The organism is Thermomicrobiales bacterium (genome assembly GCA_041390825.1).
Lineage (GTDB): Bacteria > Chloroflexota > Chloroflexia > Thermomicrobiales > UBA6265 > JAMLHN01.
Genome location: JAWKPF010000022.1, coordinates 1 through 57,671, shown reverse-complemented (window position 1 = coordinate 57,671; position 57,671 = coordinate 1). Strand labels below are relative to the sequence as shown.

The window sequence follows — 57,671 nt, the reverse complement described above, 5'->3', positions numbered from 1 at the left end:
CATTCGGCGCGGCCGCGAAGGAGATGAGGAGAAGCGCTGGAAGCAGACCCAGGAGCAACCACCGGGCAGCGCTGGCGCTAGGCGACCGGCGCATGGCGCCTAGCCCTCCAGTCCAGCACGATTGCGACCAGCGCGAGCAGAGCGGCCGCAACTGCGAGCCAGAATCCAGTCTCGAACGTCGCTTTCGTCGTGAACTGACCGATCACGCCTTCGCCGAAGATGCGCGGGGTGAACTCGCTGATAGAGCTGCTCAGGGCGGCGGTGGGATCGAGATTGTTCCCCGCGTAGTAGAGCCATCCAAAGAGATCGGCTACGAACACGACCGGATAGAGCACGATCGGAAGCCTGGCCAGCAGTCGCCACCAACCGGGAAGGAAGACGGAAACGACCGCCAGAATCGCCATGATGCCCAGAGCGTAGACCGAGATCATGCGCTCGATCGAGGCGGCATCGGTGAGCTTGATCATTCCGATGTAGTGGTTGAGCCCGTCGACCTCTCGCACCGAGCGCATGTCTTCGAGCTTGTTCACGTAGACATCGACCGAGAGACCCTTGGGGTACTGCGGTGCGCGAAGCACAATGTTCCAGTAGGCGAAGAAGATCGATGCAATCAGGAGGGCGGCGGAGGCGATCAGGATCGGGATCTGAATCCATGTCGCGCGTGCGCGCGCGACTGCGTTTGCCCACCATGCGTGTTTCGGTTTGTCAACTGTCGTTCCGTTGACAGGAGGAGCTCCGGCAATAGCCATGTTCAGCATCCTTGGTGCACTACGGCAAGAGGGACAAAGACGATTCTTGAACCGGGCGCCGGCCGGGTGGCCGGCGCCCGATGCTGCAACTACGGGCTAACCAGCATGTAGCCCATCATTTCGAGGTGCAGGGCCGAGCAGAACTCGGTGCAGTAGTACGGGTAGGTTCCCGGTGTGTCGGCGACAAAGGTGACCGATGTCGTCTCTCCCGGCTCGATGCTCAGGTTGATGTTCTGACCAGGCATCACGAACCCGTGCGTGGCATCCAGCGCCATCTCGACATTGGTGATGTTCATTGTGACGGTGTCACCCACCTTGATGTCGATGAAGTCGGGCCGGATCGTGCTGCGAATCGACGTCATGTAGACGGTGACATTGCTGCCATCTCGCTCGATCCGCTCTTCGCCAATCTGGGCGGCAACGTCCGACGGCGATTGCGTCATCGTGTTCCAGCCGACCTCCGGATAGACCTCCCAGATGTTCTCGAGGCGCTCCGACTTGATCATCTGGACGTAGTGCGGCTCGCCGATGCCAATCGGCATGTCGTAGATCAGTTCCAGCTGCTCGCCACTGATGTCGATCAACTGGAAGTTCTGGGGCAGCAGCGGTCCCACCGGGTGGAAGCGATCGAGCGCCCACTTGTTCATGCCGATCATGTAATGCCCGGCCGGGGAAACGGTGTCACCCTCTGCGACGCAGATGTGGCCGGTGTTGTATTGCATCGGAATCATGTCGACCAGCGTCCAGCCGTCTTCGACTCCTTCTCCGCCAACCTTCCACCGCGCGATACCGCTGTCGAGGAAGAGGCTGGTGTAGGCAAAGCCCTTGTCGTCGAACTGCGTGTGGAGGGGCCCAAGACCGAGCTCCACCTGGGCTTCGACACAAGACTCGAAGTCGAGCACCGGAACACCGAACGCATCCGGCTCGTAGTTCCCGTCGGCGATCGCTTTCTGGATCTTCTCGAAGCTATAGACGGTCACATGCGGATCGAGCTTGCCCGAGACGACGATGTACTTCCCGTCCGGGGTGACATCGGCGCCGTGCGGGCTCTTCGGCTCGGGGACTTGCCACAGCAAGCCTTCCTCGACGGCCACGGACATCGGGATCATCTGCATCCCATTCATGTCCTCGGACTTGCCCGCCGCCACGACTTCCGCCGCCTTCTCCCAGTTGATGACGGTCAGGTAGTCCATATCGCGCTGCGATGCGCCGACCTCAACCGGGGGCAGATCGCCACCGCCGGTGCCGAAGGACATCTCGGTGTTGAAGGTGTTCGAGAACATCCAGCCCATGCTCGGACCCTTGCCGGCATCGGCGAGGTCGTTCCAATACGGCGGAAGCTCGACGGAGAACGACTGATCCGGAACGATTCGGCCCGCATCGCGGTCGAACTTCCAGAAGGTCATTGCGCCGCGGTACTCATCCGCATAATTCTCGAGCGGCGCATACGCCCACGAGTGCGGAGTCGCGTATTGCGAACCGTCGATGATGTACTCGGTGTTCGGCGTCACGAACGTTCCGCCGTGGTTGCTGATGATGTGCGGGTTCTTGACGATCTGCTTGGTCTCGAAGTCGCGCAGGTCGATCACGCCGATACGGGCATTCGACTTGTCATTGATGAAAAGCCACTGTCCGTCGTACTCGCCTTCGGTCTCGCTGAGGCCGGGGTGGTGCGTGTCGCCATAGGTCAGCACCTGGCCGTTGACCGCGCCCTGGGCGAGGACTTCCTGGGTCTCGGTCGAGAACCCAAAGCCCTGCCATGGCTCGGGAGCGAAGACGGCGATGACTTTGAGCAGGCGCATCGACGGAACGCCGATTACCAGCACCTGACCAGACTGACCGCCAGAGCTAAAGATCAGGAAATCGTCGTGCACACCGCTCGGGACAAACGTCTTGAGCGCCGCCTGAACATCTTGCGGTGTAAGCCCTCGCGCTTCGGCGATGGCTTCGACACTCTCCTGAAGCGAACTTGCCTTGACGCCGTTGTCGCCCATACGTGCGCCGATGCCCAACGCGGCGCCTGTTGCGGTGACACCCGCGGCGCCCTTGATCATCGTCCGCCGGTTCACTCGTTCCTTCGCGAGATCTGTCGATATACCCATTCCGGCACCTCCGGGACTCTACTGAAACCGTACGAGGCTCAGCGACTCCCCGGAAAGCGCGATATTCACTGTTGGTGCGCCCATGCCAAGAAGCTCACTTTGCCTGCGCCGACTGTAGTGGCCAGAGCATGGCAACCCTGTGAGGGGGCTGAGGCTACCGTTACAAAATCGTAACAATCCTCACGAACCAGGAAATCCACGGCGCGAAGGGCACAAATTGGATCAGCTATTCCCTCCCGATGAGAGGGCACTTTCCAGATCTCGCCACAAGTCTTCGACATCCTCGATACCGATCGAAAGACGAAGAAGGGCAGGATGAGCCGACTCCGCGGTCCAACGTGCGCGGCGCTCGATCAATGATTCGACCCCACCGAGACTGGTGGCGGGCACGAAGATCTCGCAGCGGTCGACCACCCGTTGCGCGGCTTCCTGCCCTCCTCTTGCAACGAACGAGAGCATGGCGCCGAAGAAACCCCGCATCTGCTTCTTTGCAGTCGCATGCCCGGGATGGGCCGGGAGCCCAGGATAGTAGACATGTTCCACCGCAGGATGAGCATCGAGCCGGCGGGCCAGTTCGAGGGCGTTCTCGCACTGCCGTTCGAAACGCACCGCCAGCGTTTGCGAACCACGCCGCGCCAGCCAGCAGGTAAACCCGTCCGGTTGCGTCCCAACATCGCCACGACGACCGCGCAACCGACCGGCGAGGGCCGAGTCGTTCACGGCCACCGCGCCAAGGATCAGATCGCTGTGTCCGCCAATGTACTTGGTGACACTGTGCATGGCGCCAGCCGCGCCGTATTCGAGCGGATTCTGCGATATCGGGGTGGCAAAGGTGTTGTCGCAGAACCAGGGGATGCCCATCTCCGCGCATAGGTTGCCGACCGCTTCCAGGTCAGCGATAGCAAGCAACGGGTTGGTGGGAGTCTCTGTCCACAAGAGCGAGGCGCCGTCGAGCGTTTCGCGCAGATCGTCGAGGTTCGATTGATCGACGAAACGGACCTCGATGCCTCGCTGCGGCAGCAGTTCAGATGCACGAGCGCGAATGCCATAGTAGGCATCGTAGGGCAACACGACAGCCGTTCCATTGGCGCCTTCGGCAAGCGCCGCAATGGCGGCGGAGATTCCGGCGTTGAAGACGACCGCGTCCGTTCCATGCTCCAGTTCGGCAATCGCACGCTCGAGCTCAGTGAACCCTGGCGATCCCCCGCGCCCGTAGGAGTAAATGCCGTCGTCCGGGTTGCCTGGATCTCCGGCATGAACGAACGTCGATGAAAGCTGAATCGACGGCGAAACACCGGACCCGCTGGTGTGCTCGTTGCCGCCCTTGACTGCGATGGTTGCCGGAGCCAGTCCGTCGCCCTGCTCACCCATATCGTTCCTTCCCTCGTTCCTTTGGACAAAGCGCCCTCGACCCAATAGTGGAGATACGTCGAACTAGAAATGCCCCCGGCACGCTCGGAAAACGACGAAGGGCCGGCGGCAACCGGCCCTTCGAGCTGCATTGTCGGGCGTTGGCCTAGACGTAGATGCCGTACTCCGTTTCCGGATCGAAGAAGTGCAGTTTGTCTGGTGATGCCGTGACTTCCAGCTTCTGACCGCGCTCCAGCTTGATATCCGGATCCATGCGGGCGGTGATGGTATCGCCATTCTCGAGCGTCAGGTAAACGAAGATCTCGTTACCAAGCAACTCGATCACATCGACGGTGACCGGAATTCTGGAGTCAGACGGGGCGATGCCATTTGCATGGTCCCAGGGAACGAGATGCTCGGGGCGAACGCCAAGAATGACCTTCTTGCCGATGTACTTCTCCAGCGCGTTTTCTTTCCAATCCGGCACGCGCATATTGAGCACGCCCGGGTTGGATGCGTAGAGATGTCCTTCGCGCTTCTCGATGGTCGTATCGATGAAGTTCATCGACGGAGAGCCAATGAACCCGGCCACGAACTTGTTGGCCGGCATGTCATACAGCCGCTGCGGCGTATCGAGCTGCTGCAAGACGCCCAGGCTCATGACGGCGATCCGGTCGCCCATCGTCATGGCCTCGACCTGGTCGTGGGTCACGTAGATGGTCGTCGTGCTCACGCGCTCATGCAGCTTGATGAGCTCTGCGCGGGTTTGCACGCGGAGCTTTGCGTCCAGGTTCGAAAGCGGCTCGTCCATGAGGAAGACATCGGCATTGCGCACGATTGCTCGTCCCAACGCCACGCGCTGCCGCTGACCGCCGGAAAGCGCCTTCGGCTTGCGATCGAGCAATGGCTCGATATCGAGCGTCCGCGCGGCCTCTCGCACACGGCGATCGCGCTCCTGCTTGGGAACCTTGCGGAGTTTCAGCGGGTAGGCGAGGTTGTCATAGACCGTCATGTGTGGATAGAGCGCGTAGCTCTGGAACACCATGGCCACGTCGCGATCCTTCGGTGGAAGGTCATTGACCACCCGGTCGCCGATGATGATGCGGCCGTCGGAAATTTCCTCCAGGCCGGCGACCATGCGCATGGCGGTCGACTTGCCGCAGCCGGACGGACCAACCAACACCAGGAATTCCTGATCCTGGACCTCCATGTTGAGTTGGTAGACCGCCGTCACGCCACCGGAATAGCGCTTTGTGACATTGTCGAAAATGACGCGAGCCATCGTTGCCCCACTCTCTCCTGACTACGGGACGGAAGCCGTGTCGCTTCAGCCCAGAAACGCCCTCCAATTTCGATGAGCCGCCCATTCGCTTTACTCATCGCGCCCGTTACGGCGTCTTACAACGTGCACGCGCAGTTTGGCCGGGTCTTCGATTCGTGTCAAGTGCGGCGCACGTCCGGAGCGGGGCTGCAGCCACTAGAATTCGAGGAACACGTGCAGCGCATCGAAATGAGGGAAGCAGATCCGATGTCCGAGCAAGCGACGAAGCGTCCGCGAGTGGTCACGTTCGGTGAGGGGATGGTCCGGCTGACTCCGCCGCGGAACGAGCGGATCGAACGGACGATCTCGCTCGATCTGAGCCCAGGCGGCGCCGAACTCAACACCGCGGTAACGCTCGCGTGCCTGGGCGTCGAGGCGGAATGGGTCTCCCGCTTGCCCAACAATGGACTGGGACACTACCTCGCCCGCCAGAGCCGCGCGCATCAGGTCGATCTGTCGCACGTCAACTGGGTCGGTGACGAGGATGGGCGCATGGGCCTCTACCTGCTGGAGGAAGGCACCGATCCTCGTCCCTCCGCAGTGCTCTATGACCGGCAGCACTCGGCCTTCGCACGCCTGAAACCGGGAGAGTTCGACTGGGGCGAGATCTTCTCGGGCGCAAGCGCATTTCACATTTCCGGGATCACGCCAGCGGTAAGCGAAGCGGCGCGAGCCGAGTCGATGACTGCGATCCAGGCAGCCAACAAGGCGAATGTGCCGGTGTTTTTCGACTTGAACTACCGTTCGAAGCTGTGGTCCGAGGCAGAAGCGCGCCACTGCTTCATGGAGATTGCTCCGCTGGTCGACGTGATGTTCGCCTCACGCAGCGGTCTGAATACCTTCTTCGGCATCGAAGGAGACCATGAAGCCGCGATGGCGACCGCGCTTCACAAACTTGGTATCGCCGTCTGCGTGATGACCCGCAAGAAGGGCAAGCGCTCGCGCTCGCTCAAGCTTGCAGGAATGGCGCTTGGTCCAAGCGGACACCTGCACCAGACGGATTGGACCGAGGTGGAGGTCGTCGACCGGCTTGGCGGGGGAGATGCCTTTGCTGGCGGATTCATTGCCGGCTACATCGAGGACCCTGCGAATCTCAATCGGTCGCTGGAGCTCGGATTGGCCGCCTCGGCGCTCAAACACACAATGCCGGGCGATTTCCTTGCCGCCAACCGTGCCGAGATCGAAGCTGCCATCCTGGCAACCGACGGCGGCGTGCTGCAACGGTGAGACCGCGGTGATCGTTCTGATTCCGATCACCATTCAGAACTGGGAAACGGCGGCCTCGCTGGACGTCGACGAGCACCAGCGAGCGTTCGTACGTTCCAACGCCTGGTCGATCGCCGAATCGCTCTATCACCCGGAACTCGTCCCACTGGGCATCTATCGAGGCGGGACGATGGTCGGATTCGTCATGTATGGGACGGCCGAGCAAGACGGACAGGTGTGGCTGTTCCGCCTCATGATCGACAAACGGTACCAGGGACAGGGATTGGGAAAAGAAGCGTTGCAACGGGTGATCAGACGGATGCGCGACGAGGGCTACACCGAGGTCGACGTCGGCTGGCACCCCGAAAACAGTGTGGCGGAGCGTCTCTACCTGAATCAGGGGTTCGAGCCAACTGGCATCGCCGACTGGGGAGAGAAAACAGCCCGGCTCGACCTGACGCAGTAGTTCCTGCCTGCCGCCTGCCGCCTGCCGCCTGCCGCCTATAGATGCTCGATCGAAACTCCACACGATGTGGGCTTGAGCGGCTTGACCTCTCCCTGGACCTCGTGCTCGCGGGCAACCTCGGAAAGCGCGGCGCAAACCGCGTCAGCGTTCTCGGGCTCGACCAGCGTGAGGATCGTCGGACCGGCTCCGCTCAACGAGGCGCCGATCGCACCCGCCTGCCGGGCGGCATCGGTCATCGGTGTGAGATGGGGAAAGAGTCGAGCGCGGTACGGCTCATGCAGACGATCACGCATGCCGGCCGCGATGGCTTCCCGGTTGCCAGTTGCCAGCCCCCAGGTGAGCCCGGATGCGACGCCGACGTTGAACGCGGCGTCTGGCAGAGGAATCGTGGAAGGCAACGCAGCTCTGGCGGCCCAGGTGGCGCTCGTTGCCTCGGGAATAAAGGTCACAGCCATCAAGCCAAGATCGTCGCCATTGGAAAGGAGGATGGCATGAGACATCCCGACCACAGCAAGGATCGCGCCGCCGAAAAAGGCCGCGCCGACGTTGTCGCCATGCCCTTCCATCTGCCAGGAATGCAGAAAAAGATCGTTCATGCTCAATCCGAGTTGAGCAACCTCGTTGCCAGCCACCAACCCGCATGCCAGCGCGGCCGCAGAACTGCCGAGCCCACGCGCCACCGGGACATTGGCCCGAATAGCCATCGAGAACCCTGGCAGCTCCTTGCCATGCAGGTGCGCAAGTTCCTGCATGGCGTTGAGACTGTAGTTCTGCTTGTCGGCGAGCAGCGAGCCATCAGCCCCTTCGACCGTCACCGCCCCCGGCTCGCCGTCGGTGTCGATCTCGAGCTCATTCCAGAGGTCGAGCGCAAGTCCAAGCGCATCGAAACCGGGTCCGAGATTGGCGCTGGAGGCGGGAGCCTTAACGCGAAAGCGCATCGTCGAGTGTCCGTTCCAGCGCGTCCATGGTTGGCTCGATCGTGACCGGCCGGTTGACGTTCGGTCGATCCGGACCGCCGAGCGTCCCAAGGTGGTAACCAATGACCGCGTCAGCGTCTTTGAGCAATTGACCGGTGAGGACGCCGACAACCGTCGCTTCTGGATCGATGTGTCCCTCGGCGACCAGCTTTTTCACCCCTGCCAGCGATGCGGCAGAGGCGGGTTCGCAACCGATCCCCACCCGGTCGATCCATGACTTGGCAGCCAGGATCTCATCGTCCGAAACGCGCGCGACATGCCCGTCCGTCAGCTGAATCGCGCGCCGGGCGCGTTCGATGCTGGCCGGATCGCCGATCTTGATGGCGGTTGCCACGGTTTCCGCCTTGACGGCCTCATATCGGTCGAAACCCGAGTCGAAATAGTCGGCAAAGGGAGCCGCTCCCTCGGCCTGAATTGTCATCAGACGAGGGAGCCGATCGATTAGTCCGGTCTTGGCGAGATCGGATAGCGCCTTGCCGAATGCAGCTGTGTTTCCCAGATTGCCGCCCGGCAACACGATCACATCCGGGACTTCCCAGTTGAGCTGTTCGAGCATCTCGATGACAATGGTCTTCTGCCCTTCGATACGAAAAGGGTTGACCGAGTTGACGAGATAGACCGGGTACTTGTCAGTCAGCTGGCGCAACAGCGCAAGGGCGATATCGAAATCCCCGTCGACCTGCACAATTCGGGCGCCCATCGCAATCGTCTGAGCGAGCTTTCCGCCGGCGATCTTCCCTTCCGGGATGATCACAAGTCCCTGCATGCCGCCGGCCGCTGCGTACGAGGCGAGCGAGGCCGACGTGTTGCCGGTCGAAGCGCACGCGACGATCCGGGCGCCGATGGCCTTTGCATGGCTGACCCCAACGGTCATGCCTCGGTCCTTGAAGGAGGCGGTTGGATTCTGCCCCTCATGCTTCAGACCAAGCAGGCGCACACCGGCGTAGGCCGAGATACGCTCGTCCCAGTAGATGGGGGTGCGCCCCTCCGCCCGTGAAACGATGGAATCCTGGGGCAGCTGTGGCAGCATCGGTTGGTAGCGCCAAACGCCGGAAAAGAACCTGGCCCCAGTAGAATCCCGGTCGAACGCCCCCCGGTCGAGCGGGCCAAGCGCGAGATCGGCCTCGAACAAGCCACCGCATGCAGGGCAAACCGACACTGCAGACTCGGCAGTCGCAGTTGCGCCGCAGTCCATACAAATCAGCCGAATGCGGCCCAATGCGGTCGTTCGGTCGTCGAGATCTGCCGTCGAGCTCACACGAAGTCTTCAGGAACGCGCGAAATGCGCACAGAAACGTTCAGCGGCTGAGCATACCACGCTGGCCACTCTCCCCCTTATCCGTTGAGTATCCCGGAGACGTGGGCGCATTCATCGGGATACCGCTTCGCGATGCGCGCTTTCTTCAGGTTATCCCGGACGATCCACTGGGCATCTTTGTTGGGTATCCGCGCAATCTTCTCGAAGTCCGCGAAACCATCGGGATCGACCACCAGGAACACACTGATCGCATACCCCAGGGCAGCGCGCAGCCCGCGCGCATCGCCGGAAGCACGTTGGTTCGCAGGCAGAGAAAGCAACGCCTCCAGCGCGAGGCAACTCCGATCGATACCAAGTTCGGCACGGGACCGATCGATCAGGAGGGGCGGTTCGGCCAGGGCAGCCACGATTGCCCTCCATTCCAGCAGGGTCGCTTGGGCAGACCAACGATTGGTCAGGTCCCGCAAATCGTCGAAACAGGCGAATCCGATTCGCTGCATGCCCATGGCGACCCCTTCGCGAACTCGCCAGCGCGAATCGTTGGCGCCCCGATGCAGCAATTCTTCCAACAACATGCGTCGATCATGATCCGCCCGCGACCAGAGCGCGCCAGCTGTCTGGGCTGCAGTAAAGGGCAGCATCACCTCGGGAGCGTTGCCTCCTGCGCGCAGTTCACCCAGGCGACTCCAGCCGTCGATGAGATCCATCGCCCAATCGAGATCGCTCGCGGCGAGAAGATCTGCTGTGTCCGCGGCGAGCTCGAGATTGCCGCGAGGACCAGGAAGGTTCGAATGCGCCTGCAGGTACAACTGCAGCGCATCCCCGTCTTCGTGATCGATCAGTTTCTGCAGTTGCTCACGGTCGAACGACAATGCACCCTCGTTTCCGGATAGACATAGAAATGATGAACGGCGACCGAAATCGGCCGCCGCTCTCCGGATGCGTTATGTCGAAACGAGTTTAGGCGGTTACCGGGGTCTCGACTCGATGCGCGCGGACGATGGTGCGCTCCAGGTAGACGCCGTTGGTGTAATCGAACGGTCCACCGCAGGTGATGATGGTCAAGCTCTCGTTGTCGGTCGGACCGACGATCTTGTCGAGCGGCGCGTTTGCAGTGGCAAAGTTCTCACGCCAGTCGACCTCATAGGTGTAGATGACGCCGTCTTCGCCTGTGACCGAGATGGTGTCACCCTGATTCAGGTTGTTGACGTTGTAGAGCACCGCCGGCCCCACGTCCCAGTAGTCGAGGTGTCCAGCCATCAGAATATTGCCGACCGCGCCCAACCCCGGAGACTGCTTGTACCAGGAAATCACCCACGGTCCCGTCGGATCCTGCATGACGCCATCGACGATATCGATGCTCTCGACCTGTGCGTCGACGAAGGCATTCGGGATCTGAATGGCGACAGGAATAACGCCCTTCGCTTCCGGGGTCGCGGTTTGCACGAATGCGCCAGCCGGACCGGGTCGCAGACCGCCACTGGTTGGCATCTCACCCAGCGTGCTCGGCTCGATGCGGGAATCCTGCGCGAATGCGACCGTCAACCCGCCCAATGACAAGGTCGCTACCATGAGAAAAGCCCACAACGCCTTGATAAAGCGTGCCCGGGACGTTGCCATCTGTTCACTCCGTTGGTGCGTACGTACGAATGGTGAGCCTGGAATGTAACCAATTGCTCGACCGCGGATACTACTTTAACGCGCGGCAAGCGGAAAGCGTATCACCCCCAACCCGGACGTATGGTAGATCAATCTGCCGTCAGTGTCAGTATCGAATCGATCCATTGCTCGAGCTGGGCGACTCCGACAGAATCCAGCGGTGTGGTCGGCTGGCGCAGTCGATCGTTGGCAATCACCCCACGTCGCTTGAGCTCACGCTTGGCAGCGGTGACGGAGTGATCGAGCGACTGCATGGCCCACACCGAATACGGAAGCGCGCCATTCAGTAGATCAACGGCTGCTGTCCGATTCCCGGAATCCCAGGCCGCGTGGATCCGGGCGAACACGCTGGTGAAGTTGGCGGCTGGCATGCTGCCGACTGCCCCGCGCTCGAGCGCGTCGAGAATGCCCAACCCGCCCCAACCGCAAAAGACGCGCAGCTGTCCGTCGCTCTCCGCGAGCGCCGCGGAAATCGTTGCCCCCTGCGGCGTGCCTTCGGCTTTCACGTAGCAGACGTTTTTCGCCTGCCGATGAATCTGAACCCAAAGTGCCGGGGACATCGATACCCCTGTCAGTTGGGGCGCATCCTGGATCATGACCGGAATATCGACCGAGTTGCCGATTCGAGTGTAGTACTCCATCAATGCAGCAGGTCCCGGCTTGACCAGGTACGGCGGTAGCACCATCAACGCGTCCGCACCGATGGCGGCCGCGCGAACGGCACGGTCGACGGCCACCGCCGTGCCCGCGCCATCCGCCGAAACGACCACCGGAACCCTGCCGGCAACATGCTCGACGACGAGCGCTGTGACTTCGTCTCGCTCCCGGTCGGTGAGCTTATATCCCTCGCTCGCGAGGGCCAGGGTGGCCACACCGGACGCGCCTTCGGACAGCACCCAATCGATCTGCGCGCGCATCCCGGCTCGGTCGATAGCGTCCTCCGCATCGAACGGCGTGCAGAGAATCGGTATGCACCCCCGCAGCTCGGTCATGCGTCGGCGACCATTCCTTCACCCGGAACGAACGAGACACTCTCTCTCCGTTCCCAGCCTGGCTTGAAGAGTGGCAAGAAGTTGGTCTTGCGATACGGATGTTTTTCGAGCTCAGAGAAGTTGAGATCGTTCCCGAGCCCGGGTTCGGTCGGAATCTGGATACGGCCATCGACGACCTTGACCGGGTTGGTGACGATATCGTGCTCCCAATCGGCGTTGAACTCGTCGAACAGTTCCTGGATCATCAGGTTCGGCGTGCATGCGCCGATTTGGATGCATGCGGATGTCGAAAGCGGGCCCTGCGCCTGGTGCGGGGCGACCACCCCGTAGAACGCGTCCACCATGCCGCACACCAGCCGTGTGCGCAGGATCCCTCCCAGCGTGGACGGGTCGGGTTGCAAAATGTGGACCGCATTGTGGGAAAGCAGCTCGGCAAACTGGTACGGATACGAAAGGCTCTCGCCAGTGGCGATCGGCACGTTCGTGTGCTTGGCAACTTCGACCACCGCATCGATCTTCGCGAAGTCGGTCGGCTCCTCGAACCAGGCCGGTTTGTACTGCTCGATCTCGTCGGCGACCAGGATTGCTTCGTGCACACTGAAGCGCTTGTGCCCCTCGACCATGATCTGGACCTCCGGTCCGACCACATCGCGCACCGCGCCAACGATGTCGCAGGAGAGTTGGCGCTCATAGGGCGTCATGATGCGCCACGCCGCGCCGAACGGATCGAACTTGAGGGCTTTGTACCCCTTGTCCATCACGATCCTGGCGCGCTCCTGGAAGTTCTCGATGGTGCGGTCGCCCTGGTACCAGCCATTCGCATAGGCGGGGAGATCTTCGAAGCAGCGCCCGCCGAGCAGATCGTAGATCGGCCGGCCAAGCTCCTTGCCGATGATGTCCCAGCAGGCGGTCTCGATCGCAGCCACCGCGTTCATATGCACCTGGCCGCCCTCGTTGTACGGGTCACGGCCCATGCGCTGACAGATCATCTCGATCTGGAACGGGTCCATCCCTTCATAAAAGTGCGACAACTCGTGAATGGCGGCTTCGATGGTCTTGGCAAAGCCATTGAGCGAGCCTTCACCAACGCCATAGAGCCCAGGCACATCCGTGTCGAGCCGCACGAAGAGCCAATTCTTCCATGGATTGCCAACGATATACGTCGTGGCCTTTGTGATCCTCACAGGTATCCCTCCGCATGGTCTTGGGTGGGGCGACTCGCCGGGTTCGTTGGCGTGCGAGCGCGAACAACTGTCTAGCGGGATTGTCCGGTAGATCGGCGATGTTTGCTTGCAGGTATCGGACGCAGGCTCAGCCGCACCAGTCGGCAATGGTCAACGCCATCGCCCGAGCGGCGTCGTAAAGCTGATCGAGCGCCACAAACTCATCGGGCGAATGCGCCTGCGCGATGCTTCCCGGGCCAAAGATCACACCCGGGATTCCCTGATCCGCATACCAGGCAAGCTCCGACGCGGCCGTAAAGCCATCGATCCGAGGGGAACGACCGATCGACTCCAGCGCCCGCGCCACCGTTCCGACAATTGGATGATCGGGCGGGGTATCGACTGGCGGAAAGAAGACGTTGCGCGTCTTCCATGTGAATCTTGGCGGATGCTCGCGCAACCAGGGATCGGTCTTGCAGACGGTCAGCACGAACGCTTCGATCTCGTCGCGGATGCCCTCGAAGGTTTCGTTGGGCAAATACCAGATGTTGTATTCGATCGAGCAGTAGTTCGGCGCGGTACCCGGATTGGAGATCAGGTTGAGATGCCCATCCACCCCTCCACCTGGTCCACCGGTGAACATCCCGGGCATGATCGAGTTGTGTCCGCGCGGTAGCAGGGGATGCGACCGATAGATTCCCCAGTCGCGCTCGAGCCGCTGCAACGCGGTTGCGATGATGATTCCCTTTTCGATGGCGTTGACGCCACCCTCAGCGCCCAACCCGCCAGCGTGAATCGACTTGAAGCGATTGCCTGCATGGCTCTCGCGACCGTCGATCTCGATGCGCAGATGGACCAGTCCACCCTCGACTGGCAGGATATCGAGCTCGGTCGGCTCAGCGACGATGACGGCATCGACGCTTGGAAGCCGCTCCACCAACCGGCGAGTGCTCCATCCAACGACTTCTTCGTCAGCAACGATGTGCATCCAGAGATCGCCAGCGCGCTCGATACCGGCGTCGACAATAGCCTGCGCGGCAAAGACCCCGGCAGCGACGCCGGCTTTCATATCGCACGCCCCCCTGCCCCAAAGCTTTCCGTCGGCGATCTCCCCTCCCCATGCAGGGTGCGTCCAGGCAGAATCGTCGCCCACGGGAACGACATCGATATGACCATTGATCGCCAGCGACCGGCCCCCACCACTACCCGGCAGCCGAGCCGCGAGCGCCGGATAGCGCGGAGGTTCGATCCATCGCTCGACTTCGAACCCAATCGTCGCAAGCTTCTCCGCAATCAGGTCGAGACAGCGAGTCGCTTCTCCCTGGAACTCGGAATTGCCTTCACTTTGACTGTCCGACCGACACGCGACCAGCGCCCGCGTGAAATCGGTGAGATCAGCGCCGAGAGTGTCGGTGGCAGATGCGATTCGTAGCGCTGGCGTCTCCTTCATGGATCGCTGCCTAACGCTTCTTCGAGGCGTTCTCTTCCGCATTCAGGATGCTCTCGGGGAGCAACCCAATGAGCTCGATCGGCAATGGGAAGACAATCGTGGTGTTCTTCTCGGCTCCGATTTCCCCCAAGGTTTGCAGATAGCGAAGCTGCAGCGCGACTGGCTGTTCCGCGATGACATTCGCTGCTTCTGCCAGCTGTTTGCTGGCCTGGAACTCACCTTCCGCATGAATGATCTTGGCTCGCTTCTCGCGTTCGGCTTCCGCCTGGCGGGCCATCGCACGCTGCATCGACTGGGGAAGTTCGACGTCCTTCACCTCGACAATCGAAACCTTGACGCCCCACGGTTCGGTTTGCTCGTCGATGATGCGCTGGAGCTCGGAGTTGATCTTTTCGCGCTCCGAGAGCAGTTCGTCGAGCGACGACTGCCCCAGCACACTGCGCAGCGTGGTTTGCGCGATCTGCGATGTGGCCCGGATGTAGTCGGTAACGTTGGTGACAGCGGCAGACGGGTCGATCACACGGAAATACGAAACCGCATTCACGCGAACGGTCACGTTGTCGCGGGTGATGACCTCCTGGGCGGGAACGTCCATCGTGACGGTGCGGAGATCGACTTTCATCATGCGCTCGATGAACGGCACGAGCAAGATGAGTCCAGGACCTCGTGGGCCAACCAACCGCCCAAGGCGAAAGACGACGCCCCGCTCGTACTCGCGCACGATCTTGACCGATGCGAGCAACACGATCAGCAGGAAGAGGAGAACGATCAGGACAATGCCAAGCCCGACTGCGGCCATATGGTGTTGCTCCTTTCGAGCGGTTCCGGGTTGGACCCGACGAGTTGACTAGACTGGCTCGGGACTTCCCCAGGGGGGAACTGCCACCGAAGCGCCGCTTCGCTGCTCGGCTTCTGTCGCCGGTCGAACGATCACGCGCAGCCCGTCGAGTCCAATGACAACGACCGACTTTCCTTCCGCGAGCTCATGGTTGCCGGTCGATTCGTCCAGCGTCGCGCTCCAGAGCTCTCCCTGCGCGAAGACCATGCCGCTCGGCGCAAGTGTCTGTCGCACGACGCCGATGGTGCCCAGAAGTCCGTCGCGGCCGACATTCGAACGACCAAATCGCGTTTTCAAGGCCAATCCTCCTAGCATGAGGAAAAAGACCGCAAAGAGCACTGCCATGACCCAGATGGCGGGCCTGGCAATTGCGTCGTCTCCAGAATCGGATGCGGTCAGGCGAAACGATCCATAGACAAACGCCACCAACCCTCCGAGCGTGAGCAGTCCCGCCGAAGGAAGAAAGATATCGGCCACAAAGAGCAAGAATGCCGCGGCCATGATTGCCGCGCCGACCCAATCGATCTCGGTCGAGTTGTTCAGGAGCAAAGCGCCGACCGCAACAAGAACAACCCCGGTCAGCCCTGGGAGAAAACCGCCTGGTGCGGCTACTTCCAGGAAGACGCCGAACATGCCAAGGCTCAGCAAGATGTAGGCAACGGTCGGATTGGAGAGCGCGTCGATGACTCGTTCCCCCACGGAGGCGAGCGAAAGCGGCGCCATGATGGTTCCCGCTGGCGGGTTCGCCGCGCCAGCCTCATCGAACAGGGCAAGCGCGCCCATGAGTCCGAAGAGGACCGCACCCGATGCGCTCGCTTTGTTGATCGCCCGTATTCTCAATCGCGTCATCCCTGTTCCGGACGAACGGGTCGCTACGATCAATGATAGCCGGGCTGCAGTTCGAAGAATCTCGCGATCCCAAGACCCGGGCGGATTGCCTGGGCATGATCGGGTCGGACGACGGGAAATCGCTCCCTACATGAACTCGTGAGCGACGATGATCCAGGCGCTGATCGCGGTGAGCACAACGGTGATGCCCAGGGACACCCAGAAGAGGGACTTCTGGCGATGCAGTCCCCACTTGGAGAAGTTGACCAACATGATTCGCAGCCCGTTGAATGTGTGGTAGAAGACCGCTCCCACCAGCGCAATCTCCATCGGAATCAGGAAGGCATTGGAATAGACCGAAACAGCCTCGTCGTACACCTCGTGGCCGAATCCGATGAGCATGATGTCCACAATGTGGACCAACAGGAAGAAGACAATCCCAGCGCCTGCCACGCGATGCAGAATCCAGGCGTATTGTCCCAGGTCGCCACGGTAAATCGGGCGAGTGCCCAGGCTGATATGCCGGGCGATGTAGATCACCAATAACACGCCGCCCACATACGTGAGCGCGGCGAAGATGTAGAGCGACCAGGCGATCGCATCGGCCACCCAAAACGCATCTGCCAGTGGCCCGGTATTCGCGCGGCCTTGTGCTTCATCGAACGCGAAGATCGTGACTGTGCCGAGCGCGAAGAAGACGATGCCGATCACCCACCAGAGCGCGTTCACGGCCACTCGCCACCCCGGCGCTCGCACCAGATCGGTAGAAATACTCCGCATGCCGAGGATGCCGTGCCAGAGCGCAAAGAAAAGAAGCAGGAAATCGAACGTGCGCCAGAAGGGGCTGGCCCACCGGTTCGCAACGAAATCGAACACTGTCTCCGAAGGGACATTGACGAAGTGCGTGATGATGAGGTGACCGCACGCCAGGAGCACCAGCGCCAGTCCCGACACCCGGAGGAAGTACCACACGAGCCGGTCGAACCCTGGGATGCCCGCGCTGAGCTCTGAATTCGGTCGCTCTGAAACCACCGCCGACATCGACTTCAGTCCTTCCTGTCCTCTCCGGCCGCGTGAATTCGCACGTATGCGGCCTGTTCCTTGTCACGTCATTGTACGATCTTGCGGGGGCCGATTCGCGGCCGCCCGAACGGATGCAGCATGACCGAGATCGAAAAAACTGACATTCCCCGCTCCATGCCCGCGTGGATGGCTGTGGGAACACCGATCGCCGTCATGGCGGTGATCTTCTTCCTGTCGAGCCGGTCACAACTACCGGATCTCGATGGCAGCCGGGATGTGCAAAGCGTGGCTGGTCACTTTTTCGCGTACGCGGCGCTTGGCGCCTCACTGGCCGTGTTCTTGCGCTGGCTCGGCTGGAGCGCGGTAAAGGCGCTTCTGGCGGCAATCGTGCTGGCCACGATCTACGGCGTTACCGACGAGTTCCACCAATCGTTCGTTCCCAACCGCCAGACAGACGTCGAAGACTTGTTGGTCGACTTCCTTGGAGCGTGCGCAGGCGCGCTCGCCGCGATGCAATTGCTCGACTGGCGAGACGGCTCGGCTAGTGGGTCGTCGGATGCTGACCCAAACCGGCCGGCGGACGGGAATTCCTGACGAATCCTGCCAGCGCGATCAGTGTCAGCAGATAGGGCAGCGCCAGCAAGAGCTCGGTGGGAATGCCGATGCCCTTGACCTGTCCCTGGATCTGTAGCGCCTGCGCGCCCGCGAACAACAGACAGGCACCAAGCGTTCCAAGCGGCATCCAGTTGCCGAAGATAACCGCCGCCAACGCAATGAATCCGCGGCCCGCGGTCATGTCGCGTGTGAAGAGCGAGAGCGAGCCGATCGAGAGATACGCGCCTCCTGCCGCGGCCAGCATGCCACTGGCCATCACCGCGAGATAGCGCGTTCGATCGACCGCAATGCCGACACTCTCCGCCGCTTGCGGACTTTCGCCGCTCGCCATCAATCGCAGGCCCGGCTTCGTCGCGCGCAGGAAGTACCAGACGATCGGTACGGTCACGAACGCAAGCGGCACGAGGATGCTCAAGCCGCCAGCCACCGTGGGCAGCGTCTCCACGTTTGGAGTACGCCCGGCTTGACCCCATATCCGTTGTGTGAGAAAGATGGTTATTCCGGCGGCAAGCAGATTGATGGCTGTTCCGGTCACGATCTGGTCAGACCGCAGGCCGATGCTCCAGAAGGCGTGAATCAATCCCACCGCGCCGCCAGCCAAGATGGCGCAAATAAGGCCCCACCATGGATTGTGGAGGTAGTAGGTGCCCAGCACACCCACAAAGGCGCCGGTCAGCATCATTCCTTCGAGCCCGATGTTCATGACACCCGAGCGCTCGCAGATGAGACCACCCATGGCCGCAAAGATGAGCGGGGTTGCCATGCGCAGCACCGCCTTGAGCAGGTTCACGTCGAAGAAATCGGCCATACGCTTGGACCTTCCCTGCTCTTCGCCTAGAGCTCGGGCTGAACGCCCGGCTCGACGCCGATCGTGTCACTGAATTCGTCGACCCGGGTGTTGCGGCGTTTGGCCCACCAGGTCTGCACCCGGCCAGATGCGGCCAGCGCGGCAAACGAGAGGATGACGAGTCCTTGCAACACAAGCACAAGCTCTTTCGAGGTGCCGGCCTGGTTCTGCATGGCAGTGGAGCCACTGCGCAGGGTGCCGAAGAGGAGGGCCGCGAGCACGACACCGAACGGATTGTTACGCCCAACCAGACCGACGGCGATCGAGGCGAAACCATATCCCTGTGGCGCGTTGTATTGCTGTCCCAGCAAGCCAAGCGTTTCGCTCGATCCGCCAAGGCCGCCCAACGCGCCACTGATGAACATGGCGATGGTGATAGTGGCGCCCCAGCTCATGCCGGCATAGGCTGCGGCGCCCTTGCTGAGCCCGACAGTGCGCAGCCGATAGCCGAAGGTGGTGCGGAACAGGAGATACCAGATCAGGACCGCCATGAGCAATCCGAGCAAGAGCCCGGCATGCAGGCGAGTGCCGCTCAAAATGTTCGGCAAGCGCGCATCGGGCGACGCGGGATCGGTCGCCTGTAGTTGCGGATTGACCGGAAGCCATGAGTCGGCGCGCAACACCACATAGTTCACGATCTGAAAGGCAAGATAGTTGAGCATGATCGTGGTGATAACTTCATGCGCCCCCGAGACCGCCTTGAGGGCGCCTGCAATCGCCCCCCAAAGCCCACCAGCAATGGCGGCGGCAAGCAACGCCACCGGCAGATAGATGACTTTGGGAAGATCGAGGTTCCAGGCAGCGACCAGGCCGGCCGCGAGACCGCCCATGATCATCTGCCCTTCGATACCGATGTTGAACAGCCCCGCTCGATAAGCAACGGCGAACGCCAGGCCGCCGAAGATGTACGGCGTGCTGGCCGCCAACGTCTCCCCAACCGCGCGGCGGCTCCCAAATGCGCCGTCGAGCAGCGCCTTGTAGGCCTCGATCGGGTTCTGCTGTGACAGGAAAATGAAGAGCGCGCCCACGAGCAGTGCGACCGCGACCGCCAGGACGGAGGTCAGGACGGTAACGAGCGTGCCGCGAGACTTCCAGTTAGCCAACACGGATAGGCTCCCCCTCCATCTCGATCGTCTTGCCGCCCATGAGCAATCCGCACTCCGCCCGGCTGATCTTGCCGTTCGGATAGTCGCCCACGATTTTCCCCTGATAGATAACCAGGATGCGGTCCGAAAGATCGAAGATCTCGTCCAGGTCGAACGAGATCAGCAACACACCCCGCCCCTTGTCTCGCTCGGCGACCAGCTGACCATGCACGAACTCGATCGCCCCGACATCGAGCCCACGCGTCGGTTGCACCGCCAGAATGACGTTTGGTTCCCGATAGAGCTCGCGCGCGATGATGAACTTCTGTTGGTTTCCGCCCGAGAGGGCGCTCGCAGGTGTCTCGGGCCCGGGAGCGCGAACATCGAATTCCTGCATCTCCTTGGCCGCGATGTCGCGGGTCTTTGCGTAGTCGATGCGGCCGCCTCTGCTAAACGGCTCGACCGTGCTGTTGCCGAGCAACATGTTCTCGGTCAGTGAGAAGGGAAGCACGAGACCGCGATAGTGCCGATCCTCAGGGATGTACGAGAGTCCGGCTTCGCGTAGCGGAATCGGGCCCCATCCGGTCGTTTCGGTGTTGTCGAGCATGATGGTGCCGCTGTCCGGTTTCTGCAGTCCAGCGATGCATTCGACCAGCTCGGTTTGCCCGTTGCCTTCGACCCCGGCGATGCCGACAATCTCGCCTCGGCGCACCCCGAGGCTCAGCCCATCGAGCGCATCACGGTTGCCTCGTCCCTTGACCCGCAAGTCGAAGACCTGCAGCGCGGCGTCTCCCGGGTTCGCGGGCGGCCGATCGACATGCAAGCGCACATCTCGGCCGACCATCAACTCGGCGAGTTCTTCGGATGTAGTGTCTCTCGTCTCGCGTGTGCCGACGGTCTTGCCACGCCGAATCACGGTCACGCGATCGCTGATGGCGGCAACTTCCCGCAGTTTGTGCGTGATGAAGATGACCGTGTGCCCGGCTTCTTTGAGTTGCAACAGGATGGCGTAAAGATCCTCGACCTCTTGCGGCGTCAGCAGGGCTGTCGGTTCATCGAGGATCAGCGTGCGGCTCTGTTGATAGAGCACCCGCAAGATTTCGACCCGTTGCTGCATGCCGACCGGCAGATTCTCGATCAGCGCTTTGGGGTCGACACGAAGACCATAGTGCTCCGCCGTCTCGCCGACGATCTGCTCCGCCCGTTTGCGATCGAGTGTGATCGACGGTCCCTCGTTGCCGAGGATGACATTCTCGGTGACAGTGAAGCGCGAAATCAGCATGAAGTGCTGGTGAACCATGCCCAGTCCGGCGTTGGCGGCATCACGCGGACTATGGAAATGGACCTGGTTGCCATCGATGAAGATCTGTCCGCCGTCAGGCGGATAGAGCCCCATCAGGATGTTCATCAGTGTCGACTTGCCTGCGCCGTTCTCACCAAGGAGGGCATGGATTTCCCCCTGCCGCACCGACAGATCGATTCCATCGTTGGCGACCACACCGGGAAAACGTTTGACGATCCCCAGCATTTCGACTGCCAACGGCGCCTGCGGTTGAGGCTCTGCGGCCACCCGAGTCTCCACTCCTGCGAATCCGGCCCGGGCCAGACTGGTTGGGCGAACGTACATCGAATTGGCGCATTGTACCCGACGTGTCGCACTACTCAAATGCTGGGCTGATCGAGGTCGAGAGTTGGGGAGGCGATGGGCGGAGTCCGGAGTCCAGGGTCCAGGGTCCTGGGTACGGGATCGGTATGCAAAGCAAGAAAAGGAAAACCCGGGACGCTTGCGCATCCCGAGTTCTCCTGCGATTCGTCGTTCTTGGTTGTTTACGCCGCCGGGGACGCTACGGGGGAAGCAGCGCCGGCACTGCCGAATGCCTCGTACTCCTCGTCAGTGGACGGAACCACCAGCGAGCCATCGAGGATCTTCGCCTGCCACTCCTCGACCTGAGCCAGGACATCGGCCGGGACGCGGCCGTTAGGGTCCTCGAAGCCAACACCACCCTCGGCGATGCCAAGGTTATGGATGCCGCCGGTGAAGGTGCCGTTGACTTCCTGCTCGATCGCCTGGTAGACGCCCGTATCGACGCCCTTGCGCACCACGAACGCCTCATAGCCGGGCGCGTTGTGATCCTGGGTGACGTCCGCGCCAATGACCCATTGGGAACCCTGGTTGCCCAGCTCAGAAACCGCGGTGTACGCTCCCACACCGGTGAGACCCGCAACCGGGAAGATGAAGTCGGCGCCGTCGGCGAACTGCGCCAGGGCGAACTCCTTGCCCTTGTCCGGGTCGCCGAACGAATCGGCGTACGCAATGATGATCTCGGCATCCGGGTTGACCGACTCGACACCCGCACGGAATCCGACTTCATAGCGGATGACGGGTGGGATGCGCTGGCCGCCGATGATGCCAATCTTGTCTGTCTGCGTCATCAGGCCGGCAGCGACACCACCGAGGAATGCGGCTTCCTGCTCCTTGTAGAGCACGGACTGGACGTTGTCGGCCTCGACCGCCGCATCGATGATGGCGAAGTGCGCGTCGGGATACTGCGCGGCCACTGCGCCCACGGCATCGGTAAGGAGGAAGCCGACCGCAACCGTCAGCGGGCCCTGCTCGGCCCCGGCCGTAAGGTTCGGAACATACGACGGAATGTCGACCGACTCGATGACCTTCCAGTCGATGCCGAAGTCAGTAGCCGCTTTGGTGCCACCGGCATTCGCCAGGTCATTGAAGTTCTGGTCTCCGAGACCGGCAGTGTCGGTCACCATGGTGACCGTGATGGGATCCTGCGCGCCAACGGACTCGAGCGAAATGGGGAGCGCGGCCAATGCCGGAACGGCAACCGCGGCCCCAACGAACCCACGACGAGTCAAGCGAACCGTCATCCTGTTCTCCTCTACGTAGAAGACATCGTTCGTACCGAACGCGTCATACACAAAAGCGCGAGGCTAGAGCACCCGCGCTGATCGCCGGTGAGTCTACCATGGAGACGAACATAACCAGAAGTCGTCAGATGCGGATATTTTCCGCCCTCATCGGAGGTGCTACTTCGGCTGACGAACCCAATGCCCGCTCTTGCCGCCAGTCTTCTCCTGGAGGCCGATTCGCTCGATAGTCATGCCGCGATCGACCGCTTTGACCATGTCGTAAATCGTGAGCGCGGCGCCTGAAACGGCGGTGAGCGCTTCCATCTCGACGCCCGTTTGCCCGCGGGTCTCGACGGTCGCTTCGATACCGATGCCGTCCACTTCGATCGCAAACGCGATCTTCACCCTGGTGAGCATCAACGGATGGCACATGGGAATGAGGTCGGGAGTCTTCTTGGCGGCCATGATAGCCGCCACTTGCGCCACTGCCAGCACATCCCCTTTGGCGGCGCGCCCCTCGCGAATCAGCGCAACCGTCTCCGGGTGCATGCGCACGAAACCGGTGGCGACTGCTCGGCGAGCAGTGATCTCCTTCTCGCCGACATCGACCATGTGCGCGCGACCCGATTCGTCGAAATGGGTCAGCTTGGCGGACACGCGTCGTCCCTACCAGGTGAGCCCGAACTTGTCGTGCAGGTTGGCAACCGATCGTTTGGCCGCGGCAAGACAACCGTCGTAGTCGGGCCAACCCTTGTCGTCGAACTCGACTTCGGCGCTGATCGGGCCTGAGTAGCCTGCCGCGTCGACCTTTGCAAGCAATGCGGCCATATCGAGCTCGCCATCGCCCGGCGGCGGGAAGTTGAACACCCCTTCCCCGCCGATCTTGTCCTTGAAATGGAAATGGACGAGCTGGGGCAATGCGTAGTCGATGTCCTCGATCGGGTCCGCGCCGGTGTAGTAGACGACATTGCCGGGGTCGTAGTTGAAGCCGAGCACCCTCGGGCGATCGATGCGCGCCAGGATGTCGACCCCAATCTTGGCAGTCGGGAGCATGTTGCTGTCGGTCTCCATGCCGATCTTGAGCCCCTTGCTAGCGGCCTTGTCGCAAAGTTCCGCGACATTCGCAAAGTACGCCTCGCGCTCTTCCTCGGTCTTCGCGTCGCCCGTAAATGTGTTGACGATCGACATGCCAAGCCCGTCGGCAATGTCGATGACGCGACTGAAACGCTCTTTTCCTTCCTGCGTCTGGAGCTGAGTGTGGCCCGAGATGCTGACCGGATTGAGCCCGAGATCGGCAAGCTTCGTCTGGATGCGGTTTAGTTCGGCATCGGAAACCGTATCGGGATCGATGTGCTCGAACCAGCCCTTGACCGCCCCGATCTCACAATTGCGATACCCCGCCTCGGCAAGCCCTTCGAGCGCCGCGTCGATCGGCAACGGGGCGAAGACAATGGTCGATCCGAGAATCAGATTGTTTGGCATCTAGTCGACTCCATTTGCGCCTTGCTCGACTTCGAGCATGAAGTTTCCAAGTGACTGATTGAACAGGTCGGTTTGCTCCCAGAAGAGTCCATGCCCCGCTTCTGGAATGGTGGTCAGCGTGGCTCCGGGAATGGCATTCGCAATCTCGAGCGAATAGCGCAACGGCGTATAGATGTCTTCCTCACCGACGATCACATGCGCAGGTGACGAGATGAGCGGCAGACGGTCGAGCACATCGTGCGCCTTGAACGCCGCCGACTGTCGCAGATAGCTCTCCAGCGACTGTGGAAATGGCATCCGCTCGCTCTCCTCGAGCAACCCGGGCAACGGGTTTGGATCGGCATTGAAGAACCGCTCGGTGAAAACCCACAGGAAGGTGGTGCGATCCCAGGCAACGCGCCCCTGTGTTTCGAAGACGTGGTCCCACTGGGTCATCAGCTCGATCATCCAGGGGTCGCTCTTCGGCCAGGAACAGACGATGCTCACACTGCGCGTCCGGTCCGGGTAGCCGATTGCGAACTCCTGCGCAATCGCTCCACCCATCGATGCGCCTACGATGTGCGCGCTGCGCCAGCCAACCGCGTCCATCAGACCAGCCACGTCGTCGGCAAACTGGCGCATGGCATACGGTTTCGGATCGGCTCCGGCGCCGGTTTCTCCCACGTCGCGATTGTCGAACGTGAGCACAGTGAAATAGCGGCTCAGCGCCGGAACCTGTAGGCTCCAGCCAGCTCTGGGTGATCCGATTCCGTTGATCATCACAACAGGCGGACCGGAACCGGTCACCTCGTACGCGACTTCCAGATCTCCAACTGTGGTCTTCGGCATGCCATCTTTCCGGTCGTGGTTGGCGCGAACTGTTCGGCATCATATCCGATCGAACGGCGCGCCCCGTGGTGACAATTGTCCGCAATCGCCGTACGATTAGCACACACACAAGCCAACATCTCGATCGTCCGCGTTCTCCACGCTGAAGCGAGCATGCCTGATGTCCCGCACGAACCTCCCCAACCAGCCGCGAACCTGGTCAGAGCTTACCGTCGACCGCCGGGTCGTCCTGAAAACCGCGGCCTTGTTCGGCGCGCTCGTATCGGGCGGATTCGCGGTCACTCGTCGCGACGAGGCCGAGGCGCAATCGACGACAAGAGCGGTCGATTGGTACGCCATCGATCAGGATTCGTTGGTCCAGGCAGCGGACGACGAAGGCTTCATCACCATCGAAGCGGAATTCCCGTTTACCGCGGTCGGAGCCAGCTGGAGTGGCGTGCTTGGGACATGGCCCCGGGTGGAGATACGGTTGAGCCCGGACGGTGTCACCTACTCAGACATCATCGTGTTGGTGGCCGATGTCGACAACGGGCTTCCGGAGCGCGATGGCCGCGTGTTCACCCGCCTGGCGTTCAGCAACGGCGACAGCTTCATTCAGTATCGGGTGATCGATGAGGATGGCGACCCTGTCGCGATCGACAGTTTTGGATTGACGTATATCGACGCGAGCGACGGGCCGACCCTGGGTGAAGCGCAGCTCGTGGAAGCGGCCGATATCAGCGTGCCGCCCGGGATCATCTCACGGACCGGTTGGGGCGCCGACGAATCGCTCCGCTTCGCGAATGGCGTCGAGATCTTTCCGCCGCAGTACGCGCCGATCCGCCACGGCATCGTCCACCACTCCGAGACGCCAAACGCGGACGACCCTGCTGCCCAAATGCGATCGATCTACTACTACCACGCCGTCACGCGGGCATGGGGTGACATTGGCTACAACTACCTGGTCGACAAGTACGGGAACATCTATCAGGGACGGGTCGGCGGCCAGGGTGTCATCGGCAATCACTCGATGGCGCACAACGTGGGCGCCGTCGGATGCTGCCTGATTGGGAATCATCTCGTTCAGAACCCGACGCCGGCCGCGGTCAGCGGGGTGGTGGCCATTCTGTCGTTTGCGCTGCGTGGGCTCGATCCGCTCGGCTTCTCCGATTCCTGGGACCTGATCGACCTGCCGACGATCTGCGGACACCGCGACGTCAATGACACGACCTGCCCTGGCGACTTCGCCTACGACGATCTGGCCGCGATCCGCACCATGGTGGCGCAGACCCAGGCGAACCCTCCAGCAGGTCCCCCAGGCGGCTTCATCATCGGCGACGTGGTCGCAATCGCCACCGACGACGGTTCGAACCTCAATCTCCGATCTGCTCCCGGCACCGGCAGCAGCGTGAGCGGCCAGCTTCCGGACGGGAGCATTGCCGGAGTCGTCGCGGGACCATCCCTGGCAACTGGCACCAATTGGTATCGGGTCAATGCCGCTGCCGGAAACGGCTGGGTGTCGGCCGAGTTCCTCCAGTTGGCGCCCGCCGGCACGATCAACTCCGCCCGCTTCGCAGTAGGCGACACGATCCAGGTCTCCGCTTCGTCGGCAGCCTTGCGGGCGCAGCCCAAAGCATCCAGCGATCTCCTCTCGACGATCACCACCGGGACGCAGATGTGGGTGGAAGTTGGTCCGCGCTTCCGGGATGGCATCGTCTGGTACCAGGTGACGGGAATCGGTGGCGATGAGCGATATGGCTGGACCGACCAATCCAAGTATCAGAAGGTTTCGTCCGGACCGCCCGACAACACTCCACCGCAACCTGGCGATAGCGTCATCACGATCTCGTCGGTCAACTTCCGCATCGGCCCGACAACCTCGGCCGCGATCATCACCTTGCTGCCCGTTGGCGTCACCGGAACCGTTCTTGGCGGCCCGACGGCAGCCAATGGCTACAACTGGTATCAGTTGCAAACCGCGTACGGCATCGGATGGTGCGCGGGCAGCTTCCTCCGCAAGACGGCAAGCGGCGAGCCCACCAGTCCCACCCCGACTCGAACGCCAGGGCCCACCCGGACACCGTCTCCAACCCCGCCGCCCGGCTCCGCCTTCGCAATTGGAGACACCGTCCGCTCGACGAGCGCGGTCAACTTCCGATCGAGCCCATCGATAACGGGAGGGTTGCTCCGCACGCTTTCCACCGGAACAACCGGCACCGTTCTGGCTGGCCCGGTGAGCGCCAGCGGCTATCTCTGGTATCAACTGCAGATTTCAGGGGTGTCCGGTTGGTCGGCGGGGGAATTCTTCGTGAAGGTTTCCGGTCCAACGCAATCACCGACCCCGTCGCCGACCGCACCCACAAGTGGCATCCAGATCGGCGACACGGTCCGAACGATCAGTGCAGCGAACATCCGCTCCGGCCCCAGCCTGACCGCTGGCATTCTGACGACACTACCCGCGGAGACAACCGGGACGGTTGTGGCAGGCCCCACTGCGGCAGACGGATACAACTGGTACCGCGTGCAGACCGCAACACGGACTGGCTGGATTGCCGGCACATTGCTCGCCAAGACCGCGCCGCCCGCAACGATTCAGATTGGTGACACGGTACGCACGTCGACTTCGTTGCGCCTGCGGCAGGCGCCAACGACGTCGGGAGCGCTGATCACCACAATGCCCACGGGCACGATCGGTACCGTCCTGGCTGGTCCAACCACCGCCACAGGACATGTCTGGTACCAATTGCAGACGTCGCTTGGTGTCGGCTGGGCGGCGGCCGAGTACCTGCGCAAGGTGTAGCGCTTTCGGGCAACCGAGTGTGTTCGTGCGAGGGTCGGTTTCTCCGGCCCTCGCCGCATGCATCCGGATCACCGACTGCGAAATCGACCTTGACTCCCCAAAATCATCGTACGTACGCGGGTATTCAGTAGACATCCGGCGATCCGCTTGCTATCCTCTCCCCATCCCGCTGTGACAATTCGACACATCTGCAGTGCGCCGGATGGGACCGGCCTTGGGGGGAGCAGATGAGCCTCGCACGTTTCACCTCGTCCGATTCACGGTTTGCTGGCCGCACTGGGGGTATCTTCGCGCCCGACTCGCCGGAGATCAGCCGCCGCGTTGTGCTCAAGGCAAGCGCGCTCTTTGCCGCAATGGCAACCGGAGTCTTCTTCGATCGCGGATTGCGTCAACCGGAAGCCAGCGCGCAATCCGATGCGGTGGTCAGCTCGTTCGACTGGGTCGAAGCCGATCAGGTCTCTGCTGACGAGATCGGCAGCGGAGTCGCGTTCGAGGCATACGCCCCCTTCCCGTTCAGCTCAGTCGGCGCGAGTTGGCCCGCGGAGATCGGTGATTGGCCGGTGGTGCTCGTCGAGGTTTCCCCGAATGGAGTCGACTTCTCCCAGATCTTCTCCATTGGCGCGTCCGGTGAATCCGGACTCCTCGATTCGGGCGAGCGCATCTTCTCTCCCCTGGTTTGCGCCACTCGAGGCATCGCGATCCGCTATCGCACCATCGACGACCAGGGAAACCCCGCCGCAGTGCCGGGGTTGACGTTCACCTTCATCGATTCGAGCGCTGGTCCCACTGCGGCGGACTTTCCAGTCTCCATTTCCGCCAAGGCCGCCTACGACGTTTCTTCGCCGCCGGCTTTGATCAGCCGCTCGGAATGGGGCGCCGACGAATCGCTGCGCTTCGAAGAGGACGGCGAATGGTGGGTCAAGGAGTACCAGCTCGTCGAACACGCCATCATCCACCATTCCGAGACGCCAAACTCGCAAGACCCGCTGGAGGCGATTCGTTCGATTTACTACTACCACGCCGTCACCCATGGCTGGCATGACATTGGCTACAACTATCTGGTCGACAAGCTCGGAAACATCTATGAAGGCCGCTCCGGGGGGCGCAACGTGGTCGGCGGCCATGCGTACGAGTATGCCCACGGTTCGAGCGGCATCTGCTTCATCGGTGAGTTCTTCGATGACGAGGTGACCGAAGAAGCGTTAGCCGCGATGGTGGCGATCCTGGCCTGGACCTGCCGCGATCTCGACCCGCGAGGGTTCGCCGACTTCCACTCGGAAACCCGCGTGCCGACCATTTGCGCGCACCGCGACGTCAACCTTTCGACCTGCCCCGGCGACCGGGCGTATGCCGAACTGCCTGTTCTGCGCGATCTGGTGGCGCAGACGCTGGCGAACTTCCCGGAAGGACCAGCCGCGGATCTGGTTGTCGGCGATCAGGCGCGGATGGTTGTCTCCACTACCGCGCGCGTCGATGCCGGATTCGGCGCCCCTGCGACCCTCCAGCTCCCAGAGTTTACCGTCGGCGTCATCATTGCCGGCCCTGTCATGGTCGACGGTCTGGCGTGGTATCTGATTTCCACAGACTTTGGCCGCGGTTGGGTCGAGTACTCCGCGCTGTTCCGCGATCCCCCGATTGGGGGCACGAGCGGCCTTTTCGGCATCGAGGATGTTGTCGAGCTCAAAGAATCGGCGAATCTTCGTCGCGTGCCGGGCGTCATGTCCGACGTCGTCCAGAATGCGTCCCAGGGGACTGTTGGATTGGTCGTCGCGGGTCCGGAAGATGCCGACGGGTATCGCTGGTACCGCATCATGACAAGTGAGCGATTCGCCTGGGTCGCCAGTACCTATCTGACCTGGTCGGACCAGCCGGCGCCTGACAGGCCGGTACCCACCACCGACCTGTCCGTTGGCGAGACCGTGGCTGTTCACGATGGACCGCTCCAGGTGCATCGCACACCCGGTCTGGGCGACGACGTGATCGGATTCCTGGAGACCGGGGCTGTCGGCACACTGACCAATGGTCCCGAAGTGGCGGACGAGCAACTCTGGTTCGAGGTGCGCACCTCCCTGGTGACCGGTTGGGTTTCGGCCACGTATCTCGAACGGTCAGACGCCGCTGCTCCCACTACCTTTGCGCCCGGAGATGCGGTCTACGTTTCCGATGGGCCGGTCAATCTGCGGGAAGAGGCCGATGAAGACGCGCCGGTGATCGCGCAATTGCAAGCTGGCGACCACGGCACGATCCTCGACGGGCCGGTGACCTGGAACGGCTACTCCTGGTATGAGATCGAGACTGCCCAGGGAACCGGATGGGTGGTCGGGAGCTATTTCTCGCGGCAATGACGCCTTGTTCGCTAGACTGCCGCATCGGGTCTTGGGGGCAGCGCCCCTTGAGTGAGAAGGCGTCGACGTGAACAGTCCAATGGAGAAAGTCTTCCAGGCTATCGACCGGAGAGCCGACGAGATCGTCGGGTTCGCCGGGGAGTTGATTCGCCAACCGTCGGTCAATCCCGATCTGGAGCCGAATGAGGACGCCGAGCGTCCCGCGCAGGAATGGCTGCGGGATCAGCTCGCGCAAACTGGCGGATACGACATCGACTTCTACGAAGTTGCCACCAACCGTCCGAACGTGGTCGCCACCCGCAAAGGGTCCGGAGGTGGCCGCTCCCTGATCTGGGCGGCGCATACCGACGTGGTCCCCGTGACACCGGAACAGCGCGAGGTTTGGGTCGGTTCGGGCCCATTCTCTGGCGAGGTGATCGACGGCAACCTCTATGGCCGCGGCGCGTCCGATATGAAAGGCGCGATCGCCGCCTATGTCATGGCCGCGAAAATCCTGAAAGACGAGGGCATCGAACTGCAGGGTGATCTGATCCTTGCCCAGTCACCGGGCGAAGAAGCGGGCCGACGCGACATTGGCTGCAATACCGTGCTGGAACGTGGGCACCGGGCGGATTTCGCGATCTTCCCCGAGCCGTCGAACTTCCGCATCTATCCCACGATCAAGGGCGAGCTCTATTTCAAGCTGACCGTGCCCGGGAAATCGACCCACATCTGCAATCGACACCTGGTGGCCCAGCCGCTTCCCCACGGGGAAGAACGGCCCGGTGTTTCCGCCATCGACAACATGCTCAAGTACCAGCTGGCAATTCTCGAATTGGAAAAGCAGTGGAACCTCTGGCGCTCGAACGAACATGTCCCACCGGGCGGGATGTTCATCAACATCAACACCATGCAGGCGGGAACCTCGCTCACCTCGGTGCCCGATAGCGCGGAAGCAACCGGTTCACTGCTGTTCAATCCAGATCTGACCGCCGCCGAGGTCGAGGACGAAATTCGCGCGACGATCGATCGGGTGACGCAGGGCGACTACTGGCTGCGAGAGCATCCGCCAGTGCTCGATCTGCCACTCGACTCGGCCAGCACCGCTCCCTGGGTCAAGGAGCCGGTCAATCTCGCTCACGATCATCCGGCGGTCGGAGCAATCAGAAACGCGCATTCCCTGGCAACCGGCGAAACACCGGACGTCACCATTTCGCCGTTTGTCTGTGATGCCAACTTCTGGTTCCCCCTGGGGCAACCGTGTCTCGTCTATGGCGTGGGAGATCCCTCGTGGGGAATTCACGGAGCAAACGAGTTCCTCCCGGTGGCCGACCTGATCAAGGCCACCAAGACCTTTGCCGCCGTGACTATGGAGTGGTGCGGAGTGGCGAACTGACGCTCCCGGCCGCCAGTTCCTGCTTCGCGGGAGCCTCCGGACGTGCTTCCAGCACACGGTGCATGAAGACGAGCCAGGTCCCGACGATCGCCAGCGCCGTCGCCTGGTGCGACACGCCGAGCACGGTTTTGACATGTGAAAGCAGGGTAGCAACACCCAGACAATACTGCAGCACGACCAATCCCAGGAGCACCGCGCTCCAGCGCTGGAACCGCTGGAGCTGCGGGTCCCGCCAAACCTTGGCGACGAAAACGATTGCGCCAACGAGCAGCACTGTTGCAAGCACACGATGCATCCATTGCACTGTCGCAAGGTTCTCGAACAGGTTGATCGGGAGCGGGCTTTGCGACCAGCCGTTTGGTGGGAGGAGGCTGCCATTCATCAGGGGGAATGTATTGAGAATGAAGCCGGCGTTGAGCCCGGCGACCAACGCGCCCCAGAAGATCTGCACGACGGCAAGCACTCCTAACCCCGCCAGCCATCGCGTCAGGAACCGCCAGGAGCGTGCATCGATTGGTTGTCGCGGACGAGCGAGCAGATCGTTGGCGAACCAGACGCAGCATCCAAAGATCGTCATCGCCAGCAACAGGTGAGCTGCCAGCCGGTATTGGCTCACGTCCGGGCGATCGACTAACCCGCTGCGCACCATGTACCAGCCCATCAGTCCTTGCAGACCACCAAGCGCAAAGAGCAGCAGCACACGCTTCAGCAGCGGGCGAGTGAAATATCCGCGAATCCAAAACCAGATGAACGGGATCAGGAAGACCATGCCGATGAGGCGGCCGATCATCCGGTGCAGGTACTCCCAGAAGTAGATCTGCTTGAACTCCGAGAGTGTCATGTCCGGCCGCAGCTTCACGTATTCCGGGTATTGCTGATAGCGCGCAAACGCTTCTTGCCAGTCCGCATCGTTCAAGGGTGGAATCGCGCCGACGATCGGCGCCCAGTCCACGATCGAAAGCCCTGACTCAGTCAAGCGGGTGATTCCACCCACGACAAGGGTGCACGCGGTGAGCGCCGCGCCGACCCACAGCCAGATGCGTAGCCGTCTCCGCCGCTCCTCGGGAATTGCCTCAGCCCAGGACTGGCTTTTCGATTCGCTCGCACGGCTCTCGTCGATTGCCGACTGATGGGCGTGTGCTTCCGCCGCCATTGTGACGCGCTCCGTTTCCCTAACAAGACTCCATCCGGCCGGCGCAAATCGCCGGCGAATGCACGGCGCCTGACCTCGCTTCCGTCCCCTATCTGCCCAGCCGGACGACTGGATTGGTCAACGTCCCGATACCCTCGATAGTGATCGAAACGGTATCGCCGGCTTCGAGCGAGAAGTCCGAGGGCGGAACGATCCCCGTTCCGGTCATGAGAATAGCCCCGTGGTAGTGGGTGTTGTCTCGATAGAGATACTCGACCAGGTCTTCGAACGTCCGATGGAGCTGATTGGTGCTCGTGGTTCCCTGGAACCCAACCGCTCCGTCCCGCTCGATGACGAGCTCGATGGAAAGATCGTTCGGATTCTCGATTTCCGATGCCAGCGTGATGACCGGACCAAGCGCGGCCGCCTTGTCGTAGACCTTTGCTTGCGGGAGATAGAGCGGGTTTTCGCCTTCGATACTGCGAGAGGAAACGTCGTTGCCAATGGTGTAGCCGACGATCTCGCCAGCGCTGTTGATGACCAGGGCGCATTCTGGCTCGGGTACGTCCCATGTGCTGTCGCTGCGGACCGCGATCTCTTCTCCTGGACCGGCGACCCGGAAACGCATCCCTTTGAAAAAGAGCTCCGGTCGATCAGCCTCGTAGACCCGGTCGTAGACATCTTCGGCGCGCGATTCCTCCATACGGGCGTCGCGGCTGCGCGAATAGGTCACTCCGGCGCACCAAACCTCTTGCCAGTCGATCGGCGCTTTGAGTGTGACGTCGGCCAGCGGCGTGCGTAGGTCGCTTTCCTTGACACGAGCCAACGCGATATCGAGATCGGCCTTCGAAAGTTGCAGCGCCACGCCCAGCGATGCCGGTCCGCCCGCGGCCTCGATATCGATGACCTTCTTGCCATCGATAAGTCCGAACAGCGGCTTACCGTCCGCGCCAATCTGGTAGATGCAAAGTGACAAGCGAGACCTCCCTCGACGATAGGTTGGAGCCAAACGGTCAGGTTCGCCCGGAGCCACTGGCCCGAGGACGTTTTTCGTTGGCCGAAATCAATCCTTCAACTGCGCCACGCGGGCAGCAACGAGTTCCGCGATATGAGCGACCTTGATGTCGCGGCCCTCGGCATCGGCGCCACCGCGCAGATGCATGATGCATCCCTGGTTATCGGTGACGACGAGAGGCGCATCGGTGGCCTGGGCATTGTCGAGTTTGCGCTTCATCAGACGTTCGGCAATCTCCGGATAGTCGAAGCTGAACGAGCCGCCAAACCCGCAACAGGTGCGGTTCCCGTCGAGCTCGCGCAGTTCGCACCCCAGGAGATCGACCAGCACCTCGCGTGGCTCGGACGAGATGCCGAGCGCGTTGAGTCCCTGGCACGAGTCGTGATACGTCACGACTGGCGTCACGGTGTCCGACGCGAGCGTCCCAGCCGGAATCCTCGCAACATTGACGAGGAACGAGGTGAAGTCCATCACCTTGGCCGCCAGCGCCTCGGCGCGGGCTTGCCAGGTCAGCTCGTTGCGGAAGATATGCAGGTAGTCCTGGGTCAGCATGGCCACACAGCTCGCGCTACCGGAGACGACGTAATCGGCCGAGGTGCGCGCAATGGCGTTTTCGAGCGCGATGATGGTCTCCTGCGCCATCTTCTTGGCTTTTGCGTCATCGCCCATATTGCTGGCTGGCAGTCCGCAACAGTTGAGTCCGCCAGGATAGACCAGCTTCACACCGAGCGCCCGCATGGTCTGCACAATTGCCATTCCCTGCTCCGGATAGAGCCGGTCGGTCATGCAGCCCGGGAAGAGAGCAACTGTCTTTCCGGCGACATCGCTCGGAATTCTCGGTTGCTGAGCTTCCTCGAATGATCCGGTCGGCACCAGGTCCTGTAGCGGTCTCGGGGCGGGAACCGGCAAGCTGCGCCAGCGGGTTTGCCGGTTGACGATCGGCAGTTTGCGGTTGCGAACTAGCCCGTTGCGCGAGATTGGCCCAGAAAAGCGCCCGCCCAGGCGTGTCGCCGCGTCGAATGCCCATGGGCGCGAGTAGACCTCGAGCACGGCCTCCTTCTTCGGGTTCATGCCGTTGGCTTCCGCCACCATCTTGCGCACATCGAGAATCTGCTGTGGCAGCGGGATATTGGCCGGGCAAACCGTCTCACAGGCGTTGCAGGAGAGGCAAAGTGATTGCGCTCGCGCGATCGACTCGAGGCCATGATGGAAGCCGGAAACGACGAGGCCGATCGCTCCGGAATAGATATGCCCGAAGAGATGCCCGCTCACCTCGCCATAAGGCGGGCAAACGTTCGAGCACGCGCCGCACCGAATGCAATGCAGCGCCTCAACGAACTCCGGCATGGAACGCATCATGCGGCGCCCGTTGTCGACCAGGATGATGTGCATTTCGTGGCCCTCGGTGGGACCAGTCATGAAGGTGGTGTAGACGGTCAGGCGCTGCCCGGTGGCGCTGCGGCTCAAGAGCCGGAGTTGCGTCATCGCATCGTCGAAGGTCGGAACCAGTTTCTCGATGCCAGCAAGCACGATATGCACCGGGGGAATCGAACCAGACAACCGGCCGTTGCCCTCGTTCGTGACGATCATGACCGTACCGGATTCGGCAATGAGCGCATTCGCGCCGGTCATGCCAACACCAGCCTCGAAGAAGGCAGGCCGAATGACATCGCGAATCGTGCGGACCTGCTCGGGGATGTCCTCCAGCGAAACCGGCTTGTCGAGCACCTTGTTCAGGAGCTCACCAACTTGCCGCCGGCCGAGATGGAGCGCCGGCCCGACGATATGGCTCGGCCGTTCGTGCCCCTTCTGCACGATCCATTCACCCAGGTCGGTTTCGACCACGTCGATGCCAAAGGGCTCCAGCGCGTGATTGAGCTCGACCTCTTCACTGACCATCGATTTCGATTTGACGATCAGCTTCGTGCCATGCTGCTCGCAGATTTGGCGCACGAGATCGACCGCGTCCGCTGCGGTGCGTGCGGTGTGAACCTTCGCGCCGGTACGTTCGGCTTGCTCGGTGAATTGGGCCAGGAACGCGTCGAGCTCATCGGTGACATGGGTCTTGATGCCCTTGAACTTGACGCGGAGTTGCTCGAAGTCGATCTCCTCGAGAGACCGGTCCCGTGTGCCGCGCCAGTTTCGTTGATAGGTGCCGATGTTGCGCGCGAGATTCGGATTGTGCAGCGCTTGCTCATATCGCTCGTGAAAAGACGCTGCGTCTTCGAGCTCCTCGATACGCTCGTCCAGCGCGGGGTGGTTCATGCAAAGAGCTCATCCACGAAGAGCACCGCGACCTTGCCCGGTCCCTGCACTCCAACCGTCAGTGACATTTCGATATCCGCGGTGCGGCTTGGTCCGGTGCAAAGAGAGGCATAGGCGCCGTTGGGACGCAAGGCGAGCCGCCTGAGTACAGCACCCGCTTCATCCAGCCCGGGGAGCAGCATTTCGGTCTGAACGATCTGCACGCATGTCAGGCTCAAGAGGCCGACCGCACGGTCGGACAAGGTCGGCTCGGCCAGCAGGACGCTCCCGGTTTCGGCCACCGCGTTCATGCCCAGCACGAATCCAACCGGCGCATCGAGCGCGGATTCGGGGGTAGTGACTTCCTCGACCTCGACACCGCGTTTGCGCACCGCGCCGATCAGCCCAGGAGCGGTCGAACGCAGCTCCCCAGACATCATGGCGCGGTTCTGGCCAGACTCGTGGACGATCCGCACCAGAAAATCGGCGGCATCCTCGATCCCCGAGGCTCGGACGACTTCGACACCGAGCGGGCTGATGCGCGCGGTGAACTCCTCGACCAGTTGGTTGGTTCGCACTGCCTCCGCGGGCGATAGCGAAACGGTCATGGCGCGGGGTGCCCTCCCGAAACTAGAGCATCGCCCCGAGAATCCAGGGGTTGAATTCTTCCTGGCCCACACCTGCCGCTTCGCTCTTGGACTTCTCACCCGAAGCAACGGCCAGGATCTTCTCGAAGATCTCTTCGCCGAGCTCGTCGAGCGTGATGCCATCCAGCACCTTGCCGGCATTGATGTCCATGTCCGGTTCCTGGTTCGCGTAGAGAATGCTGTTCGTGGCGATCTTGATGCTCGGCGCCGGCTTGTACCCAAAGGCCGAGCCTCGCCCGGTCGTGAACACGACGACATTGCATCCGCCGGCCACCTGCCCGGTCACGGAAACAGGGTCGTATCCGGGGCTGTCCATATGCACGAACCCGCGCTCGGTCACCCGCTCACCGTAGCCGACGACCTGGTTCAGCGGAGTGGACCCAGCCTTTGCCGCCGCGCCGAGTGACTTCTCATAGATGTTCGAGAGACCGCCCAGCTTGTTGCCCGGAGACGGGTTGTTGTCGATGCTGCCGCCAAAGTAGGAGGTGTAGTCCTCCCACCAATGAATGCAGTCGATCAGTTTCTGCCCCACCTCCGGTGTGATCGCGCGGCGCGTGAGCAGGTGCTCGGCGCCATAGACCTCGGTCGTCTCGCCCAGCACAACCGTGCCGCCCTGCTTCACGACGATATCCGCCGCCTTCCCCAGACCGGGATTGGCAGTCACGCCCGACCAGCCGTCCGAACCACCGCACTGCAACGCCACGACCAGCTCGGATGCGGGCACCTCCTCGCGCGTATACGCGTTCGCCTGGGGCAAGATCCGCTTGACTGCTTCGATCCCGGCTTCGACTGTTTTCAGGAACCCACCATCGGTCTGAATCGTGAGCACCGAGGGCGCATCGTCCTTCATCGGCGTCGCATCGATCATGTCAGTCGGCTGATTGACCTCGCACCCCAACGAGAGGACCACATAGCCGCCCACATTGGGATGGTGCACGGTGCCAGCCAGGGTTCGCTGGAAGATGTAGAGATCGCGCGATCCGATATGCGCGCCACACCCGCCTTTGTGCGGCAACGCGATGACGCCATCGACATTCGGATAGTCATCCAATGCGCCGGGTTGGGCGAAGTGCTCGGCGATGCGAACCGTCGCGGACGACGAGCAGTTGACCGAAGCCAGAACGGCGACATAGTTGCGCGTACCCACCCGCCCATCGGGCCGGCGGAACCCCATGAAGGTGCGGCGTTCCGCTTCCGGCGCCAACTCGACCGGTTCGTAGTCCTGGCTGAACGCGTAGTCCAGCTCCAGCTCCTTGATGCCCATGTTGTGGTTATGAACGTGTTGACCGGCGGAGATGTCCTGGGTGGCAAATCCGATGATCTGACCATATTTGTGGATCACACCGTCGTACGGCACGTCGCGCAGCGCGAACTTATGACCCACAGGGATCATCTGCCCGATCCGCAGGATCGAACCATCGTTCAGGATCAACTGGGTGCCGGGCAGCAACGACGACTTGGCGACCGCCACCTCGTCATCGGGATGCAGGAGAACCGCCACGGAGGCAAGGGCGACCGGATCCTTTGGCGCCTTTTCGAGGCTGATCGCACCGGTACTCATCTGGTTCGAGCTCATGTGGAATTCTCCGAACGGGCCACGCCCCAAGGGCGGACTCGGGCAATGCGTCGTAGACGCATAGAGTACGCCAAACCCATGACTCAGGGGCGTCGCTTGCCCATCCATGAGTGCAGGCGCCGGCATGCGAGTGACGGCAAGACCCTCTGGGTTCGCGCCCGCAAGCCGGCCGCGGGAAGCCGAGAGACGAACCAATTCCCCACGAGCGGAAACGCCGGAAGCGACGCGCCGCCCCTAGGAATGCGGGGTACGCGAACTGACCGCGATCCGGTTCCAGACATTGATCGTGGCAATCGCCACGGTCAGCTCGGCAACTTCCGTTTCGCTGAACTGAGTCCGAACCGCTTCGAACGCCTCATCGGGCACCCCGGTTTCCGCGACCAGCGTCACGCTCTCGGTCCACGCCAGAGCAGCGCGTTCGCGTTCGGTATAGACGGTCGCTTCTTCCCAGACCGTCAGAAGATAGAGCTTGCGCGGATCGACCCCATCCGCGAGCGATTCTTCGGTATGCATGTTCACGCAGAACGCGCAGTGGTTGAGCTGCGAGGCGCGCAACTTGATCAGGTGGATCAGTTGCGATCCGAGACTCGATGCCTGCACCTGGTTTTCGAGATTCAGGACGCCTTCGTACAGATTCGGCGCCAGATCTCTGACGCTCATTCGCGGTGTCACGTTCGACCTTTCTCTGAATGACGGGCTGGCGCGTGCGGAAGTCCCGACGCTCGGCTGCTAGAGCACACGATACCGATTCCAGACCTCACTCAGCAGAGCGCCATCACGCAGATCGTCGCGCGCACGGTCTTCGGTCGCGACTTTCTCGAATGCCTTGGCGACACATTCGTCCGCAACCGCCGCCGGAATGACCGCGATTCCGTCGATTTCGGCAAACACGATGTCACCCGGGTAGACCTTGACCCCGCCGCATACGACCGGGCAATCGAAATCGATGCACTGCGTTCTGCCGGCGGCGTCGAAGGGACGCGCGCCCGTGGAGAAGACTGGGAATCCCAGGTCGAGGATCTTGCGGGTGTCGCGATGGTACCCATCGAGCAGCATGCCACGCGCGCCACGGCCGAGCGCAGCATTCGAGAAGAGCTCGCCCCAGTAGGCGGCGCTCGCAAGTCCGCTCGTGGCGACCACGCCGACATTTCCCGGCTGAAGCGCGTCGATGGCAGCAATGATTCTGGTGTACGGCTCGGGTTTCATTTCATAGATGGGAGCCATGAGAATGGTATGGGCCGTCCCGACCAACACCCGTCGATCGAGCGGGTCGATCGGTTGGATGTTCGACTCCAGCACCTGATCGCGAAACCCCAGCGAGTCGAGGATGTCGGAAATCACGGCAACGTAGAGGTCGTTCGCCATCTTGTCGAAAAGCTCGCGGCGGTCGGTAGTGGGCACGAAGAAATCGCTCCTTGTTTGGTCCTGGGTTCTGAGCCCTTCGCCCTGAGACGAGTTGGGATTCTCAGGACCCAGGACTCTTCGGGCTAGATATGAAACTCGAAGTGACCGAGATCCTCGGCGCGGGTCAGTTCGCCCTGAGCGGTGGCAGCGATTCGGGAAAGGATTTCCTCGCCCACCTCGGCAATCGACTTGCGGCCTTCGACGATCGCGCCAGCATTCACATCCATGTTGTCGCTCATGCGTGCATACGTTTCTGGATTGCCGCAGACCTTGATGACCGGAACGATACCCGAGCCGGTGACCGTTCCGCGTCCAGTGGTGAACACCACGAGGTGCGCGCCACAGCTTGCAAGCTCGGTGACGCCATTGGGATCGCTGATCGTGCCTGCCCCGGTCCAGCCGCCTTCCTGCACGTAGTAGGGCGCGAGTAGATGCAATCCTGGCTGCGCCGGGCGCTCCCATTCGCCACCGTTGAGCACTCCGACGACCGGCGACGAGCCAGCCTTGCAGACCGCGCCAAGCGATTTCTCCTCGATGGTGGTGAGACCGCCTTCGATGTTGCCGGAGCTGATGGCGCGCTGACCGGTGCGGTCGCCCCATTCGCGGGCGATCTCGATGGAGCGCAGGATCTCGCGGCGGACGTCGGAGTCTGCCGCCCGCTTGCTCAGGGTGGATTCACAACCCAACAACTCATTGGTTTCTTCGAAAACGACCGTTCCCCCGTTGGCCACGATTCGATCCGCGGCTGCGCCGACGGCAGGGTTGGCTGCAATCCCGGACGTGGTGTCCGAACCGCCACACTCCACCCCGACGATCAAGTCCGAAAACGGGATGGCAACGCGCTCGACATTTCGCGCCAGCATGGCGCGGCCGAGCTCGATACCCTTCGCTATGGCATTCCTGGTGCCTCCTTCGGCCTGGATCGAGATGAGTTCAGTCGGTTTGCCCGATTCGGCGATGGCTTTAGCGATGCCTGGGGCATCGGAACATTCGCACCCGAGCGAAAGGACCAGCACGCCGCCAATATTGGGGTTCTGCGCGATGCGGATCATCTTGCGTTGCGCGCCGGCATCGGGAAGGCAGTCGCGCCACCCCGCGACGACCGCATCTTCGAGTTGCCAGGCAATCCGGCGCGAGACTTCTTCCGCACAGACAACGGTGAACAACACCAGCAGCCGATTGCGGATGCCGACCTGTCCATCAGCACGCCCGAAACCCTCGATAGTGATGGTGGAGAGGTCGATTGGAGCGTCGACGGTGACGGTCATGCGCAACCCTCTTGACGAGAACGTATTGCCTGAAAGCCGTAGTCTATCCCGATAGATGTCAAGTAACCGCATGTGGAGGCTGGATCATGTTCGTAGTTGGTGTGGACGGTTGCAGGGGCGGTTGGGTGGCTGCGGAGTGGAACACTCGCAAGAAGACTATCCAGCTCAAAGTTTTCGCTTCATTCACGGAAGTTTTGTCGGCATATCCCGAGAAACTGGCCAAGGCCATCGCGGTGGACATTCCTATCGGATTGATCGATGGTTCTCGCAAATGCGATATCGAAGCGCGGGCAGCGCTGATCTGCCGAAAGTCGAGCGTCTTTCCGGCACCGTACCGCAGTTATGTCAATCGAACTGACTATCACACCACGAACGAAGATTCGAAAAACCAATTTGGCAAGGGAATCTCAGCTCAGGCGTTTGGGATCTATCGCAAAGTCGCAGAGGTCGACGGCATCGTGATTCCCGAGTTCCAGTCCCGAGTAATCGAGGTGCACCCCGAGATTTGCTTTTGGGCGATGAACAACAAGAAAGATGTCTGTGCTTCGAAACATAGTGGACCGGGCTATCTGCAGCGGATAGAGCTCTTGAGGAAGAATATTGATCTTCAAGATCTTGAGTGGGAGAAAGTTATGACTGGCGTCCGCAGGGCAAAGCCCGATGATGTACTAGACGCGATCGCGGCAGCGTGGAGCGCGAGAAGGTGGGCAAACGGATCCTTCGAACGTTTCCCAGCGAAAGAAGAGCGGGATAGTCGCGGCCTTCGGGCGGAAATTGTCTATTAGGAACCCGGCAACTAGAGACGCATTCTTTCACAGTTGCCGCGCGGTCGCCGGACAGGTATGCCGATCGCTTCAAGCGAAAAGGATCGAACTGACGTCACTCTCCTTCGCCAATCCGGCTGAGGCTGATGATGTTGTGCACATGCGCATGCTCGCCGGGTGAGATGGGAGCGGTTGCAAGGCCGAACGGTTCGCCGTGCTTGATGGCAGGAGCGCCCTGCGGTATCGGGACAAGGGCGACCTTGTGGCCGAGCTTGATGGGACCGGCAATCTCGAGGTCGAAGCGGGAACCGTCCGGGTTCGCGATCGAGACGATAGCGGGGCCATCGAGGTCACGCAGGGCGGTGGCGACATTGTCGTTTGGATCGAGGACGATCATGTCGGGAGAAGTCATGCAGTCAGCCCGAGACGATGATGCAGTTGGCATAGGGGCACGAGTCTCCCGTGCGAATGGTGGCTTTCGCGCTGCGCCCAAGCCGTTTCAGCTCGATGTGCGAGACCGTTTCGAAGCGGACGCCAGGCAAGAGGGACTCGAGTTCGGCGACGCGTTGCGGGGAGACCAACGTCATCTCTTCGGTGATCACGATGCGGTCGATCGACCATTCGGCCTCGATCGCCGCCAGCACATCGAGCACGGTCGGCTTGTCATCGACGAGCGCGAGATCGATGCGCTCCGGTTCCTCCGGTACCGGAAAACCACGGTCGCTGATGAGCAGATAGTCGGTATGCCCGCTGCTGGCAAGCACGCGGCTCAGTTCGGGATGCAGAATGCCGCCCTTCTTCATTCAGTTCTGCCCGAGTCGAGACCCAGCGAGGCGTAGTAGGTAGCCCGTTGTTCGAGGGTCACGCGTTCGACAAAGGACTGCGTCGGCCGCTTGAAGATGAACTTGGTCGTCGAGCGCTCATCAACCCCTGCCAGCTCCCAGCCCTGCGCGCCAAGTTCCTGTAACGTCTCGATCGGGATCGCATGTTCGAAGCGGTATTCCCACGTTCTCATCGGCTCGACCATGGATCAGGCTCCCCGGCGGCGAAGGCGGTCGACCAGTACCGCCAGGATGATCACCGCGCCAATAACAATCTGCTGATAGAAGGCAGAAATGTGCATCAGAGTCAATCCATTTCGGATGACCGCCATGAGTAAGGCGCCGATCATGGTGCCGACGATGGTTCCCTCTCCACCGAACAACGAGGTTCCACCGATCACCACCGCGGCAATCGCGTTGAGCTCTTCGCCGTTGGCAAAATCGGCCTTTGGCGGAGTTCAGGCGCGAGGTGAGCATGATTGCCGCAACCCCAGCGCAAAGCCCCATGAACGTGTAGACCGCGATCTTTGTATCGGTCGATCTGCACACCTGAAGCGAGTAGCAGTCTCATTGCCTCCAATGGCGTAGACATAGAGACCAAGGCGCGTGTATCGCAAAATCAGAAAGCCAACGATGAAAACGCAGAACGCAATGATCACGGGTGAGGGAAAGGGTCCGAGACTGCGCGTGCCCCAGACGTCCCAGTCAGGCACCTTTTTGTTGAGAAACGAGATCGGCTGCCCAGAGGAAATCTGAGACGCGGCGCCTCGGTAGATCTGCATTGTTCCGAGTGTGACGATAAACGGCGGGATCTTGCCGAGTGTGATGATCAAGCCGTTGATCAAACCGGCAACCGCGCCGATCCCAAGCATCATCAGAGCCGACTCCCACATGCCCCATCCATGCTTGTCGATGAGCAGAGCGCCACAAACAGCGCTCAATGCCACCATCGACCCGACGGAGAGATCGATACCGCCTGTCAGGATGACGAACGTCATGCCGACGCCCAGGATCGCGGTCAGGGACGCTTGCCGCGCGATGTTCAGCCAGTTGCCACTGGTCATGAACACCGATTCCTGGCTCCAGATCAGCATGCTCAGGATGATGAGACTGAGCAGCGGTCCGAAGGTCTGCCAGATTCTGCCGAGTGTCAGGCGATTGCCGCCCTCGGTCGCGGGAGTTGCAGTGACCGCTGGTGCGCTCATGCGGCGGCTCCTATCTCTTCCTGGGTACTCGCGGCCGCGAAGCTCATGATCGACTCCTGGGTTGCTTCGCTACGATCGAAACGGGCCACGATCTCACCCTCGCGCATGACGAGAATCCGGTCGCTCATACCGAGCACTTCGGGCAGTTCCGACGAGATCATGATGATGGCCGCGCCTCCCTCCAGCAGCTCTCCCATGAGCCGATAGACCTCGACTTTGGCACCCACATCGATACCGCGAGTGGGTTCGTCGAAAATGAAGATGCGCGCTTGCGTGAGCATCCACTTCGCCAGCACCACCTTTTGCTGGTTCCCGCCGGATAGGAACATGACCTTCTGGCGCGCGCTCGGCGTCTTGATGCGCAGCGCTTCGATGAAGCGACGCGCGGTTTGGTACCGGTTGCGAGGCGGAATCAACCCAGGCGGCGCGCCCGTCGCGCTTGGGGCCGCCATGGAGATGTTGTCGCCAACCGAAAGCAGGAGCACGAGTCCCTGATGCTTGCGGTCCTCCGGCAAGAGGGCGATGCCGTGATCGATTGCTTTGCCAGGAGTGGAATTCACAACGGGGCAGCCAAAGACCTCGATCGTGCCGCTATCGATCTTGTCGATTCCGAAGACCGCACGGGCCACCTCGCTGCGCCCTGCGCCAACCAGACCCGCGAGCCCGAGGATTTCGCCTTGACGCACCTCGAACGAAATATCCCGCAACACGCCTGCGCGGTTGAGGTGCTCGACCTTGAGCGCAACCTCACCGAACGGAATCTCCTCCTTCGGAAACTGCTGGACCAGTTCCCGTCCGACCATGAGCCGAATGAGATCGTTCGGTGTCGACGTCGCCATTGGGAGGGTATCGACATACTTCCCGTCGCGCAGCACGGTCGCGCGGTCACCGACACGAGTCGCGTCCTCCAGGTGATGGGAAATGAGAATAATCCCGGTTCCCTGAGCTTTCAGTTTCTCCACGAGCTGGAAAAGCTGCTCCGCTTCCTCGGCGGTGATGGCTGCAGTCGGTTCGTCGAGGATCAAGACGCGGGCATCGTTGACCAGCGCTTTCGCAATTTCCGTCATCTGCTGCATGGCGACGCCCAGGCGAGCAACGGGAGTGTGGGGATCGAGCTCGATTCCGAGCTGGCGCAGCTGTTTTCGCGCGCCGGAATAGAGCGCTGACCAGTCGATGACGCCGGACCGGCCACGCATTGGCTCACGGCCGAGATAGATGTTCTTGCCCACATCGAGATGCGGGATCAGGTTGAGCTCCTGGTGAACGGTACTGATACCAAGCTGCTGGGCGTCGTGCGGGGTGCGCACGTGGACAGGCACACCATCGAAGCGAATCTCGCCTTCGTCAGGTTGATAGATACCCGATAGGAGCTTCACAAGGGTCGATTTCCCGGCGCCGTTCTCACCCACGAGGACGTGAACTTCGCCCGGGTAAAGGTCGAAGCTGACGTCATCGAGTGCAATCACACCGGGAAAGCGTTTGGAAACGTTGATGAGTTGCAGGATGGGCGCACGGACTTCACTGTCCGCTCTTGCATGTTTGACGTGTTGGTTCGCGGATTCGGACATGGGAAGCCCATTGCTGAATGCGGGTCTACGCCGTCGAGCGTGGTTCTTGGGCGGCATCGACGGGCACGGTTCGTCGCTTTTCCCAGAGTGACAAGCCCGGGAGCAAAAGGCCGGGAGAGCGGGGTCCGCTCTCCCGGCATCGAATCAGGCGTTGGCGGCCTGGAACTCGGCGGCATTATCGGCGGTGACCAGCAGAGCGCCGGAGTCGACCAGGGCCGGAACCTCTTCGCCATTGAGGTGGCGGACCATGAGATCGACGCCTACCGTGCCCATGACTTTCGGGTACTGGGCGATCGTTCCATCGACTGACCCATCGATGATCGCCTGGACCACATCGGGAATCGCGTCGAAGCCGACCAGATAGACATCGTCGCGGCCCGCAGCGACCAGGGCCTGCAACGCTCCGAGGATCGGAGGATCGTTAGCTCCCACGATGGCCACGATGTCCGGGTCGGAGGTGAGGATGTTCTCGGTGATGGTGAAGCCCTCATCCTGTTGCCAATGAGCAGACTGGTCGATGACCTGGATGTCCGGATGAGCGTCGAGTGCGGCGTGCAACCCCTCGTTGCGCGCCTGGGCGGTCTGATTGGCCATATCGCCCTGGAGATTGAGCACCTTGCCTGCCCCGCCAATCAGCTCGACAACGTATTCGCCTTGCTGGGTAGACGCTGCCACATTGTCGGTCTGCACGAGCGAGATGAGCTCGCCTCCGGCCGGCGCGGTATCGACCGCGATCACCGGGATACCGGCCGCATTGGCGGCTTCGACACCCTGGACGATTCCGGCTGCATCGATTGTGCCCAGAATGATGCCGTCGTATCCCTTGGTGACCGCATCTTCCATTTGCGCAACCTGGTCGGCGACACCGGCTTCGTCCGGCAATGCGATCACATCCACCGTCACGCCATCCTCGGCAGCACGTGCCTCCACTCCTTCCTTCAGGAGCTGCCAGAAGGCGTTAGAAGGGAAGACCTGCATGAATGCAAGCTTGTAGGGCTCGTTGCCTTGGACTGGTCCGTAGGCGGTCATTGGGTCGGCGGCCGGAGTGGCATCCTGCGCGGCAGCAGGCCCGAACTTGAATCCGGTTGCAGCGGTAGCAGCAGCAGCGGCTGACAAGCCGAGGAAAGTTCGTCGATGAAGCGTCATTGCGTTGCATCCTCCATGACAATCGAAAACCAGTGCGTCATTGCCGGTTTGGCTCTTTGCTCGATGCGGGGCTTACCTCCCGATGGACACGGTCGCTCGAGTTTTTCGCAAGTGCGCCGCGATTGTACCGGAACAACCGGCCGGTTGGAATGCCCGCGACTATGCTACAAGTCTCACAACCGATACGAATGACCCCGAGCGGGCAAACACAGGAGATCAGCATGCAACTGGCGACGAGGATGTCTCGCCTCGGAACGGAAACCGCGTTCGAGGTGCTTGTGCGCGCCCGCGCGTTGGAAGCGCAAGGTCGCGATGTGATCCATCTCGAGGTGGGCGAACCCGATTTCGACACTCCGGCCAACATCATCGAGGCGGGCGCCGAGGCGTTGCGTTCCGGATGGACGCACTATGGCCCGGCTCCCGGGCTGCCGCAATTGCGGGAGGCCATCGCGAACTATCTGAACAGTTCCCGCGGCACCGAATACGGTCCCGACAACATCGTGGTGACGCCGGGCGGCAAGCCGATCATGTTCTTCACGATCCTCGCGCTGCTGGAAGCAGGCGACGAGGCGATCTATCCCAACCCGGGATTCCCGATCTACGAATCGATGATCAACTTCACCGGGGCGAAAGCAGTCCCCTCTCCCATTCTGGAGAAGTTCGGGTTCGCGCTCGATGTCAGTGAGCTGCCAGGTCTGATCACCGACAAGACCAAGTTGCTCATCATCAACAGCCCAGCCAATCCGACCGGTGGAGTACTCAACCGCAAGGAGATCGAGGCTATTGCCGAACTGGCGGTAGCCAACGACCTGACAGTGCTGGCAGACGAGATCTACGCGGAAATCTTGTACGAAGGCGAGCACGTTTCGATCGCCACCATGCCCGGCATGAAAGAGCGCACGATCATTCTGGACGGATTCTCCAAGACGTATGCGATGACCGGCTGGCGGCTCGGCTACGGCGCGATGCCAGTGGAATTCGCAAAGGTCATCGGCAACCTGATGGTCAACAGTAACTCCTGCACCTCGATGGCAGTGCAGATCGCCGGAGTCGAAGCCCTCACCGGTCCGCAGGACGACGTGAAGGCGATGGTGGCTGCCTTCGAGAAACGGCGCGATCTGATGGTCGATGGCCTCAACGACATCCCGGGGATCAGCTGTCTCCGGCCCAAGGGAGCGTTTTATGTCTTCCCGAACATTTCGCGGACCGGCTTGAAGAGCAAGGAGTTCGCCGACAAGCTGTTGCAAGACTATGGCGTCGCTGCCCTCTCGGGAACCGCGTTCGGCATCTATGGCGAGGGCTATCTGCGCCTTTCCTATGCCAATTCGGAAGAAAACCTCCGGCGCGCGCTCGACCGCATCCGCCAGATGGTGACCGATCTCGGCATTGCCTGACGTGCGCTTGCTCTTCTGAACGACGGCCCGGTTCGTTTCCGCGAATCGGGCCGCTTTTTTCCGCGTTACTCGCTACTGGCAGAGCGTCCAAGCAGCTTGTAATAGAAGACCGTTCCATCCAGTGAACCTGAGGCGGATTCGGCCCACTCCGGGATGATGCCGGCCAACGTCCAGCCTTGCGCCTGATAGAAATCGTTCGACGTGTCGCCCTCACGGGTATCGAGATGGAGAGTGGTCCAGCCGTTTTCGAACGCTATCGCTTCCAGCTCCGCCATCAGCTTCCGGCCGATGCCGAGCCGCTGAACACGTGGGTGCACGAGCAGCTTGTTGACTTCCGCGCGGTGCCGGGCATTTGCCTTCGGGCTCCATTCGAGTTGCACCGTGCCCACGATGTCACCATCCAGGCGCGCGACCAGGAACACCACGGTGTCCGAAGCAATGGCTTTGCGCCAGTAGCCTTCTGCCTCATCGATCGCGAGCGGCGGCAGGTAACCGACCGATGCGCCCTGATCCACGATCGAAACGAGCAGCTCGGCGAGTTGGGCAATCTCGGTATCCGTCAACGTTTGCACCTGGTGAATCGATACCGACGACATGCTGACTCCCATCCGATCGTCCCGGAACGAATTGGGATAATAGCCGCCAGCACGCATACGCCAGGAGGTACAGATGACGGACCGAATAACGCTCCGGGGACGAGTGGCAATCGATGGCGCGGGCACCCATGCGCACGCTGCGAAGCGGCTCAGCGAGTCGTTTCCCGACATCGAGTGGGTTCCCGAACCGAGACCCGACTATCCAACTGTCCGGCTCGCAGTAGACGATGCCTTGCCAGAGGGTAGCTTCTCTATCGAGAGCCGCGCCGGGGATTCCCCGTTGGTGGAAGTTGCCGGAGGGCCATTCTCGGGTGTCATCTACGGCGTGGAGGAGATCATCCAGCGCCTGGCAGAACCGGAAGACGGCGGAATCTCGCTTCCCCTGGGAACGGTCGAGCAGTCCCCATCGCTCCCCTATCGCACCTGGTGGAACTGGGACCATTCGACAAACTGGGATCTCGATCAGATCGGCGTTCAGGAAATCGGCGTCATGAACCCCTATGCCAAACCGGGCGACGGGTTTCTGGCCGATTTTGAGCGGGTGGTCGACTTCATGAGCCGCAACCGGATTGCTGCGGTGACGATCTATGGGTTTCTGCGCGCATCGCATGGCGGCATCGAAGCCGCGCAGGCGCTCTGCCGCTACGCCAACGAACGGGGTGTGCGGATCCTTCCGGGTGTGGCAATCAATGCCTACGGGGGAGTGGTCTGGGAGATGGACCACGAATTCAATCTGGCCACCTGGCTGCGAAAACACCCGGAGCTGGCGGCCCAAATGGAACACCCGCCCGGTTTTCAGATTCAGGATCTCGATTTCGAGCTCTACTTCCCCCGGGGTGACTACTCGGTCCGGGGATGCCCGTCCCAACCGGCCAATCAGGACTGGATGGCCGAAGCCGTCGCCTGGCTGGCGGAAACCTTCGATATCGGCGGCATCAACATCGAAGCGGGAGACTACGGTGTTTGTGGTTGTCCGCTTTGCCAGGAACGGCGAGGCGAGCGCGAAGACGCCAAACGCCGCGAGGGATACGCAGAATCGTGGTCGCATGCGGACATGGCCGATTTCTACCCGCGGCTCTATGACGCGGTGCGGACGCGGCATCCAGATGCCTGGATCTACTCCGAGATCCAATGGGACAACCTCTTCGACGCCGACGCCATGGCGCCGTTGCGCGACCTGCCAGAGGGTGGGATCTACACGCATACCCTCAACCGGAGCTACTGGAACCGGGTCGAGCGTGAGCTGACGGCTGAATACGCTGCGAAACTGCCGACGAAATCCAACGTTTTCCGCTGTCAGTTCGCGTGCCAGTGGAACGGCGACCGGCGCACCGAGCGGTATCGGTTCAATGGGCGCGATTTCGAGGCCATGGCCAAGAAGGCCGACGCAGTCGGATTCGAGGGGCTGACCATTTGGGGCGAGCCTTCGCCGTACAACACCAGCACCGAACTGAGCTATTTGGCGCATGCGTGTTTCAGCTGGGATTCCACACTGACGTGGGATGAGTGGCTGACGCGCGATGTGGCGCCGTTGCTGGGGGGTCTCGCCGCTGCCGAGCGTTATCTCGTGATGCTCGAAGCCATCGATCCTCCGGCCCGCCCCGATAACGCCGCCTTGTTGCCCTTGCAACTGGAAGCGCTCGATGCCGCGCGCCAGTTCGACGATGCTGCTGCCCGGCGATGGCTCTGGCTGGCAGAACGAATCGCTCGCGCCAGGTTTCAGAACGAGAGGTCGCTGTGAGCAAGAAAAGGGTGCTGGTTACGGGCGCAGCCGGACGGATCGGGAGCGCATTCGTCGCGGAAATGGCAGATCGCTACCGCTTTCGTCTGGCAGACAAAACCGGCCGGGTGCACGAATTGCTGCCTGGCGCCGAGGCGCTCGTGCTCGATGTGGCCGACGTTGACGCCTGCGTCCATGCGGTGCAGGGCATCGATGTCGTACTGCACCTTGCGGCAGACCCATCCCCCGATGCCGACTATTACGCATCCCTGCGCCCGAACAACTTCGACGCGACATACAACATCTTCAAAGCGGCGTCCGAAGCGGGATGCGAGCGCGTCGTCTATGCAAGCAGCGTGCAGACGGTGCTCGGGTATCCAAAAGACGATGGCACAGCGATCGATGCGTATTGGTGGCCGCTGAACATGTACGCCGTCTCGAAGTGCTTTGGCGAGGCGACCGCGCGCATGTTCGCGGCGACGACCCATCTGTCGGCGATTTGCGTTCGCATCGGAGCGTATGAGCGGCCAGGACTCGACCAACCCGAATCCCGTCGCGAACTCTCGGCCTATGTCAGTCCACGCGACCTGAACCAGCTCTTCCGGCTCTGTATCGATGCCGACGGGATCGAGTTCGCGGTCGTGCATGGAGTGTCCGACAACCGGGTCAACCGATTATCCCTGTCGGAAACCCGAGATCTGCTCGGGTATGCGCCAGTGGACGATGGGTTCGCCGTCTATGGCGTTTCGCTGGACGAGTGGTAACCCCCGTCGTTCCGAGCTTGTCGAGGAATCTCTCGTTGCGCTCCAATTCGATCTCGGGCTCAGCGACTCGCCGCAAGGGACCGCGAGTCTCCTCCACTCTGCCTGCGGACTCCGGCCGGATTGACGATGTCCGTCATTCCGAGCTTGTCGAGGAATCTCTCGTTGCGCTCCAATTCGATCTCGGGCTCAGAGACTCGCCACAAGGGACCGCGAGATTCCTCCACTCTGCCTGCGGACTCCGGCCGGATTGACGGTTGCTACCTGGAGCGCTTGTTCGTGGTGAAGCAGTCGCGGCAGTAGACCGGACGTCCCGAGCGCGGTTCGAAGGGGACGATGGTGTCCTTGCCGCATTGGGCGCAGACGGCTGGATAGCCAGTGCCGCCGTTCCGGCGGCCGTTCAACCCATTGCGGGATGAATTCGTCGCGCCACCGTAGTGGCCCAGGGTCTCGGTCCAGGAGGACTCGGGTTCGGCGTTGCGGATGAGGTCCGCGTTGCGCGCCGCGCGTCTGGCTGCTCGACAATCGAGACAACGGACCGGAACGCGAAACCCTCTTTGCTGATAGAAGCGTTGTTCCTCTTCTGAGAATTCGAACGTCTTCTGGCAGTCGATGCATGTCAGCAAACGGATCTCGGTTTGAGCGGTCAACGCAATCTGGCTCCGGACGGCACGACGGATGGCGACAATTCGTCCGGAACACCATACCCCAGACCCGGGTCGACGGCGGGTTCGTTATCTCTCGAGACCGACTGCCCGGCGAAGTTCGTCGACCGTCTCGCAGATCGTATCTGGACCCGCGGCGATCAGTTCGGAATGGTCGGGAACTCCCCAGAGCACACCGATCGTCGCCACGCCCGCGCCCTTGCCGGCGATCACATCGGCGGCCGAATCACCGATCATGGCGGCTTGCGAAGGATCGTCATGCGCCAGATCGTCGAGCGCCATCACCAGCGCCATGGGATCCGGCTTCTGCCGTTCGACATCGTCGCCGGCATAGACGACATCGAACCGTTCCAACACGCCGAGCATGTCGAGCGTCATGAGCGCGGTGTTGCGGCTCTTGCCGGTGACCACCGCCATCTTGATCCCCGCCGCGTGCGCATCGGCCAAGAGGTCGTCGATGCCGTGGAACAGCTCGACCAGGTCGCGGTGCCGCCTGCCATAGGTGTCGACATAGCGCGCGATGGCAGCATCGTGGTGTTCCGGCTCGAGCACATTGCGGATGACATGGTTGTCCGGGGGGCCGAAGAGCGCGCGGATCTCCGCCGGCGAAAGCGGCTGACCCGTGATGGGAACGAATGCGTCGTTGAATGCTTCATAGATCAACGGAAGCGTATCGGCCAGCGTGCCATCGAGATCGAAGATCAGCGTCGAGTACCTGGGGTTCATCTCCGGTTCGATCCTCGCTCGACCATCCCACGCAGGCGAAGGATGTGTTCGTCATTGGCGGCCGCGACTTCCTGGAGATCAGATTCATAGTCCAGGTGCTGCTCGAACCCGGCGAACAGCGAGCGGTTCAACGCGCGTTTGGTCAACGCAAGTGAGGACGCAGGTTGCTGCAGCAAAGCGTCGCACAGGTCGCGAGTGCGCGCGACGAGTTCGTCGTCGGGCGCCACCCAATTGAGCAGGCCGAGCTCCAGAGCGCGCTTGGCATCGATACGCTCTCCGAGAAGCGCCAATTCGCTGGCAGCCCCGAATCCGGCCAATCGCGGTAGGAGCCAGGTGATTCCCGCCCCCGGTATCAGCGCGATGGCATGCGGAGCGCAAATGAACGAGGCCGACTCGGCGGCGATACGCAGATCGGAGGCCAGCGCGATCCCAAGTCCCGCTCCGGTAGCCACCCCATTGACGGCAGCGACGACCGGCTTATCCATCGACCGGATTTCAAGGAGGATCGGCCGAAACCGCTTGCGCAATTCATCACCGGCTGCCTGCGCTCCGAGCTCGGTTTCCTTCTGCTGCAGCTCATGAATATCCTGCCCGGCGCTAAACGCCGCGCCGCGACCGGTGAGCACGACGATACGCACCTGGTCGTCTTTCCGGGCGGTTTTGAGCGAAGCCAACAGCGATTCGGCCATCGCCTGGTCGAAGGCATTGCGCGCGCCGGAACGATCGAGCGTTATCGTCGCGACGGATCCCTCGACTTCATAGCGAACTGACTGGGCAAAGGAAGTCATCCGCGGGCTCTCCCGAATCTCGGTGTGCGCTTCTCCAGAAAAGCAGCCATGCCCTCTTGCGCGTCGGCAGTATCGAACAAGGCATCGAAACGCGCGCGCTCGACGTTCAACCCGGCTTCGAGCGGGAGATCGAACGCTGCCAGGATACTGGCTTTGATGGATATGGCCGCATCGATCGAATTCGCCGCGATTCGCTGGGCAAGGCGCAGTGCCTCGCTGAGCACGAGCTCATCCGGAACCACACGGTTGACCAAACCAAGATCGAGCGCGGCCCAGGCGGAGATTGGCTCTCCAAGGAGCGCCAGCTCCATTGCGCGGGCTTTGCCGACTGTGCGCGGCAGGCGTTGCGTTGCGCCGCCGCCCGGCATGAGCCCGAGCATGATCTCCGGCTGGCCGAATCTCACGGACTCTCCGGCAACGATCAGATCGCAGACCCAGACCAGCTCCGCTCCTCCCCCTAGCGCGAAGCCGTTGACTGCCGCGACGATCGGTTTGCGAATCTGCCGAAGACGCTGCCAGCATCCGAGCTGCGGCCGTGTTGCCATCTCGGCCGATGTGGCGCCAGCCATTGCCGCGATATCCGCCCCGGCTGCGAAAAAGCGGTCCCCGCCAGTCAGCACGATGACATGCACCGACTCGTCGGCATCGAGCCGTTCCAGCGCTGCAGTCAGAGCTACGAGCAACTCGGCGCTGAGCGCGTTGCGCACCTCCGGCCGATCGAGTCGCAGCAGTCCAACGCGGCCATCGCGTGCTTCCCGCAGTTCCTCCAACTCCTGCGCTCGATTCCAGATCAGTTCAGTCGTCAACGGTTCGCGTCCTGCTGGGATTCCGTAGAATTTGGGGAGATTCGCCTCTGCTACAGTATGCCCCGTTAGCGATCGGCAACGCATCTCCACGGACCGCTCCCATGCCCACCGCGGCAAGACCGAAACCCGACAGCGATTCCAACGCCACCACGGCAAACCTCATCATCGTGGCCGATCACTACGAGATCGACCCAACTCGGCCGATTGGAACCGGCGGTATGTCGGTCGTGTACGAGGCGCGCGATCTCAAGAACCGGCGCACAGTGGCGCTTCGCACATTGCGCGCCGAGCAGGCCCAGAATCCCGAAACGCGCGCCCGCTTCCGTAAGGAAGCCCGCACCATGGCATTCATCCAGCATCCGAACGTTGCGCGCGTGTATGACCTCTGGGAAGACGACGAATCTGCCTGGGTTGCCATGGAACTGGTGCCGGGCCGATCGCTCCGCGATGTGCTGGCAGAGCAGGGACCGCTCCCACTGTATGAAGTCGAGGTCATCCTCAGTCAAACCGCGAGCGCGCTCGAAACACTCCACAGCGCAGGCATGGTGCATCTCGACGTCAAGCCCGCGAATCTGATCCAGACCCCGGACGGAACGATCAAGCTGATCGATTTCGGGCTGGCGCAGTTGTCGGCGCAGCCTCAAGAGTTGCTGCACGGCATGGCCTACGGCAGCGCGGCCTATCTCTCCCCAGAGCAGGCCTCCGGCGAGGAAGTCGACACGCCGAGCGATGTCTATTCGCTTGGTTGCGTGGTGTACGAGTTGCTGACGGGCGGAACGCCCTTCGAAGATCCGTTTCGAGCGCGAAGCTCGGAAGAGATGTTGCAGGCCCATCTCAACCTGCAACCCGATCGGCCGTCGGAGGCAAACAAGTCGGCGGGGATACCCGAATGGTGCGATGAGCTCGTGCTCTGGGCGCTGATCAAGGATCCCGAGGATCGGCTGAAGAGCCCGAAGCGATTTGCCGAGCTCTTCGAGCGCGGTGTCGATGGACAGCTCTCCGGCGCGGATGTGCGCAAGCTGCGCACCGCCCGCACCCCGCGCCGCAATGCGGCGCCTCCAGAGACGGTTCCGGCGCCAGCGTATTCCAGTTCATCGGTGCCCTACGACGTTGTGGCGGCCGCCGTGCCGCCTGTTTCGTATTCGACATCAGCCCCGGCGAAGCCACGCAAGAAACCACTCATGTTGCGCGTGCTCGGTCCGCTGCGTCCGGCGCTGTGGCGGTTGATCCTCGCGCTGCTGGTCGTCAACCTCTTGTTGGCCGCGGTGCTCTATGTCCAGCGCGGCGAGATTCCTGGCCTCATTTCTGAAGAGACCGTCGAACTGGCCGCGGGCAACACTGCAACTGTTGGAGTCGACGGGCTGAACCTCCGTGTCGACGCAGGCATGATGTCCGAATCGATGGCGACGCTGGCCGCCGGGCAAGAGGTTTACCTACGCGGCGAACCGGTTATCGTCGACGGGGAGCCATGGTGGCCGGTGACCGTCGGCAATCCATCCGAAGGCCTCGACGGCTACGTTTGGGGCGCTGGACTACTTCAGGGCGACCAACTGACCATTCGTGACCGCATCGACCAGCGTATCGACAACGCAATCGACAGCATCAGGGAGAAGATCGGTGTCTGAAGGGCGCATCGCGGTCATCGGCGCGGGAACCATGGGTTCGCAGATCGCGCAGCAGGCCGCGCTCCATGGATACTCGGTATCGCTCTACGACGAACGGCCGGAGCAACTGGCACGAGCGCTCGAGAGCAATCGAGGTCATCTTCAGCGGCGGGTCGAAAAGGGCGTCCTTGCTCCGCTCGAGTTCGACGCCGCGCTCGCACGGGTCGAGCCGTTGGACAACTTGTCCGACGCCGTCGCCGGTTGTTCGCTGGTAATCGAAGCCATCGTCGAAGACCTGGGCGCCAAGCAATCGCTCTTTCAGGAGCTCGATGCCCTGACCGCGTCCGATGTCATGCTGGCCACCAACACGTCGAGCATGACGGTCACCCAGATCACCTCGATTCTTCCCGGTCGGGATCGTACCCTCGCGTTGCACTTCTTCAATCCGGTCCTGGTGATGCAGCTGGTCGAGATTGCGGCGGCGCCATTCTCGCGCGCCGGTCTGGTGCAACGGGCCGAGGAATTCGTCACGTCGATCGGCCGCGTCCCGGTGGTGCTCGACAAAGAGATCGAAGGGATGCTTGCCAACCGCATCATCGCGGCAATCCGGCGGGAAGCGTTCTGGCTCGTCGAGAACGGATATGCCACCCCGGAAGCGATCGATCAGGCGATCGAGCTGGGGTTGCGGCACCCAATGGGTCCGTTCCGTCTCGCCGATTTCAACGGTCTGGACGTGGTGTTGGCGATCCAGCAGCGACGCTTCGAGCGCACCGGAGATGAGCTCGACCGGCCCCCGGCCCGGCTGAAGGCGCTGGTGGATGAGGGCAAGCTCGGCCGCAAGACCGGGGCCGGGTTCTACGACTACGAAGCTTCCGGGGAGCGAACCAGTTGACCGATTTCTACCGCATCGAGGATCTGCTGACCGACGACGAGCGGGCGGTGCGCGACCGGGTTCGCGCATGGGCTCGCGAACGTATTGCCCCGCGCGCGGCCGAGTTCTGGGAGCGCGGGATGTTCCAGCAGGATCGCGTGCTGGAACTCGGTCCGCTCGGCATCTACGGCGGAACGATCCGAGCCTATGGGTGCCCTTCGATCAGCGCCACGGCATATGGACTGGCCAGTCAGGAACTCGCTCATGCCGATTCGTCGTTCACCACCTTTTTCGGGGTCCATTCCGGGCTGGCGATGGGTTCCATCGCGCTGTTTGGCACCGAGGAACAGAAATCCCGCTGGCTCCCACCGATGGCCCGCGGCGAAGTGATCGGCGCGTTCGCCCTGACCGAGGCCGAGCATGGCAGCGATGCGGCGCATCTGGAAACGACGGCAACGCCAGTCGATGGAGGCTACCGGATTTCGGGGAACAAGCGATGGATCGGCAACGGTGACGTTTTCGGCGTCGCCGTCCTTTGGGCGCAAACGCCAGAAGGCATCGCCCCATTCCTTTTCGAGCCGGACACTCCTGGGTTCACCCGCACACCGATGGTTGGAAAGATGGCGAAGCGGGCCGTCACCAATGTCGAGATGGCCTTCGACGGCTGCTTCGTTCCCGAAAGCGCCAGAATGCCGGTGTGTGGTTTTCGCCATGTGGCAGAGATACTGCGCATCACGCGGCATCACGTCTCCTGGACGGCGCTTGGCGAGGCAATCGCGTGCTACGAGGCCGCGCTGGACTATGCAAAGGAGCGCACGCAGTTCGGCAAGCCAATTGGCGCCTTTCAGCTCGTGCAAGCAAAGCTCGTGGAAATGGCAACCGAGATCACGAAAGCTCAGCTGCTGACGTTGCAGCTCTCTCGCTTGCTCGACGCCGGAAAGGCGACCGCCGGGATGACCGCGATGGCCAAGGCGAACAACTCGAAGATCGCCCGTGACTGCGCTCGTCTGGCGCGTGAAATCCTGGGCGGGAACGGCATTCTCCAGCAGCACCACGTCATGCGGCATATGGTGGACATCGAAGCGATCTACACCTTCGAGGGAACGTGGGATATCAACACGCTGGTAGTTGGCCGGGAATTGACGGGTTTGAGCGCGTTTGTCTAGCGGCGTCCGGCCAGCGACAGCTCGCTCAGGTGGCAGGCGTGATGACGTCCGTCGTCTTGAGAGGGTTCGCGGCATTGGCGCGCGCGAGCACGGCGGCAACCCGAGACTGTTCTGCCGGCGACAGTGTGGCGATGGCGCCATAAGGATCGGGTGAAGCAGCGGTGAGAATCGCGTTCTC

Annotated in this window: 53 protein-coding genes and 1 pseudogene (1 of these 54 running past the window's edge); 13 read left to right on the top strand and 41 right to left on the bottom strand. The window is 61.8% G+C overall.

Going from position 1 to position 57,671, the window contains the following annotated elements; genetic code table 11:
* The 5 genes from R2855_12905 to ugpC all read right to left on the bottom strand — a co-directional run.
* On the bottom strand, positions 1 to 94 hold the beginning of the coding sequence (locus R2855_12905) for a nitrous oxide reductase family maturation protein NosD (GenBank protein MEZ4531907.1). The gene continues 1,397 nt to the left of window position 1, outside the view; 94 of the gene's 1,491 nt are visible here — the first part of the coding sequence; the start codon lies at positions 92 to 94; its stop codon lies off the left edge, out of view.
* The gene (locus R2855_12900; GenBank protein ID MEZ4531906.1) at positions 78 to 749 is read right to left on the bottom strand and encodes a cytochrome C; all 672 of its coding nucleotides are present in this window, start codon (positions 747 to 749) and stop codon (positions 78 to 80) included. The genes R2855_12905 and R2855_12900 overlap by 17 nt, the downstream gene beginning before the upstream one ends.
* A gap of 89 nt (positions 750 to 838) precedes the next feature.
* A complete protein-coding gene (gene nosZ / locus R2855_12895) occupies positions 839 to 2,851 on the bottom strand; it encodes a Sec-dependent nitrous-oxide reductase (GenBank protein ID MEZ4531905.1) in 2,013 nt (670 codons plus the stop codon).
* 222 nt (positions 2,852 to 3,073) lie between these two features.
* Entirely contained in the window at positions 3,074 to 4,222 is a 1,149-nt protein-coding gene (locus R2855_12890; GenBank protein MEZ4531904.1) for an aminotransferase class I/II-fold pyridoxal phosphate-dependent enzyme, read from the bottom strand.
* A 145-nt stretch (positions 4,223 to 4,367) separates the two neighbouring features.
* Positions 4,368 to 5,483: a sn-glycerol-3-phosphate ABC transporter ATP-binding protein UgpC gene (gene ugpC, locus R2855_12885; protein MEZ4531903.1), complete on the bottom strand. Its 1,116-nt coding sequence runs from the start codon at positions 5,481 to 5,483 to the stop codon at positions 4,368 to 4,370.
* A gap of 246 nt (positions 5,484 to 5,729) precedes the next feature.
* Between ugpC and R2855_12880 the strand changes: the two genes are divergently transcribed.
* Both R2855_12880 and R2855_12875 read left to right on the top strand, forming a co-directional pair.
* Complete coding sequence (locus tag R2855_12880; protein ID MEZ4531902.1) at positions 5,730 to 6,749, top strand: sugar kinase; 1,020 nt, start codon at positions 5,730 to 5,732, stop codon at positions 6,747 to 6,749.
* A gap of 7 nt (positions 6,750 to 6,756) precedes the next feature.
* On the top strand, positions 6,757 to 7,194 hold the full coding sequence (locus R2855_12875) for a GNAT family N-acetyltransferase (protein ID MEZ4531901.1): 438 nt from the start codon (positions 6,757 to 6,759) through the stop codon (positions 7,192 to 7,194).
* 35 nt (positions 7,195 to 7,229) lie between these two features.
* Here R2855_12875 and thrB read toward each other — a convergent pair whose 3' ends face one another.
* The 10 genes from thrB to sdhC form a co-directional block, all read right to left on the bottom strand.
* Positions 7,230 to 8,132, bottom strand: a complete 903-nt coding sequence (thrB, locus tag R2855_12870) for a homoserine kinase (GenBank protein ID MEZ4531900.1) — start codon at positions 8,130 to 8,132, stop codon at positions 7,230 to 7,232.
* Positions 8,116 to 9,330 (bottom strand): threonine synthase, encoded by a 1,215-nt coding sequence (thrC, locus tag R2855_12865; protein ID MEZ4531899.1) that lies wholly within the window; start codon positions 9,328 to 9,330, stop codon positions 8,116 to 8,118. Before thrC ends, thrB begins: the two co-directional genes overlap by 17 nt.
* 176 nt (positions 9,331 to 9,506) lie before the next feature.
* Complete coding sequence (locus R2855_12860) at positions 9,507 to 10,301, bottom strand: hypothetical protein (GenBank protein MEZ4531898.1); 795 nt, start codon at positions 10,299 to 10,301, stop codon at positions 9,507 to 9,509.
* An 88-nt stretch (positions 10,302 to 10,389) separates the two neighbouring features.
* Positions 10,390 to 11,049, bottom strand: a complete 660-nt coding sequence (locus tag R2855_12855; protein MEZ4531897.1) for a class F sortase — start codon at positions 11,047 to 11,049, stop codon at positions 10,390 to 10,392.
* A 128-nt stretch (positions 11,050 to 11,177) separates the two neighbouring features.
* Positions 11,178 to 12,080: a dihydrodipicolinate synthase family protein gene (locus R2855_12850; protein MEZ4531896.1), complete on the bottom strand. Its 903-nt coding sequence runs from the start codon at positions 12,078 to 12,080 to the stop codon at positions 11,178 to 11,180.
* On the bottom strand, positions 12,077 to 13,264 hold the full coding sequence (locus tag R2855_12845; GenBank protein ID MEZ4531895.1) for a mandelate racemase/muconate lactonizing enzyme family protein: 1,188 nt from the start codon (positions 13,262 to 13,264) through the stop codon (positions 12,077 to 12,079). Before R2855_12845 ends, R2855_12850 begins: the two co-directional genes overlap by 4 nt.
* 127 nt (positions 13,265 to 13,391) lie before the next feature.
* Positions 13,392 to 14,693 (bottom strand): ArgE/DapE family deacylase, encoded by a 1,302-nt coding sequence (locus R2855_12840; GenBank protein MEZ4531894.1) that lies wholly within the window; start codon positions 14,691 to 14,693, stop codon positions 13,392 to 13,394.
* A gap of 10 nt (positions 14,694 to 14,703) precedes the next feature.
* Positions 14,704 to 15,492: a slipin family protein gene (locus tag R2855_12835; protein ID MEZ4531893.1), complete on the bottom strand. Its 789-nt coding sequence runs from the start codon at positions 15,490 to 15,492 to the stop codon at positions 14,704 to 14,706.
* Between the two features lie 48 nt (positions 15,493 to 15,540).
* A complete protein-coding gene (locus R2855_12830; GenBank protein MEZ4531892.1) occupies positions 15,541 to 16,380 on the bottom strand; it encodes an NfeD family protein in 840 nt (279 codons plus the stop codon).
* A gap of 126 nt (positions 16,381 to 16,506) precedes the next feature.
* On the bottom strand, positions 16,507 to 17,400 hold the full coding sequence (sdhC, locus tag R2855_12825) for a succinate dehydrogenase, cytochrome b556 subunit (protein MEZ4531891.1): 894 nt from the start codon (positions 17,398 to 17,400) through the stop codon (positions 16,507 to 16,509).
* 120 nt (positions 17,401 to 17,520) lie between these two features.
* On the opposite strand from sdhC, the gene R2855_12820 reads away from it, so the two are divergent.
* Complete coding sequence (locus R2855_12820; GenBank protein MEZ4531890.1) at positions 17,521 to 17,976, top strand: VanZ family protein; 456 nt, start codon at positions 17,521 to 17,523, stop codon at positions 17,974 to 17,976.
* On the opposite strand, the gene R2855_12815 is transcribed toward R2855_12820, so the two are convergent.
* The 7 genes from R2855_12815 to R2855_12785 form a co-directional block, all read right to left on the bottom strand.
* On the bottom strand, positions 17,924 to 18,805 hold the full coding sequence (locus tag R2855_12815) for an ABC transporter permease (GenBank protein ID MEZ4531889.1): 882 nt from the start codon (positions 18,803 to 18,805) through the stop codon (positions 17,924 to 17,926). The two genes, R2855_12820 and R2855_12815, sit on opposite strands and share 53 nt — an antisense overlap.
* Before the next feature lie 26 nt (positions 18,806 to 18,831).
* On the bottom strand, positions 18,832 to 19,950 hold the full coding sequence (locus R2855_12810; GenBank protein ID MEZ4531888.1) for an ABC transporter permease: 1,119 nt from the start codon (positions 19,948 to 19,950) through the stop codon (positions 18,832 to 18,834).
* Positions 19,940 to 21,499, bottom strand: a complete 1,560-nt coding sequence (locus R2855_12805; protein MEZ4531887.1) for an ABC transporter ATP-binding protein — start codon at positions 21,497 to 21,499, stop codon at positions 19,940 to 19,942. Before R2855_12805 ends, R2855_12810 begins: the two co-directional genes overlap by 11 nt.
* Positions 21,500 to 21,756: 257 nt before the next feature.
* Entirely contained in the window at positions 21,757 to 22,815 is a 1,059-nt protein-coding gene (locus tag R2855_12800; GenBank protein MEZ4531886.1) for a BMP family ABC transporter substrate-binding protein, read from the bottom strand.
* Between the two features lie 159 nt (positions 22,816 to 22,974).
* Positions 22,975 to 23,454: a cyclic pyranopterin monophosphate synthase MoaC gene (moaC, locus tag R2855_12795; GenBank protein ID MEZ4531885.1), complete on the bottom strand. Its 480-nt coding sequence runs from the start codon at positions 23,452 to 23,454 to the stop codon at positions 22,975 to 22,977.
* Positions 23,455 to 23,463: 9 nt separating this feature from the next.
* Complete coding sequence (locus R2855_12790; protein ID MEZ4531884.1) at positions 23,464 to 24,279, bottom strand: sugar phosphate isomerase/epimerase; 816 nt, start codon at positions 24,277 to 24,279, stop codon at positions 23,464 to 23,466.
* Positions 24,280 to 25,107: an alpha/beta hydrolase gene (locus tag R2855_12785; GenBank protein MEZ4531883.1), complete on the bottom strand. Its 828-nt coding sequence runs from the start codon at positions 25,105 to 25,107 to the stop codon at positions 24,280 to 24,282.
* A 160-nt stretch (positions 25,108 to 25,267) separates the two neighbouring features.
* Here R2855_12785 and R2855_12780 point away from each other — a divergent pair, with 160 nt between their 5' ends.
* From R2855_12780 to R2855_12770, 3 genes are all read left to right on the top strand, one after another.
* Positions 25,268 to 27,886, top strand: a complete 2,619-nt coding sequence (locus R2855_12780; GenBank protein MEZ4531882.1) for an SH3 domain-containing protein — start codon at positions 25,268 to 25,270, stop codon at positions 27,884 to 27,886.
* Positions 27,887 to 28,113: 227 nt separating this feature from the next.
* Entirely contained in the window at positions 28,114 to 30,231 is a 2,118-nt protein-coding gene (locus R2855_12775) for an SH3 domain-containing protein (protein MEZ4531881.1), read from the top strand.
* Between the two features lie 67 nt (positions 30,232 to 30,298).
* On the top strand, positions 30,299 to 31,606 hold the full coding sequence (locus R2855_12770; protein MEZ4531880.1) for an ArgE/DapE family deacylase: 1,308 nt from the start codon (positions 30,299 to 30,301) through the stop codon (positions 31,604 to 31,606).
* On the opposite strand, the gene R2855_12765 is transcribed toward R2855_12770, so the two are convergent.
* The 8 genes from R2855_12765 to R2855_12730 all read right to left on the bottom strand — a co-directional run bounded on the left by R2855_12765 (position 31,578) and on the right by R2855_12730 (position 40,892).
* Positions 31,578 to 32,759 (bottom strand): COX15/CtaA family protein, encoded by a 1,182-nt coding sequence (locus R2855_12765; protein MEZ4531879.1) that lies wholly within the window; start codon positions 32,757 to 32,759, stop codon positions 31,578 to 31,580. The genes R2855_12770 and R2855_12765 overlap by 29 nt on opposite strands.
* A gap of 88 nt (positions 32,760 to 32,847) precedes the next feature.
* Positions 32,848 to 33,714 (bottom strand): fumarylacetoacetate hydrolase family protein, encoded by an 867-nt coding sequence (locus R2855_12760; GenBank protein MEZ4531878.1) that lies wholly within the window; start codon positions 33,712 to 33,714, stop codon positions 32,848 to 32,850.
* An 87-nt stretch (positions 33,715 to 33,801) separates the two neighbouring features.
* Positions 33,802 to 36,018: an LUD domain-containing protein gene (locus R2855_12755; GenBank protein MEZ4531877.1), complete on the bottom strand. Its 2,217-nt coding sequence runs from the start codon at positions 36,016 to 36,018 to the stop codon at positions 33,802 to 33,804.
* Positions 36,015 to 36,605: an LUD domain-containing protein gene (locus tag R2855_12750; protein ID MEZ4531876.1), complete on the bottom strand. Its 591-nt coding sequence runs from the start codon at positions 36,603 to 36,605 to the stop codon at positions 36,015 to 36,017. The genes R2855_12755 and R2855_12750 overlap by 4 nt, the downstream gene beginning before the upstream one ends.
* A gap of 22 nt (positions 36,606 to 36,627) precedes the next feature.
* A complete protein-coding gene (locus R2855_12745; protein MEZ4531875.1) occupies positions 36,628 to 38,220 on the bottom strand; it encodes an altronate dehydratase family protein in 1,593 nt (530 codons plus the stop codon).
* Positions 38,221 to 38,454: 234 nt separating this feature from the next.
* The gene (locus R2855_12740) at positions 38,455 to 38,880 is read right to left on the bottom strand and encodes a carboxymuconolactone decarboxylase family protein (protein ID MEZ4531874.1); all 426 of its coding nucleotides are present in this window, start codon (positions 38,878 to 38,880) and stop codon (positions 38,455 to 38,457) included.
* A gap of 69 nt (positions 38,881 to 38,949) precedes the next feature.
* Positions 38,950 to 39,621 carry an RraA family protein gene (locus tag R2855_12735; protein MEZ4531873.1) on the bottom strand — a complete coding sequence of 224 codons (672 nt, stop codon included), beginning with the start codon at positions 39,619 to 39,621 and terminating at the stop codon, positions 38,950 to 38,952.
* Positions 39,622 to 39,707: 86 nt separating this feature from the next.
* A complete protein-coding gene (locus R2855_12730) occupies positions 39,708 to 40,892 on the bottom strand; it encodes a UxaA family hydrolase (GenBank protein MEZ4531872.1) in 1,185 nt (394 codons plus the stop codon).
* 86 nt (positions 40,893 to 40,978) lie between these two features.
* Between R2855_12730 and R2855_12725 the strand changes: the two genes are divergently transcribed.
* The gene (locus tag R2855_12725; GenBank protein ID MEZ4531871.1) at positions 40,979 to 41,677 is read left to right on the top strand and encodes a DUF429 domain-containing protein; all 699 of its coding nucleotides are present in this window, start codon (positions 40,979 to 40,981) and stop codon (positions 41,675 to 41,677) included.
* Positions 41,678 to 41,771: 94 nt separating this feature from the next.
* On the opposite strand, the gene R2855_12720 is transcribed toward R2855_12725, so the two are convergent.
* The 6 genes and pseudogenes from R2855_12720 to R2855_12695 form a co-directional block, all read right to left on the bottom strand.
* Positions 41,772 to 42,068, bottom strand: a complete 297-nt coding sequence (locus R2855_12720) for a UxaA family hydrolase (protein MEZ4531870.1) — start codon at positions 42,066 to 42,068, stop codon at positions 41,772 to 41,774.
* 4 nt (positions 42,069 to 42,072) lie between these two features.
* The gene (rbsD, locus tag R2855_12715) at positions 42,073 to 42,459 is read right to left on the bottom strand and encodes a D-ribose pyranase (protein MEZ4531869.1); all 387 of its coding nucleotides are present in this window, start codon (positions 42,457 to 42,459) and stop codon (positions 42,073 to 42,075) included.
* Positions 42,456 to 42,683, bottom strand: a complete 228-nt coding sequence (locus R2855_12710) for a hypothetical protein (GenBank protein ID MEZ4531868.1) — start codon at positions 42,681 to 42,683, stop codon at positions 42,456 to 42,458. Before R2855_12710 ends, rbsD begins: the two co-directional genes overlap by 4 nt.
* A 3-nt stretch (positions 42,684 to 42,686) precedes the next feature.
* A pseudogene (locus tag R2855_12705) lies at positions 42,687 to 43,541 on the bottom strand (ABC transporter permease).
* A 137-nt stretch (positions 43,542 to 43,678) separates the two neighbouring features.
* Positions 43,679 to 45,250: a sugar ABC transporter ATP-binding protein gene (locus R2855_12700; GenBank protein MEZ4531867.1), complete on the bottom strand. Its 1,572-nt coding sequence runs from the start codon at positions 45,248 to 45,250 to the stop codon at positions 43,679 to 43,681.
* 144 nt (positions 45,251 to 45,394) lie between these two features.
* Entirely contained in the window at positions 45,395 to 46,396 is a 1,002-nt protein-coding gene (locus R2855_12695) for a sugar ABC transporter substrate-binding protein (GenBank protein ID MEZ4531866.1), read from the bottom strand.
* A gap of 221 nt (positions 46,397 to 46,617) precedes the next feature.
* On the opposite strand from R2855_12695, the gene R2855_12690 reads away from it, so the two are divergent.
* Complete coding sequence (locus R2855_12690) at positions 46,618 to 47,790, top strand: pyridoxal phosphate-dependent aminotransferase (protein ID MEZ4531865.1); 1,173 nt, start codon at positions 46,618 to 46,620, stop codon at positions 47,788 to 47,790.
* 65 nt (positions 47,791 to 47,855) lie between these two features.
* Here the strand turns inward: R2855_12690 and R2855_12685 are convergent, their stop codons facing one another.
* Positions 47,856 to 48,386, bottom strand: coding sequence for a GNAT family N-acetyltransferase (locus tag R2855_12685; protein ID MEZ4531864.1), 531 nt, complete (start codon positions 48,384 to 48,386; stop codon positions 47,856 to 47,858).
* A gap of 73 nt (positions 48,387 to 48,459) precedes the next feature.
* Here R2855_12685 and R2855_12680 point away from each other — a divergent pair, with 73 nt between their 5' ends.
* Positions 48,460 to 50,127, top strand: a complete 1,668-nt coding sequence (locus R2855_12680) for a hypothetical protein (protein ID MEZ4531863.1) — start codon at positions 48,460 to 48,462, stop codon at positions 50,125 to 50,127.
* Entirely contained in the window at positions 50,124 to 50,870 is a 747-nt protein-coding gene (locus tag R2855_12675; protein ID MEZ4531862.1) for an NAD(P)-dependent oxidoreductase, read from the top strand. The genes R2855_12680 and R2855_12675 overlap by 4 nt, the downstream gene beginning before the upstream one ends.
* 257 nt (positions 50,871 to 51,127) lie before the next feature.
* Here the strand turns inward: R2855_12675 and R2855_12670 are convergent, their stop codons facing one another.
* The 4 genes from R2855_12670 to R2855_12655 all read right to left on the bottom strand — a co-directional run bounded on the left by R2855_12670 (position 51,128) and on the right by R2855_12655 (position 53,852).
* Positions 51,128 to 51,517, bottom strand: coding sequence for a CxxC-x17-CxxC domain-containing protein (locus R2855_12670; protein MEZ4531861.1), 390 nt, complete (start codon positions 51,515 to 51,517; stop codon positions 51,128 to 51,130).
* A gap of 84 nt (positions 51,518 to 51,601) precedes the next feature.
* Positions 51,602 to 52,258, bottom strand: a complete 657-nt coding sequence (locus tag R2855_12665; GenBank protein ID MEZ4531860.1) for an HAD-IA family hydrolase — start codon at positions 52,256 to 52,258, stop codon at positions 51,602 to 51,604.
* The gene (locus R2855_12660; protein MEZ4531859.1) at positions 52,255 to 53,046 is read right to left on the bottom strand and encodes an enoyl-CoA hydratase/isomerase family protein; all 792 of its coding nucleotides are present in this window, start codon (positions 53,044 to 53,046) and stop codon (positions 52,255 to 52,257) included. Before R2855_12660 ends, R2855_12665 begins: the two co-directional genes overlap by 4 nt.
* Entirely contained in the window at positions 53,043 to 53,852 is an 810-nt protein-coding gene (locus R2855_12655; GenBank protein ID MEZ4531858.1) for an enoyl-CoA hydratase-related protein, read from the bottom strand. The genes R2855_12660 and R2855_12655 overlap by 4 nt, the downstream gene beginning before the upstream one ends.
* A 101-nt stretch (positions 53,853 to 53,953) precedes the next feature.
* Between R2855_12655 and R2855_12650 the strand changes: the two genes are divergently transcribed.
* The 3 genes from R2855_12650 to R2855_12640 are packed head-to-tail and all read left to right on the top strand — an operon-like array spanning position 53,954 to position 57,493.
* On the top strand, positions 53,954 to 55,477 hold the full coding sequence (locus R2855_12650; GenBank protein ID MEZ4531857.1) for a protein kinase: 1,524 nt from the start codon (positions 53,954 to 53,956) through the stop codon (positions 55,475 to 55,477).
* Positions 55,470 to 56,348 carry a 3-hydroxyacyl-CoA dehydrogenase family protein gene (locus R2855_12645; GenBank protein MEZ4531856.1) on the top strand — a complete coding sequence of 293 codons (879 nt, stop codon included), beginning with the start codon at positions 55,470 to 55,472 and terminating at the stop codon, positions 56,346 to 56,348. The genes R2855_12650 and R2855_12645 overlap by 8 nt, the downstream gene beginning before the upstream one ends.
* Positions 56,345 to 57,493 (top strand): acyl-CoA dehydrogenase family protein, encoded by a 1,149-nt coding sequence (locus R2855_12640; protein ID MEZ4531855.1) that lies wholly within the window; start codon positions 56,345 to 56,347, stop codon positions 57,491 to 57,493. The genes R2855_12645 and R2855_12640 overlap by 4 nt, the downstream gene beginning before the upstream one ends.
* Positions 57,494 to 57,671: the final 178 nt, after the last annotated feature.

What these genes read in the sequence shown, in the direction of transcription:
- R2855_12685 (MEZ4531864.1), bottom strand. Translation starts at nt 48,386, where the DNA reads ATGTCGTCGGTATCGATTCACCAGGTGCAAACGTTGACGGATACCGAG.
- R2855_12745 (MEZ4531875.1), bottom strand. Translation starts at nt 38,220, where the DNA reads ATGAGCTCGAACCAGATGAGTACCGGTGCGATCAGCCTCGAAAAGGCG.
- R2855_12815 (MEZ4531889.1), bottom strand. Translation starts at nt 18,805, where the DNA reads ATGGCCGATTTCTTCGACGTGAACCTGCTCAAGGCGGTGCTGCGCATG.
- R2855_12740 (MEZ4531874.1), bottom strand. Translation starts at nt 38,880, where the DNA reads ATGAGCGTCAGAGATCTGGCGCCGAATCTGTACGAAGGCGTCCTGAAT.
- R2855_12690 (MEZ4531865.1), top strand. Translation starts at nt 46,618, where the DNA reads ATGCAACTGGCGACGAGGATGTCTCGCCTCGGAACGGAAACCGCGTTC.
- R2855_12765 (MEZ4531879.1), bottom strand. Translation starts at nt 32,759, where the DNA reads ATGGCGGCGGAAGCACACGCCCATCAGTCGGCAATCGACGAGAGCCGT.
- R2855_12755 (MEZ4531877.1), bottom strand. Translation starts at nt 36,018, where the DNA reads ATGAACCACCCCGCGCTGGACGAGCGTATCGAGGAGCTCGAAGACGCA.
- R2855_12700 (MEZ4531867.1), bottom strand. Translation starts at nt 45,250, where the DNA reads ATGTCCGAATCCGCGAACCAACACGTCAAACATGCAAGAGCGGACAGT.
- R2855_12890 (MEZ4531904.1), bottom strand. Translation starts at nt 4,222, where the DNA reads ATGGGTGAGCAGGGCGACGGACTGGCTCCGGCAACCATCGCAGTCAAG.
- R2855_12850 (MEZ4531896.1), bottom strand. Translation starts at nt 12,080, where the DNA reads ATGACCGAGCTGCGGGGGTGCATACCGATTCTCTGCACGCCGTTCGAT.
- R2855_12720 (MEZ4531870.1), bottom strand. Translation starts at nt 42,068, where the DNA reads ATGACTTCTCCCGACATGATCGTCCTCGATCCAAACGACAATGTCGCC.
- R2855_12900 (MEZ4531906.1), bottom strand. Translation starts at nt 749, where the DNA reads ATGGCTATTGCCGGAGCTCCTCCTGTCAACGGAACGACAGTTGACAAA.
- R2855_12800 (MEZ4531886.1), bottom strand. Translation starts at nt 22,815, where the DNA reads ATGACGGTTCGCTTGACTCGTCGTGGGTTCGTTGGGGCCGCGGTTGCC.
- R2855_12660 (MEZ4531859.1), bottom strand. Translation starts at nt 53,046, where the DNA reads ATGACTTCCTTTGCCCAGTCAGTTCGCTATGAAGTCGAGGGATCCGTC.
- R2855_12680 (MEZ4531863.1), top strand. Translation starts at nt 48,460, where the DNA reads ATGACGGACCGAATAACGCTCCGGGGACGAGTGGCAATCGATGGCGCG.
- R2855_12855 (MEZ4531897.1), bottom strand. Translation starts at nt 11,049, where the DNA reads ATGGCAACGTCCCGGGCACGCTTTATCAAGGCGTTGTGGGCTTTTCTC.
- R2855_12780 (MEZ4531882.1), top strand. Translation starts at nt 25,268, where the DNA reads ATGTCCCGCACGAACCTCCCCAACCAGCCGCGAACCTGGTCAGAGCTT.
- thrB (MEZ4531900.1), bottom strand. Translation starts at nt 8,132, where the DNA reads ATGCGCTTTCGCGTTAAGGCTCCCGCCTCCAGCGCCAATCTCGGACCC.
- R2855_12650 (MEZ4531857.1), top strand. Translation starts at nt 53,954, where the DNA reads ATGCCCACCGCGGCAAGACCGAAACCCGACAGCGATTCCAACGCCACC.
- R2855_12695 (MEZ4531866.1), bottom strand. Translation starts at nt 46,396, where the DNA reads ATGACGCTTCATCGACGAACTTTCCTCGGCTTGTCAGCCGCTGCTGCT.
- R2855_12785 (MEZ4531883.1), bottom strand. Translation starts at nt 25,107, where the DNA reads ATGCCGAAGACCACAGTTGGAGATCTGGAAGTCGCGTACGAGGTGACC.
- ugpC (MEZ4531903.1), bottom strand. Translation starts at nt 5,483, where the DNA reads ATGGCTCGCGTCATTTTCGACAATGTCACAAAGCGCTATTCCGGTGGC.
- R2855_12730 (MEZ4531872.1), bottom strand. Translation starts at nt 40,892, where the DNA reads ATGACCGTCACCGTCGACGCTCCAATCGACCTCTCCACCATCACTATC.
- nosZ (MEZ4531905.1), bottom strand. Translation starts at nt 2,851, where the DNA reads ATGGGTATATCGACAGATCTCGCGAAGGAACGAGTGAACCGGCGGACG.
- R2855_12880 (MEZ4531902.1), top strand. Translation starts at nt 5,730, where the DNA reads ATGTCCGAGCAAGCGACGAAGCGTCCGCGAGTGGTCACGTTCGGTGAG.
- R2855_12710 (MEZ4531868.1), bottom strand. Translation starts at nt 42,683, where the DNA reads ATGGTCGAGCCGATGAGAACGTGGGAATACCGCTTCGAACATGCGATC.
- R2855_12665 (MEZ4531860.1), bottom strand. Translation starts at nt 52,258, where the DNA reads ATGAACCCCAGGTACTCGACGCTGATCTTCGATCTCGATGGCACGCTG.
- rbsD (MEZ4531869.1), bottom strand. Translation starts at nt 42,459, where the DNA reads ATGAAGAAGGGCGGCATTCTGCATCCCGAACTGAGCCGCGTGCTTGCC.
- R2855_12750 (MEZ4531876.1), bottom strand. Translation starts at nt 36,605, where the DNA reads ATGACCGTTTCGCTATCGCCCGCGGAGGCAGTGCGAACCAACCAACTG.
- R2855_12840 (MEZ4531894.1), bottom strand. Translation starts at nt 14,693, where the DNA reads ATGAAGGAGACGCCAGCGCTACGAATCGCATCTGCCACCGACACTCTC.
- R2855_12830 (MEZ4531892.1), bottom strand. Translation starts at nt 16,380, where the DNA reads ATGACGCGATTGAGAATACGGGCGATCAACAAAGCGAGCGCATCGGGT.
- R2855_12775 (MEZ4531881.1), top strand. Translation starts at nt 28,114, where the DNA reads ATGAGCCTCGCACGTTTCACCTCGTCCGATTCACGGTTTGCTGGCCGC.
- sdhC (MEZ4531891.1), bottom strand. Translation starts at nt 17,400, where the DNA reads ATGTCGGCGGTGGTTTCAGAGCGACCGAATTCAGAGCTCAGCGCGGGC.
- R2855_12790 (MEZ4531884.1), bottom strand. Translation starts at nt 24,279, where the DNA reads ATGCCAAACAATCTGATTCTCGGATCGACCATTGTCTTCGCCCCGTTG.
- R2855_12725 (MEZ4531871.1), top strand. Translation starts at nt 40,979, where the DNA reads ATGTTCGTAGTTGGTGTGGACGGTTGCAGGGGCGGTTGGGTGGCTGCG.
- R2855_12820 (MEZ4531890.1), top strand. Translation starts at nt 17,521, where the DNA reads ATGACCGAGATCGAAAAAACTGACATTCCCCGCTCCATGCCCGCGTGG.
- R2855_12835 (MEZ4531893.1), bottom strand. Translation starts at nt 15,492, where the DNA reads ATGGCCGCAGTCGGGCTTGGCATTGTCCTGATCGTTCTCCTCTTCCTG.